Source organism: Paenibacillus pabuli NBRC 13638 (assembly GCF_001514495.1).
In the GTDB taxonomy this organism is placed as follows: Bacteria; Bacillota; Bacilli; order Paenibacillales; family Paenibacillaceae; genus Paenibacillus; species Paenibacillus pabuli.
This window is the reverse complement of record NZ_BCNM01000012.1, coordinates 1-57,671: the sequence shown is the minus strand read 5'-3', so window position 1 is coordinate 57,671 and position 57,671 is coordinate 1. Positions and strand designations below refer to the sequence as shown.

70 protein-coding genes and 1 pseudogene (1 of these 71 running past the window's edge) are annotated in these 57,671 nt (G+C 40.0%); 2 read left to right on the top strand and 69 right to left on the bottom strand.

Features of this window, described 5'->3' with window-relative positions:
* Together PPA03S_RS17075 and PPA03S_RS17070 are read right to left on the bottom strand one after the other, a co-directional pair.
* Positions 1–1,594, bottom strand: partial view of a cache domain-containing sensor histidine kinase gene (locus tag PPA03S_RS17075; RefSeq protein WP_062324504.1) — the 5' portion only. It extends 227 nt beyond the left edge of the window; 1,594 of the gene's 1,821 nt are visible here — the first part of the coding sequence; its start codon is at positions 1,592–1,594; its stop codon lies off the left edge, out of view.
* Between the two features lie 169 nt (positions 1,595–1,763).
* Positions 1,764–2,531, bottom strand: coding sequence for a helix-turn-helix domain-containing protein (locus tag PPA03S_RS17070; RefSeq protein WP_062324503.1), 768 nt, complete (start codon positions 2,529–2,531; stop codon positions 1,764–1,766).
* A 145-nt stretch (positions 2,532–2,676) separates the two neighbouring features.
* Between PPA03S_RS17070 and PPA03S_RS17065 the strand changes: the two genes are divergently transcribed.
* The gene (locus PPA03S_RS17065; RefSeq protein ID WP_062324502.1) at positions 2,677–4,953 is read left to right on the top strand and encodes an FAD-dependent oxidoreductase; all 2,277 of its coding nucleotides are present in this window, start codon (positions 2,677–2,679) and stop codon (positions 4,951–4,953) included.
* A 154-nt stretch (positions 4,954–5,107) separates the two neighbouring features.
* On the opposite strand, the gene PPA03S_RS17060 is transcribed toward PPA03S_RS17065, so the two are convergent.
* The 56 genes from PPA03S_RS17060 to PPA03S_RS16790 form a co-directional block, all read right to left on the bottom strand.
* Complete coding sequence (locus PPA03S_RS17060; RefSeq protein ID WP_062324501.1) at positions 5,108–5,878, bottom strand: acyl-[acyl-carrier-protein] thioesterase; 771 nt, start codon at positions 5,876–5,878, stop codon at positions 5,108–5,110.
* Between the two features lie 48 nt (positions 5,879–5,926).
* On the bottom strand, positions 5,927–6,787 hold the full coding sequence (locus PPA03S_RS17055; protein WP_062324500.1) for an AraC family transcriptional regulator: 861 nt from the start codon (positions 6,785–6,787) through the stop codon (positions 5,927–5,929).
* Positions 6,788–6,959: 172 nt separating this feature from the next.
* Positions 6,960–7,508, bottom strand: a complete 549-nt coding sequence (locus PPA03S_RS17050) for a glutathione peroxidase (protein WP_062324499.1) — start codon at positions 7,506–7,508, stop codon at positions 6,960–6,962.
* 178 nt (positions 7,509–7,686) lie between these two features.
* The gene (locus PPA03S_RS17045; RefSeq protein WP_082704189.1) at positions 7,687–8,523 is read right to left on the bottom strand and encodes a Cof-type HAD-IIB family hydrolase; all 837 of its coding nucleotides are present in this window, start codon (positions 8,521–8,523) and stop codon (positions 7,687–7,689) included.
* Positions 8,507–8,713, bottom strand: coding sequence for a DUF6886 family protein (locus PPA03S_RS34390; RefSeq protein WP_369691087.1), 207 nt, complete (start codon positions 8,711–8,713; stop codon positions 8,507–8,509). The genes PPA03S_RS17045 and PPA03S_RS34390 overlap by 17 nt, the downstream gene beginning before the upstream one ends.
* Entirely contained in the window at positions 8,622–9,020 is a 399-nt protein-coding gene (locus PPA03S_RS17040) for a DUF6886 family protein (RefSeq protein ID WP_245683644.1), read from the bottom strand. The genes PPA03S_RS34390 and PPA03S_RS17040 overlap by 92 nt, the downstream gene beginning before the upstream one ends.
* Before the next feature lie 55 nt (positions 9,021–9,075).
* On the bottom strand, positions 9,076–9,570 hold the full coding sequence (locus tag PPA03S_RS17035) for a GNAT family N-acetyltransferase (RefSeq protein WP_062324498.1): 495 nt from the start codon (positions 9,568–9,570) through the stop codon (positions 9,076–9,078).
* A 39-nt stretch (positions 9,571–9,609) separates the two neighbouring features.
* Positions 9,610–10,245, bottom strand: coding sequence for a hypothetical protein (locus PPA03S_RS17030; RefSeq protein WP_062324497.1), 636 nt, complete (start codon positions 10,243–10,245; stop codon positions 9,610–9,612).
* Between the two features lie 42 nt (positions 10,246–10,287).
* Positions 10,288–10,734 carry a GNAT family N-acetyltransferase gene (locus PPA03S_RS17025; RefSeq protein ID WP_062324496.1) on the bottom strand — a complete coding sequence of 149 codons (447 nt, stop codon included), beginning with the start codon at positions 10,732–10,734 and terminating at the stop codon, positions 10,288–10,290.
* A gap of 64 nt (positions 10,735–10,798) precedes the next feature.
* Positions 10,799–11,302 (bottom strand): DUF1648 domain-containing protein, encoded by a 504-nt coding sequence (locus PPA03S_RS17020; protein ID WP_062324495.1) that lies wholly within the window; start codon positions 11,300–11,302, stop codon positions 10,799–10,801.
* 302 nt (positions 11,303–11,604) lie between these two features.
* Positions 11,605–12,462, bottom strand: a complete 858-nt coding sequence (locus PPA03S_RS17015) for an MBL fold metallo-hydrolase (protein WP_062324494.1) — start codon at positions 12,460–12,462, stop codon at positions 11,605–11,607.
* 227 nt (positions 12,463–12,689) lie between these two features.
* Entirely contained in the window at positions 12,690–13,142 is a 453-nt protein-coding gene (locus PPA03S_RS17010) for a hypothetical protein (RefSeq protein WP_062324493.1), read from the bottom strand.
* 456 nt (positions 13,143–13,598) lie between these two features.
* Positions 13,599–14,669, bottom strand: coding sequence for a beta-galactosidase BglB (gene bglB / locus PPA03S_RS17005; RefSeq protein ID WP_062324492.1), 1,071 nt, complete (start codon positions 14,667–14,669; stop codon positions 13,599–13,601).
* 35 nt (positions 14,670–14,704) lie between these two features.
* Entirely contained in the window at positions 14,705–17,260 is a 2,556-nt protein-coding gene (locus tag PPA03S_RS17000) for a hypothetical protein (protein WP_062324491.1), read from the bottom strand.
* 5 nt (positions 17,261–17,265) lie between these two features.
* Positions 17,266–18,090: a carbohydrate ABC transporter permease gene (locus tag PPA03S_RS16995; RefSeq protein ID WP_062324490.1), complete on the bottom strand. Its 825-nt coding sequence runs from the start codon at positions 18,088–18,090 to the stop codon at positions 17,266–17,268.
* On the bottom strand, positions 18,090–18,995 hold the full coding sequence (locus PPA03S_RS16990; RefSeq protein WP_062324489.1) for a carbohydrate ABC transporter permease: 906 nt from the start codon (positions 18,993–18,995) through the stop codon (positions 18,090–18,092). The genes PPA03S_RS16995 and PPA03S_RS16990 overlap by 1 nt, the downstream gene beginning before the upstream one ends.
* 90 nt (positions 18,996–19,085) lie before the next feature.
* Positions 19,086–20,357 carry an ABC transporter substrate-binding protein gene (locus tag PPA03S_RS16985; protein WP_062324488.1) on the bottom strand — a complete coding sequence of 424 codons (1,272 nt, stop codon included), beginning with the start codon at positions 20,355–20,357 and terminating at the stop codon, positions 19,086–19,088.
* A gap of 22 nt (positions 20,358–20,379) precedes the next feature.
* Complete coding sequence (locus PPA03S_RS16980) at positions 20,380–21,261, bottom strand: AraC family transcriptional regulator (protein WP_062324487.1); 882 nt, start codon at positions 21,259–21,261, stop codon at positions 20,380–20,382.
* Between the two features lie 321 nt (positions 21,262–21,582).
* A complete protein-coding gene (locus PPA03S_RS16975; RefSeq protein ID WP_062324710.1) occupies positions 21,583–23,049 on the bottom strand; it encodes an amidase family protein in 1,467 nt (488 codons plus the stop codon).
* Positions 23,050–23,106: 57 nt separating this feature from the next.
* Positions 23,107–23,628 carry a DinB family protein gene (locus tag PPA03S_RS16970; RefSeq protein ID WP_062324486.1) on the bottom strand — a complete coding sequence of 174 codons (522 nt, stop codon included), beginning with the start codon at positions 23,626–23,628 and terminating at the stop codon, positions 23,107–23,109.
* Positions 23,629–23,970: 342 nt separating this feature from the next.
* Entirely contained in the window at positions 23,971–24,909 is a 939-nt protein-coding gene (locus PPA03S_RS16965; protein WP_062324485.1) for a GNAT family N-acetyltransferase, read from the bottom strand.
* 79 nt (positions 24,910–24,988) lie between these two features.
* On the bottom strand, positions 24,989–25,519 hold the full coding sequence (locus PPA03S_RS16960; RefSeq protein WP_217998948.1) for an alpha/beta hydrolase: 531 nt from the start codon (positions 25,517–25,519) through the stop codon (positions 24,989–24,991).
* Positions 25,520–25,670: 151 nt separating this feature from the next.
* Complete coding sequence (locus tag PPA03S_RS16955) at positions 25,671–25,991, bottom strand: hypothetical protein (RefSeq protein WP_217998947.1); 321 nt, start codon at positions 25,989–25,991, stop codon at positions 25,671–25,673.
* Between the two features lie 82 nt (positions 25,992–26,073).
* A complete protein-coding gene (locus PPA03S_RS33965) occupies positions 26,074–27,003 on the bottom strand; it encodes a PLP-dependent cysteine synthase family protein (protein WP_082704188.1) in 930 nt (309 codons plus the stop codon).
* 172 nt (positions 27,004–27,175) lie between these two features.
* On the bottom strand, positions 27,176–27,652 hold the full coding sequence (locus tag PPA03S_RS16945) for a GNAT family N-acetyltransferase (RefSeq protein ID WP_062324482.1): 477 nt from the start codon (positions 27,650–27,652) through the stop codon (positions 27,176–27,178).
* A gap of 64 nt (positions 27,653–27,716) precedes the next feature.
* Positions 27,717–28,271 carry a GNAT family N-acetyltransferase gene (locus tag PPA03S_RS16940; protein WP_062324481.1) on the bottom strand — a complete coding sequence of 185 codons (555 nt, stop codon included), beginning with the start codon at positions 28,269–28,271 and terminating at the stop codon, positions 27,717–27,719.
* A gap of 172 nt (positions 28,272–28,443) precedes the next feature.
* Entirely contained in the window at positions 28,444–28,905 is a 462-nt protein-coding gene (locus PPA03S_RS16935; protein WP_062324480.1) for a GNAT family N-acetyltransferase, read from the bottom strand.
* A 26-nt stretch (positions 28,906–28,931) separates the two neighbouring features.
* Positions 28,932–29,726, bottom strand: coding sequence for an aminoglycoside phosphotransferase family protein (locus PPA03S_RS16930; protein ID WP_062324479.1), 795 nt, complete (start codon positions 29,724–29,726; stop codon positions 28,932–28,934).
* A gap of 72 nt (positions 29,727–29,798) precedes the next feature.
* Complete coding sequence (locus tag PPA03S_RS16925; RefSeq protein WP_062324478.1) at positions 29,799–30,338, bottom strand: GNAT family N-acetyltransferase; 540 nt, start codon at positions 30,336–30,338, stop codon at positions 29,799–29,801.
* A gap of 169 nt (positions 30,339–30,507) precedes the next feature.
* A complete protein-coding gene (locus tag PPA03S_RS16920) occupies positions 30,508–31,614 on the bottom strand; it encodes a kanamycin nucleotidyltransferase C-terminal domain-containing protein (protein WP_245683651.1) in 1,107 nt (368 codons plus the stop codon).
* A gap of 216 nt (positions 31,615–31,830) precedes the next feature.
* Positions 31,831–32,538 (bottom strand): metallophosphoesterase family protein, encoded by a 708-nt coding sequence (locus PPA03S_RS16915; RefSeq protein ID WP_062324476.1) that lies wholly within the window; start codon positions 32,536–32,538, stop codon positions 31,831–31,833.
* A gap of 92 nt (positions 32,539–32,630) precedes the next feature.
* On the bottom strand, positions 32,631–32,909 hold the full coding sequence (locus tag PPA03S_RS16910; protein WP_062324475.1) for a hypothetical protein: 279 nt from the start codon (positions 32,907–32,909) through the stop codon (positions 32,631–32,633).
* A 60-nt stretch (positions 32,910–32,969) separates the two neighbouring features.
* Positions 32,970–33,773: an N-acetyltransferase gene (locus PPA03S_RS16905; protein WP_062324474.1), complete on the bottom strand. Its 804-nt coding sequence runs from the start codon at positions 33,771–33,773 to the stop codon at positions 32,970–32,972.
* Positions 33,774–33,826: 53 nt separating this feature from the next.
* Complete coding sequence (locus PPA03S_RS16900; protein WP_062324473.1) at positions 33,827–34,702, bottom strand: hypothetical protein; 876 nt, start codon at positions 34,700–34,702, stop codon at positions 33,827–33,829.
* A 27-nt stretch (positions 34,703–34,729) separates the two neighbouring features.
* On the bottom strand, positions 34,730–35,284 hold the full coding sequence (locus PPA03S_RS16895; RefSeq protein WP_062324472.1) for a GNAT family N-acetyltransferase: 555 nt from the start codon (positions 35,282–35,284) through the stop codon (positions 34,730–34,732).
* Positions 35,285–35,345: 61 nt separating this feature from the next.
* Positions 35,346–35,807 (bottom strand): GNAT family N-acetyltransferase, encoded by a 462-nt coding sequence (locus PPA03S_RS16890; protein WP_062324471.1) that lies wholly within the window; start codon positions 35,805–35,807, stop codon positions 35,346–35,348.
* A 65-nt stretch (positions 35,808–35,872) separates the two neighbouring features.
* Positions 35,873–36,298, bottom strand: a complete 426-nt coding sequence (locus PPA03S_RS16885; RefSeq protein WP_062324470.1) for an NUDIX hydrolase — start codon at positions 36,296–36,298, stop codon at positions 35,873–35,875.
* An 18-nt stretch (positions 36,299–36,316) separates the two neighbouring features.
* A complete protein-coding gene (locus PPA03S_RS16880; RefSeq protein ID WP_062324469.1) occupies positions 36,317–36,718 on the bottom strand; it encodes an NUDIX hydrolase in 402 nt (133 codons plus the stop codon).
* An 88-nt stretch (positions 36,719–36,806) separates the two neighbouring features.
* Positions 36,807–37,238 (bottom strand): GNAT family N-acetyltransferase, encoded by a 432-nt coding sequence (locus PPA03S_RS16875; RefSeq protein ID WP_062324468.1) that lies wholly within the window; start codon positions 37,236–37,238, stop codon positions 36,807–36,809.
* Between the two features lie 33 nt (positions 37,239–37,271).
* A complete protein-coding gene (locus tag PPA03S_RS16870) occupies positions 37,272–37,694 on the bottom strand; it encodes a DUF1801 domain-containing protein (protein ID WP_062324467.1) in 423 nt (140 codons plus the stop codon).
* A 246-nt stretch (positions 37,695–37,940) separates the two neighbouring features.
* Positions 37,941–38,363, bottom strand: coding sequence for a GNAT family N-acetyltransferase (locus PPA03S_RS16860; protein ID WP_062324465.1), 423 nt, complete (start codon positions 38,361–38,363; stop codon positions 37,941–37,943).
* A 14-nt stretch (positions 38,364–38,377) separates the two neighbouring features.
* Positions 38,378–38,863: an NUDIX hydrolase gene (locus tag PPA03S_RS16855; protein WP_062324464.1), complete on the bottom strand. Its 486-nt coding sequence runs from the start codon at positions 38,861–38,863 to the stop codon at positions 38,378–38,380.
* Between the two features lie 62 nt (positions 38,864–38,925).
* Positions 38,926–39,399 (bottom strand): GNAT family N-acetyltransferase, encoded by a 474-nt coding sequence (locus PPA03S_RS16850; RefSeq protein ID WP_062324463.1) that lies wholly within the window; start codon positions 39,397–39,399, stop codon positions 38,926–38,928.
* A gap of 99 nt (positions 39,400–39,498) precedes the next feature.
* Entirely contained in the window at positions 39,499–39,951 is a 453-nt protein-coding gene (locus PPA03S_RS16845; protein WP_245683643.1) for a GNAT family N-acetyltransferase, read from the bottom strand.
* Between the two features lie 210 nt (positions 39,952–40,161).
* Positions 40,162–40,422 carry a DUF1572 family protein gene (locus tag PPA03S_RS34385; protein WP_157284229.1) on the bottom strand — a complete coding sequence of 87 codons (261 nt, stop codon included), beginning with the start codon at positions 40,420–40,422 and terminating at the stop codon, positions 40,162–40,164.
* 302 nt (positions 40,423–40,724) lie between these two features.
* Positions 40,725–41,456 (bottom strand): alpha/beta hydrolase family protein, encoded by a 732-nt coding sequence (locus PPA03S_RS16840; protein ID WP_062324462.1) that lies wholly within the window; start codon positions 41,454–41,456, stop codon positions 40,725–40,727.
* Between the two features lie 153 nt (positions 41,457–41,609).
* A complete protein-coding gene (locus tag PPA03S_RS16835) occupies positions 41,610–42,134 on the bottom strand; it encodes a P-loop nucleotide/nucleoside kinase family protein (protein ID WP_062324461.1) in 525 nt (174 codons plus the stop codon).
* An 18-nt stretch (positions 42,135–42,152) separates the two neighbouring features.
* Complete coding sequence (locus PPA03S_RS16830) at positions 42,153–42,653, bottom strand: GNAT family N-acetyltransferase (RefSeq protein WP_062324460.1); 501 nt, start codon at positions 42,651–42,653, stop codon at positions 42,153–42,155.
* A gap of 26 nt (positions 42,654–42,679) precedes the next feature.
* Positions 42,680–43,228 carry a GNAT family N-acetyltransferase gene (locus PPA03S_RS16825; RefSeq protein WP_062324459.1) on the bottom strand — a complete coding sequence of 183 codons (549 nt, stop codon included), beginning with the start codon at positions 43,226–43,228 and terminating at the stop codon, positions 42,680–42,682.
* Between the two features lie 246 nt (positions 43,229–43,474).
* A complete protein-coding gene (locus PPA03S_RS16820) occupies positions 43,475–43,999 on the bottom strand; it encodes a GNAT family N-acetyltransferase (RefSeq protein ID WP_062324458.1) in 525 nt (174 codons plus the stop codon).
* A 161-nt stretch (positions 44,000–44,160) separates the two neighbouring features.
* Positions 44,161–45,168 (bottom strand): serine hydrolase domain-containing protein, encoded by a 1,008-nt coding sequence (locus PPA03S_RS16815; protein WP_411835402.1) that lies wholly within the window; start codon positions 45,166–45,168, stop codon positions 44,161–44,163.
* 17 nt (positions 45,169–45,185) lie between these two features.
* The gene (locus PPA03S_RS16810; RefSeq protein ID WP_082704187.1) at positions 45,186–45,656 is read right to left on the bottom strand and encodes a DUF5662 family protein; all 471 of its coding nucleotides are present in this window, start codon (positions 45,654–45,656) and stop codon (positions 45,186–45,188) included.
* Positions 45,657–45,723: 67 nt separating this feature from the next.
* Complete coding sequence (locus tag PPA03S_RS16805; RefSeq protein WP_062324456.1) at positions 45,724–46,296, bottom strand: hypothetical protein; 573 nt, start codon at positions 46,294–46,296, stop codon at positions 45,724–45,726.
* Positions 46,297–46,360: 64 nt separating this feature from the next.
* The gene (locus PPA03S_RS16800; protein ID WP_245683642.1) at positions 46,361–47,446 is read right to left on the bottom strand and encodes a CHAP domain-containing protein; all 1,086 of its coding nucleotides are present in this window, start codon (positions 47,444–47,446) and stop codon (positions 46,361–46,363) included.
* 202 nt (positions 47,447–47,648) lie between these two features.
* Entirely contained in the window at positions 47,649–48,122 is a 474-nt protein-coding gene (locus PPA03S_RS16795) for a hypothetical protein (protein WP_062324455.1), read from the bottom strand.
* Positions 48,123–48,296: 174 nt separating this feature from the next.
* Positions 48,297–48,521: a helix-turn-helix domain-containing protein gene (locus tag PPA03S_RS16790; RefSeq protein WP_062324454.1), complete on the bottom strand. Its 225-nt coding sequence runs from the start codon at positions 48,519–48,521 to the stop codon at positions 48,297–48,299.
* 150 nt (positions 48,522–48,671) lie between these two features.
* Between PPA03S_RS16790 and PPA03S_RS16785 the strand changes: the two genes are divergently transcribed.
* Entirely contained in the window at positions 48,672–48,959 is a 288-nt protein-coding gene (locus tag PPA03S_RS16785; RefSeq protein WP_062324453.1) for a DUF6809 family protein, read from the top strand.
* A 189-nt stretch (positions 48,960–49,148) separates the two neighbouring features.
* On the opposite strand, the gene PPA03S_RS16780 is transcribed toward PPA03S_RS16785, so the two are convergent.
* The 11 genes and pseudogenes from PPA03S_RS16780 to PPA03S_RS16730 all read right to left on the bottom strand — a co-directional run bounded on the left by PPA03S_RS16780 (position 49,149) and on the right by PPA03S_RS16730 (position 57,587).
* Positions 49,149–49,541, bottom strand: a complete 393-nt coding sequence (locus tag PPA03S_RS16780) for a GNAT family N-acetyltransferase (protein WP_062324703.1) — start codon at positions 49,539–49,541, stop codon at positions 49,149–49,151.
* 87 nt (positions 49,542–49,628) lie between these two features.
* Complete coding sequence (locus tag PPA03S_RS16775; protein ID WP_062324452.1) at positions 49,629–50,114, bottom strand: AAA family ATPase; 486 nt, start codon at positions 50,112–50,114, stop codon at positions 49,629–49,631.
* A 277-nt stretch (positions 50,115–50,391) separates the two neighbouring features.
* Positions 50,392–51,137 (bottom strand): annotated as a pseudogene (locus tag PPA03S_RS16770) (class I SAM-dependent methyltransferase).
* Between the two features lie 235 nt (positions 51,138–51,372).
* Positions 51,373–52,254 (bottom strand): GNAT family N-acetyltransferase, encoded by an 882-nt coding sequence (locus PPA03S_RS16765; RefSeq protein WP_062324451.1) that lies wholly within the window; start codon positions 52,252–52,254, stop codon positions 51,373–51,375.
* 111 nt (positions 52,255–52,365) lie between these two features.
* On the bottom strand, positions 52,366–52,851 hold the full coding sequence (locus PPA03S_RS16760; RefSeq protein WP_062324450.1) for a hypothetical protein: 486 nt from the start codon (positions 52,849–52,851) through the stop codon (positions 52,366–52,368).
* A gap of 310 nt (positions 52,852–53,161) precedes the next feature.
* Complete coding sequence (locus PPA03S_RS16755) at positions 53,162–53,803, bottom strand: hypothetical protein (protein ID WP_062324449.1); 642 nt, start codon at positions 53,801–53,803, stop codon at positions 53,162–53,164.
* 219 nt (positions 53,804–54,022) lie between these two features.
* Positions 54,023–54,643, bottom strand: coding sequence for a zinc dependent phospholipase C family protein (locus PPA03S_RS16750; RefSeq protein ID WP_062324448.1), 621 nt, complete (start codon positions 54,641–54,643; stop codon positions 54,023–54,025).
* A 76-nt stretch (positions 54,644–54,719) separates the two neighbouring features.
* Positions 54,720–55,235 (bottom strand): phosphotransferase-like protein, encoded by a 516-nt coding sequence (locus PPA03S_RS16745; protein WP_062324447.1) that lies wholly within the window; start codon positions 55,233–55,235, stop codon positions 54,720–54,722.
* Between the two features lie 130 nt (positions 55,236–55,365).
* Positions 55,366–56,469, bottom strand: a complete 1,104-nt coding sequence (locus PPA03S_RS16740; RefSeq protein WP_062324446.1) for a DUF3626 domain-containing protein — start codon at positions 56,467–56,469, stop codon at positions 55,366–55,368.
* 433 nt (positions 56,470–56,902) lie between these two features.
* The gene (locus PPA03S_RS16735; protein ID WP_062324445.1) at positions 56,903–57,190 is read right to left on the bottom strand and encodes a hypothetical protein; all 288 of its coding nucleotides are present in this window, start codon (positions 57,188–57,190) and stop codon (positions 56,903–56,905) included.
* A gap of 4 nt (positions 57,191–57,194) precedes the next feature.
* Positions 57,195–57,587, bottom strand: a complete 393-nt coding sequence (locus PPA03S_RS16730) for a hypothetical protein (protein WP_062324444.1) — start codon at positions 57,585–57,587, stop codon at positions 57,195–57,197.
* Positions 57,588–57,671 lie beyond the last annotated feature (84 nt).

Sequence of the window (57,671 nt, the reverse complement as noted above, 5' to 3'; positions counted from 1 at the left end):
GTGTTTCTGTGTGTTGCCTATAAATTCTGATACGGATCTGCCCAAGCTGCTCCAGTGGCCCGACACCGTGGTGAATTGCATTCTCCACCAGTGGCTGCAAGCTCAGCTTGGGCACTAGCGCATACTCCAGCTTATCATCAAAGTCACAGGTCACTTCAAAGCTATCGCGGTAACGAATCCGCTGGATATGAAGGTAGGCTTGGACCAACTCGATCTCATCTTTCAGATATACCAATTCGACCTGTGAATTCAGGCTGACCTCCAGTAATTTGCCCAAGGAAACACACATCTCGGAGATCTCCTCATTCCCGCTGCGGATCGCACTCCATTTCATTGTATTCAATGTATTCAGGAGAAAGTGAGGATTCATCTGAGCCAGGAGCATATGAAAATGTACCGCTTCCTTCTGGCGTTCCTCCGTCTTGAGTCTGTTGATCATCTGATTGGCATCATCCAGCATCGTATTAAACGTGCGTGTCAATTCCAATACTTCCCCACGGCTTCGGCCTTCGGGAATACGAATCTTGAGGTTTTTGCGGACAACCTCCTTCATCTGTTTCTGTAGATGCGACAAAGGGCGCGTGAACGTCGCCGAGATCATAAAAGCCATCAGTACAAATGCTCCTGTGAATCCGAAAAAGGTCAGAAAGTAACGCTGTTTGAGTTCGGATATCTCTGTAAAGAGGATCGATAGCGGAATCCGATTCACCATATACCAGTCCAGTGATTCGATATACACGTAGTTAATCAGCGTATCCGAAGCCGGATCGGTCAGATAAGCCTCTGCCGGATGTAGAGCAATTTCACGCATTAACTCCGGGGAAAGGGCAGCAGTTTTGGATGAACGGGCAATAGTCTCCCCACTACCCGTAATAAGATAATACTCCTGGTTACTCTGTGAATCCTTCAGCATGGTTTGAAACCAGTAGGAATAATCGATGCTAATTCGTGCCAGTCCATACCGTTTGCCGCCGCTATCTTTCATGTAGGCATACAGCGACAACAGATATGGGCTGGAGGATAACTCTCTGAGCACAGGGTTAGTATCCCGTGCATCCCAGCGATAGAGGAGTTCTTCCGGTTGAAGCGAGTGTGAATCCGCACCGCCTTTTGGAATGGTTATTTCCCCCAGACGCTCGCGGAATTGTTCCAGATAGGGGCCGTACGCCAGTGCTTTTTTGGGCAAATACGAAGTGTAAACGCTATCATGAAAATCCAGCAAGGTAAAGTACACGGAGGGATTATATAGGAAGAAACTATTGTTGATCATTTTAAACTTCTCTTCCACCAACGACTTGTTCTCAAGCGGCGTACGATTGTCCGGGGAAGTTAGCACACTTCTTACCGCAGAATCCTGTTCCAGAAAAATGAGTGTTTTGAAGGCGATGCTCATCTGGTCCTCCAGAGAGCGGTACATCTGTACCAGCTGCTCATGACTCTGCTCACTGATCTTCTGCTCGACCAGGGATTCAATCTGCTGATAGTTATATACATTCAATGCACTGAACGGCAGAAGAATTAACACCACAAACGCGCCGAACAGTCTGTACCTCAGTCGCTGTGGCAACAACTTCTTCCAGTTCGGCTTCTTCATTCCTTTGCGCTCGCTCCTCTACAATTAATGAACCCATTATAGCACCTGCCTGCCATTTAAAGCCGGAGTCGAATGATTTGCATGGATATGTGATATTCGTTGCCTGCATCCATATGAAATCCACAGATATGTTCTATTCGTGTAAGAAAGAAATGGATGAAACCTTTTCTCATACTTGATGTCGTCTCCGGTATTCCGAGGGGCTAATCCCCACCGTGGACGAGAATACACGGCTCAGATAAAATCCGTTCTCATACCCACATCTCTCCGCAATTTGCGTAAGGGTCAGACGGCTATCTGCCAGTAAGGCTTTTGCCTTTTTGAGACGAATCGCTTTCAGATAATTGGATGGCGTTTCTTGAAAGGCCTCACGGAACCTCCGGGTGAGCTGAACTGGACTCAAAGCCAGACGCTCGGCCAATGCTCGGAGACTAACCGCCTCTCCTGCCCAATCCTCCAACAAAACTGCCGCTTCAGCCATCAGAGCGTCTTCCGTGAACTTTCGTTCCATTAAGCTACTCTGTCTGTACTCCCACTGATACAGTTGCCACAAGTCCATCATCAGATGGGTTTTCCACCCTGCTGCAGCCTCATCGTTGTCCTCGCTCATCTGTCGCAGATAAGTATAGGTCGAAGCCAGACGCTTCGTATCATTAATCAGGGATTTTCCGATCGGCGGCAGAAGGTCCTCATCCTCTGCGGAGTTACACCTGAACTGTATATAATGAAACGTCAGCGGGGTTACCGTCTCTCTGCGAAAAGGAACGCGTGGAGGACACAACACCAGATCCGCGAAACCCGCCTCTCCGGTCTGCCCCCCGATCTCAAAACGAAATACGCCCTCTTCAACGGCAAAGACAACCCAAGCGTCATAGATATCCTCTGCCAAGGCAAACTCAGCTTTCTTCTTCCAGTAGATGTGATTAAGGAGGTCCATGATACACCTGCCCTTGTTGTGAAATAAAGTATATGCTCGATGATAATATAGTGTATTTGAAAAGTAAATAGATAGAACTAATATGAAATTATAGATATGAAATACGAGCTTAGGCTCCTCCATATTCAATGAGAGAGGTGTTTATATGAAGCACGAACTTGTTAAACCGGATATCACCGTCATCGGGGGTGGGCTTGCTGGCGTATGCGCGGCCATATCTGCGGCACGATTGGGCCAACAGGTCGCGCTGGTGCAGAATCGCCCCGTACTCGGCGGCAATTCCAGCAGCGAAGTACGCGTATGGGTCTGTGGCGCTACCGCCCACGGGATTAACCGCTATGCCCGCGAGACTGGTATTATGGGAGAATTGTTTGTAGAGAATCAGTATCGTAATCCGGAGGGCAATCCCTATCTGTGGGATTTGATCATTCTGGAAGCCGTTCGAGCCGAACCCAACATTCGTCTGTACCTGAATACCGATGTACATGAAGTAGAGGCCACAGGAGATGGAGAGGAACGCATGATCACCTCTGTTACGGGGTGGATGATGGGTTCTGAACGCAAAATCCGATTCGAAAGTCAGATCTATCTGGACTGTACGGGCGATGGATTGGTTGGCTTTCTGGCTGGCGCCAAGTTCGCACTCGGCCGGGAAGCCCGCAGCGAATACGGTGAAGAATGGGCACCTGAGGTAGCCGATCAGATCACGCTGGGCAGCACACTTCTCTTCTATACCAAGGATACTGGTGCGCCCGTCCGTTATATCCCGCCATCTTTTGCCAAGGATATTACACAGACCAGCATTCCGATTCGTCGGGTCATTCGCAGCGGGGATTCCGGTTGTCATTACTGGTGGATTGAATGGGGCGGTGAACATGACACCGTTCATGACAATGAGCTGATCCGTGATGAACTGTGGTCCGTGATCTACGGCATCTGGGACTATATCAAAAATTCCGGCAAATTCGAAGCTGACCAGATGACGCTGGAGTGGATCGGTTCGCTGCCTGGGAAAAGGGAGTACCGCCGCTTCACGGGTGACTATGTGCTCACCCAGAACGATATTATCAGCCAGCGGGAGTTCCCGGATGCCGTTGCCTTTGGCGGCTGGTCCATTGACCTGCATCCCCCGCAGGGCATGTACGCCGAAGCGAGCGGCTCGAAGCATATGCATGCCGATGGCGTGTATCACGTGCCGTTCCGCTCGCTGTATTCCGCCAATGTGCGGAATATGCTCATGGCCGGACGCGACATCAGCGCTTCGCATGTCGCCTTCGGCACGACCCGCGTCATGGCGACATGCGCGGTCATCGGCGAAGCCGCAGGTACGGGCGCGGCGCTCTGCGCGGCCATGGGGGTGTCGCCGCGCGAGCTGCACGCGAGGCATCTTGCGGTGCTGCAGCAGACGTTGCTGCGGCAGGACGCTTCCATCATCGGAGTGCGCAGCCGCGATGAGCTTGACCTGGCCCGGCGTGCCCAGGCTACAGCCTCCAGCACGCTGACGGGCATCGCTCTGGAGCAGTCTGGCGAAACGTACCCGCTGGGTATGGATGCCGCCCTGCTGCTGCCTGTGCATCCAGTGCTCAGCGGCTTGGAGCTGCTGCTGGATGCATGCAGCGATACCGAACTGACGGTAGAGCTGTGGGATACGGGGCGTAAGGAGAACTACGTCCCGCATACGTTACAAGTCACGGCGACTGTTAACGTTACGGCGGGAACTGCGCAGTGGGTGAACTTTCCGCTCGAATGGCGACCGGAAGAACCGCAGAATGCTTTTATTATCATCCGGGCGAATGAAACTATCTCCCTCTACCATTCCACGGAAGCACACAGCGGGGTACTGATCTTCTTCAGAACAGAAGAGAACCACGTGTCCAAGAATCTGGAGGATCATGCCACGGATCAGCCTGTCGTATTGTGGTCCATGCAAGGGTTGGCGCGTCAGCCGTTCTGCTGTCGTACTCTCTCTGAGACCACGGCCTATTCAGCGGACAACACGATCAACGGTTACCATCGCCCCTTTGGTGGCCCGCAGCAGTGGATGTCGCAGCCGATGCAGTCTGGCAGACCAGAATGGGTTCAACTAACGTGGGAAGATCCACAGACCTTGGCTGAACTGCACTTGACGTTCAATGATGATGTGAACGAGGATCTGGTTAATCTGCATCACCATCACACGACATTCCGCGTCATGCCTGAACTTGTGCGCGATTATCGAGTCGAGGTACTCGCTCTGTCTGGCGAGTGGATCGAGATTATAAACGTAACGGAAAACCGCAGAAGAAAAGTCATTCATTCCTTAGATACACCTGTGTATGCACAGGCGCTTAAGGTAAGAATTGATGCTACCAATGGCAGCAGGTACGCGGAGTTGATTGAGATTCGGGCGTATGGGGAGCCAACAGCGACAGGCAAGAGCTGAACGCAAAAAGCAATGGAATAACCCCCTGGAATTTCCCATGAATTCTAGGGGGCACTTCAAAGATTTTAAAAAGTCTATTTCAGCTTAAATGATCTGTATATAAAACATCCAATTGAACCAAAAAAACAGCATTCCCCGAATTAATTTAGGTAATTTATTTATTTAATTCCTCAACGGGGGAATCCCCAAGACTCAATTTGGCTTCAAAAATAATGCTTTCATGCTCCGCAGCCAGTCTTCCTCGGACCCATACAACTCCGTCCGTAACAGCTGAGCGCTCGACGATCATCTGCTCCTGCATGCGAATCTCCCGATGATACGAAATTTGCAGACGGACCACGCCTGCTGCCAGTTCATCCAGTGTCAGCGCATCACAACAAATATCTGCGTACCGGACATTATTCATGTGCCCATTACTGTCTGTGCTGCTGTATTGTACAGTTAGACGATCATGTTCCTGCAAATTCAGTTCAGAAGGGACCACCACTTTGACAGGAGGTTCACCCAATGTTAAGTCGGGATACGATTTCACTTCAAAAGGCAGAGCTGATGGTCTGACGACCCTGCGTTTCTTCAGATCAACCAAAGCCCACGCCGTGCGAGCCTCAGCCAGATGTGTTCCTGATGGATCTGTAAGGATATAATCTCTTAACCATGTCACACCTTTATTTTCTTTGTGCCACGTCTGCAAGGATACTTCTTCTTCCAATCGGGCTGGACGCATGATCATGACATCTGTCGTTAACAGCATCCAGCCTAATCCTTGCTCCAGCATCTCCGCCACGGTAACGCCCATGGCAGCTAAATCGCGGTCTGCTGCTAATTGCATATATTCGAGCATGGCCGATGGACGACATTGTGATTGGTAGTCCGCATCGGCTGATCCAATCCGGTATTGAAACTTGTATGGTTGTTCAGCTTGCATGTGAGTAAACCTCCTCGGCGGTGCGATACTTCATCTCTGAACCTACTGCTAATCAAGCGTGCGGTGCAGACGACTGCGGTACAGATCAGGTGCACACCCTACACTTTGTTTAAAAATTCGGCTGAAATGGGATAATCGTTTGAACCCTGCCAGTCGACTGGCCTCGGTTACGCTGATATCCGGCTGGAACTGGAATAATAGCTTGGCCTGATTAATGCGCCGGTCATATAAATATTTAAATATGGTGCTGCCGGTCATTTCTTTGAACAGCCCTGCCAAATAAGGCTTCGACAGATGAAGTTCATTTGCCAGATCATCCAGACCAATATCCTGCATATAATGGGTTTCGACGTAACCAATGATATGCTGCACATGTCGCTCCTTCTCGGAAGAAGGACGGTGTTCCTCCACACTGCCTCGGCAGATCCCGGCGATTACATACAACAGGTCACATAAGCGAACGTTCATCCGTTCCTTTATGAAATCCCCTGAATTCACCATAAGCTGATGAAGATCCAGCAGCAAGGCTTCAAATTCGGAGCGGACATTCCCCGTCAGATTGATTCGGCAATTTCTTAATTCTTCGAACGGCTTCAGTACATCGCTGATCCGATCCGGGTGCAGGCTGCTGCGGAGGGCTGATGGGTCGAAATGCAGTGTCGTTCGCACATACGGCCTGCCTGGAAGAGGATGTGGACGATGAAGCGTCATCCCATGCATCAGGACCATATCACCCGGTTCCAGGTTATACACTCGATCTCCAATGAGATAGGTGCATTCTCCATCATGAAAATAATACACCTCGTAATGGGGATGCGAATGAAATCCGTCCGATACTCCAGGGTCATATGTGCTGGTAGAGCGATAGCTATATTCCAGTGGAGCACTAAATTGCATCATACTGGGCATGTCCAAGCACCTCCTGTTCTGGAGAAGTTTCTTTCCATTTTACCTGTTTCACGTCCGCTCGGGTAGTACTCGACAGTCTTGAAATATAGAGGGCCATGCACGTCTCCGTTTGTTTACGGTACATGTCATGGCCCTTTGGGATTGTAAAAGAATGATTATAGTAAAAGATTATTTAAAGAAGCTGTTCTATACTCGCCTCAATCTCGTCGATCGAGTCTACTGGTTCAAAACGTTTAACCACATGCCCTTCGGCATCAATCAGAAACTTCGTAAAGTTCCACTTGATTGCATCCCCATGCAACCATTCCGGTGCTTTGTCCGCCACCATCAACTTCAACAGTTTTGCTTGCACATCTGTCTCATCAAAGCCCGCAAAAGGACCCGACTTCTTCAAAAAGTCGTACAGCGGATGCGCTGTTTCCCCATTGACATCCATTTTGGAGAACATCGGAAACTTCACGCCATAGTTAATCTGACAGAAGGATTCTGCCTCTTCGCTGCTTCCTGGTTCCTGCTCGGCAAACTGGTTACACGGGAAACCAATGATCTGAAGTCCCTGCTCTTTATAGCGGTCATATAGCTTCTGCATGTCGTCAAACTGATGTGTGTACTTGCACTTGCTCGCTGTATTTACGATCAGCACTGGCTTTCCTTCGTATTGATAGAGCGGGAATCGTTCTCCACTCGTTTTGGTAACGTTAAAGTCATAGATGGTTGGCATAAGATTGGTGCACCTCGCGATATATGTAGTTATAGAGACTCCTATGAATTTCTCCATTATATACGAAATAGAAGAATCTGTATCGTATATAGCTGGACTATTACCGCAAACGACAAACACATCAATCTCATGATCGAAAGATGGGGTTGATATAGGTCATCCCATATATCAAAATCACTCAAATCAAAATTCGTTCCAGCACTTTCGCAACTCCATCAGAGTCATTCGTATCCGTGATCTCTTTCGCGAGAATCTTCAACTCTTCAATTGCATTACCCATGGCTACCGGCCAGCCACATATTTCAAATAACCCAATATCATTAAAATCATCACCAAAAACCATTACGTTTTCAAGATTTATGTTCATTGCCTTACATAAAATTCTCAATGCATTTTCTTTGGAGGCTTTAATTGAAGAGATTTGAACAAGATTACCACCGTCTGTAACCAAAACATTTAATCTGGATGCAAACTTCTCTCTGAGAAAATCTATATTCTTGAACCCCGTAAAAAGTATTTTTGTTGCAGCAGTCCCTTTGAGCTCTTCTAATGATTTTATCGTTGGGTTTTCTTTGACTCTCATAAGTGTTGTATAGTCATATTCTTTTAAACTAATCCATTGATCTTCCACTTCAAGGCTTAAGCCCAGTTCATGGTTAACATTGTTAATCTCCATGCCATAATCTATTAATTCAGCAGTCATCGCAGGGTCTATATGTTCATATTGTTGAATACCAGTGTAATTGCAGTGGATATAAGCTCCGTTGTAATATATAAATGAACCGCTATGAAGCAATTCCTCAGGTAAAAGCAACCTTACTGCTCTTGGTGGGCGTGCTGTAGCATAGATCAATCTGATCCCTTGTTTAGAGCATGTCATCACTGCCTCATAATTCCGTTTCGAAATTTGTTTATCTGTGTTGAGCAATGTTCCATCCAAATCTAATACGACTATTGGATACTGTATAGAAATCCCCCCTATGATACTTGAATTCACTCTAGAGTTCCATTGCATTGCTGAATCTATGGATCCCAAATTCCTTGAAGTCCGATTGAAGTATCGCTTCTCTTAGAGGGTACAGATTGGGAGTAAATCGAAGTTCGATTCCTTTCTTAAATAATCTCTCTATTAAACAATCCATATGGTCTGTATGTAGAGGCTTTGTAACCTGAGTTGAAGTGTAGTAACCCGCATGTTGGATCAAACAGCTCAAAATTGGTGTCATCGAAATGGTACCTGTACATGATCTGATTCATCATCCTCGGATACCAAGAACTTTCAACTGTAACGATGATATCTGCATTAGAATGTTTGAAAAACTTCTCGTTATTTTCATCACTTATCGTTTCTGTCTTTTTACAAATGATTCTCGGGCAATCCCTTGGAAAGTAATATGAATATTCATGCTCTTCATCAATAGCCCACACCACTGCAGGGAAACCAGGTCTGTTTTGCTTCTCCCTCGGAATAAAGACCTGGATATCTGAAATCTCGCTAAAATGATAAAGCATACGAGCACCTCACTTCATTTAGTGACTCTTAAGACCCTAAGAAATCTTTTTAATTTCAAAAAGCATTCCACTTCCCGTCACATAAAACAACAGAGGTCTCGATTTGTCTTTCGGGTACGTTCCAGTATCGAGTTAATAACTGCTTCTTCTCATCCGATGAAACAAGTGTAAAGCCATTTTTTAAATAGAATTTGATGGCCCATTCTGCGGAATCCCAGGTTCCTATTAATATCGGTTTATCGGTTAACGCCATCAGATGAGCCAACAGCTTTGTTCCTATTCCACTCCCTCGTTGGTGAGTTCTTACATATGCGTGCCTGATTAAAGCAACATCGCCTTTATCCTGAATCCCCATAACGCCCCATAATTTATTATGATCTTCAAAGCCCCAGAATACGACGCCATCACGGATTTCCTCTTTCAATTCCTCCAATGACATATAGGGTTCGTGATAGCGATCCTCGGGAATTACACCCTGGTATGCCTTTGCTGCATCATTAATAATCTCAACCATTACATCCGAGTCCTTGCTGTTGCATAATCTGATCATGGCATACGCCTCCTGAAGATTCATCGTTTAGTCATTGAACTATCGTAATGGGTATATTAATTCGATAGGTTCATTTATCAATTCCTCTTTGAACATATAATTATGATCTGCTCCCACAACACATAGAATTCTCTTATCCGGATTCGTATGGTATGTGTTTTTCACACGTTGAATCATAATTTGATTGCGCACGATCCATCGGAAGTTATTTGCTTTTGGGTTAATCTGATCCAACCATTCATACTTTTGTTTGGTCATCTCATCAAATGCATCCGAATTAAAGGGAATCAATCCAACGTCATGTGTATTCATTTGTTTAGCAAACCATTCATCATCGACCTTCTCCAACGCTTTACGCTGCTCTTCTGAGAAGCCGTTAAAGGGATCAAAATCATTCCAGACGTCCAACTCAAACCAGTCAATAGGCACAAACTTGATATTTCGTTCTTCGCACATTGGAAAGATAAGTTCCCAATACTCACTGGCTGGCTCCCCCCAGTATCCCTTATCCTGTTTATTTTTGATATATCTCTCCCAGCTTTGGGGATGCACCTCACCACAGATGATCTCCGGGTTAAATTCTGTAATGAGATCCTCATACAGGGTAAGTGAACTATTATATTTCTCTCTTAATTCTTGATTATGAATCGTTCCCAAGATTCCAACGACCGTCATATCATTTCTCCTTTGTATGTGTTATAAATGATTTTGAGTTTCCTATGTAAGTCTTTTCTTCAAGAAATACTGAATAATGCCTTCCGGGTATTCATCTATCATTCCAAACACTTCATAACCCATCTTCTTGTAAAATCCAGGAGACTGGTAAGAAAATGTACTTGTGTGGGCCAGTTTACAACCCTCTCTAACTGCAATGCTCTCTGCTTGCATGATTAATTGTTTCCCATACCCATTTTCTCTGTATTCTTCATCAATCCAAAAGTTATCAATATATAAGGTATAGCAGTACGTAGCACAGAAGATTCCACCTACTGCTTTGCCAGTCTTATCCCTTAGAAACAAATTGATGCTTTTTCCCGGTTTCTTTAACAAACCATTTGTTTCTCTTAGATTGTAATGATACAGATTACTACAGACAGCATTGTAGTCTTGCTCATTGTCTTCAAATACAATTTTCAATTCATCGTTAACAGTGGGATTATTCATTTTTTATATCCTCACGATTTCATAGTTTTTGTCTTCACTTCTTAATCAGAGCATAGTCTCCACGTTATTTGAGCTTAAAAGATCTGTATATAAAGAAACCCATGGAACTAAATAAAACGATAATGAATATGACAATGGGCAACCAATGATTATGAGTGACTTTGTTCGCACTTGAAAAGTCCATAATCATCCAACTGATATAAATAAAAAATATGGTTATCTCTGTCTTGATTAGATTAATCATAATCCGTGCATTTTTATATTGTCTCTCCGCATTCTCCACATTTAAATGGAGGTAATTATACGTATGAGGATACTTCTCCAACTGCGAAAGCCCAATCCATAAAATAAGGCCAATGACTAAGGGCAGCCATACTCCCCACTTTCCTCCCCAACCATCAGGCTCCCCCTTCATATCAAAATGAATCGGTATCTGATCCGGTAAGGTCATCCATTGTTGCAAGAAGTATACTGTTCCGATAATAAATAAAAGGATCGTTGTGATGTCTAAAGCTTTTTCCAGTAATGTTCTAGGGATTGATAGCTTTGGACGATCTTTGATTTCCAATTTCCCACCTCTTCTCTGGTTCAACACAGTATAATCACATGTTAACAATGATCAACCTATTTTTCCAATGATTTCTGAACACCCTTGAGGAATGATAGCATAAGCCAAAAAAAGGCCGCCTTCGCCGGCAGCCTTTTCCTCGTTGTACCCTGGTTTACAGAGAGAATGAATTCCCAACGTAAGTGGCGGATACAACTCTAGGTATGGTTCTAATGTTTTCACATTTTAAACGGTAGTTAAGTTTCGGCGAAAAGAATCTAAGCTATCGCACCCACGCAAAGATCCATTCAAGCCTACATGAGTTATTCCGTTGCTTTTGACTGTAATATCTGATCATTCACAAATCCTTGTAAGAAAAAAAGCTCATTTTCATTGGCTGTTCGATCATTAGCTGCCTCAAAACGCTCGATCGCTTTTTCCATGGATGCACATTTCACGGCATTATTGGCTAAGCTGAGTTCTCTCCACAGGGTGTCCATCTCCTCCAGATCACAGATCGATTCATGACCAAGTAGAAAATGCGTTGCATCATATTTCTGAATATCTTCTATCATAGGCAGTAAATGAGACTGCTTAAAATGATATAAGGAGTTAGTCGTTGTGCAATATGCACTGTCGCCTAGAAATAACACCTTTTCATCCGGAATATACACGACTGTTGAATCATCCGTATGCGTACTTCGAATGGTTTCAAGCACACAAACTTTATTTCCCAGGTCCAGATGGAGAGTTGTTTCAAAAATAATATCCGGTGGACTTAGTTGAAATGTGTCTCTATTCGGTATTTCAAGTTGTATCGTTTCCATGCAATGTGAGGTCATCTTCTTGGAATCCACGTACTTCTGAAGGGAGCGGTCATCATAAGAAAAGCTACGCCATTCATTCATCTTTTGGCTGGTTAGACTATTCATAATAATCGTAGCTCCGTATTCATTCATACCTAAGAAATGATCCCAATGTGCATGAGTGATGACCACATATTTAACAGGTGGAACATTTAACTTCTCTATTTCATGTAAGAAATCCTTGGCATGTTGAACCGAATTCCCACCGTCAACGACAAGACTATATTTATCACCGCAAACTAACCCCAATGTCGGTCTTTCTTTGTCATTTTGGTTAGATAGATAATAGATTGTTTCACTTATTTGATTTAGCATGTTCATTCTCCTCTATAGTAAATTCTTGATTAATAAGAGAGAAAATCTGCATGCTATTTAAATCTACATTTAGATTTTCTCATTTTATTGGTTTACCAATGGAATTACCTCCCTCGTTTACTCATGGATAGCAAATGTTAATTGTATCCAATCTACGCTATAATACAAATGAATTCCAATAAAGAGAGGAAACCTCATAAGAAATATCCTCTGCATCAATGATTATATTAAAATTGTCGGGCACTGATATTTATATCAATTTTATGCCCCGTTGAACTGTAGATATAAACTTTGACGTTTGTTTTGACTCCAGCCGCTAGTGTTAGTGTTTTTTGCGTCCCTTTGTTAATTGGAACGTCAAGCGGGGAGAGACTGCCCACTGTAACTTTGGCATAAATAGTATCCGTACTCGTATTTTGAATCCAAAGATTAGCGGTTTCTCCATTGTCAGGCTCCAATGCAAATGAGTTCTCGTATGCATTGTAACTGCTGTAGCTATCTGGTCTGATAAGTTGAACATCGAAAGGGGTGATAGTCGGGTCCGCAGGATTCTCCACAAAGATAAGGGGAAGATTATATGTATCTTTTACTCTATCCTCTAATTCACCAGCACTAACTGAATTTGCAGAGAGTAATAATGACAAAGCTACTCCAAAACCTAAACTTTTTATGAATGACAATGTGATTCCCCCTCTATAAGTTATTATCATTTTTTACAATTAATTACATAATTTTATTACTAAAACATGGAATAGTATATAGGTCTAATGTATAAATATTAATAAATTCCATAAAATTAAATATTTGAATCGTTTTATTACGAAAAAACATTATAAATTTAGGATAATTATAGATAAATCAACATACTTTCAACATAATTAGCGGATTACGATGACCTATAAATGTTGGAGATTAATATTTTCAATAGTACTTCCGATGTATATTTTCCTTATTATACCATAAAAAAATAAATGACAGACACAACTACTTAGCCAGAGCTCGGAATGTCTTCTTGAAATTTGGATTGGGTTGATTGTCAATCATGATTGTAGGAAGTTACAATATAAAATAACCCCAAACCAAAAGGAGGATACAGGAAACTGTATCCCCTACCCTCCACACAAGTCCGCCTTATTTTATTCAGCAGCTGGAATCCGCAAGCCCTCAATAAGGATAAACAACGTAAGTGCTTGTCCATAACCCATCGGACTGATCGGTATATCTTTATAAAACTGAGCATCCTGCCCCACAGGAGTACCATAGGACACCTGCTGTACGACTCCATGATCATCAATTTGTTTCAACACCGCTTCAAGCGCCCTCAAGCCATTCTGGCGATAGGATTCATCCAGGTATCCATACCGGATTCCCTTGAGAATGCCGTATCCAATCGCTGCTGTTGCCGAGGTTTCTTTGTAAGATGCGGGGTCATCCAGCACGGTGTGCCACATGCCATCCTCACTTTGAAGCTTGCTCAGTGCTCTGACTTGAGCGGTTGCTGTATCCAACAGATAGGCCTTCAGCCCGTCTTCAATCGGAACGATATTAAGGAAATCCATAACTCCCGCCGTATACCATGCATTGCCTCTTCCCCAATGAACAGCACCATAGTTATGATTTTCATTGAAATCCCAGCCATGATAGAACAAACCGGTTTTCTTGTTGTATAGATATTTTATATGCACAAGGAACTGTCGTTTGGCTTCTTCCACCATGTCGGGTTTCTTGAAGTATACCCCTGCCTTGGCCAAAAATAGCACCGTCATAAACAGGGTATCAATCAGAATTTGACCATCATTGGCGTCTCCCGTGATCATATGCTGAAACGCCCCATCTCCGGTTCGCAGCAGCCCGTCCATGATCCAACTGCTCCACTCCTCACAGACCTGTTCGTACTCCCTGTTTCCGGTCAGCTCGCATAGTGAGATCAAAGTAAGGAGCGGAGCGCAGGTGTTCACATTTTTTTCCGGTAATCCTTCCATCAGTCTTGCATTGTACCATGATTCGAGAAATTCCAGCACTTTGGCATCTTTCGTTGCCTCATGGAGCTGAAGCAAGCCATACAGACCGACACCTTGCGGCCATTCCCATAAGTGAATGTCGATCAGTCCAATTGGAAACTGTTCATTGATGCTTGTATTTTTCATAGACTCCATCGCTTGGGATACCTTGCTTATTCTCTCCTTCAGCACCATTTGATTCGGCATGTTGGTTATCACTCCCTTGGTTTCTTGCACACGATTCAGCGCTCCATGTCCAGTAACTTCAGTTGTCCCTTCACTCCATGACCGTCATGTACGATTTCCTCTTCTTGAATATGAAAAGGCTTGTTCATTCCCCATTGAATTGGACCATATACCGGGTCTGTTAGAGTGAGAGTTAAAGCTTGATTATCGAATTGCGGGCTTGCAGAACGAACTTGGTTGATAAAAGCGTCAAATGACCCGAATTGCTGTTCGCTTCCTGCTCTTATAATCCAGGCGTTACGCAAGCCAGGGGAAATAAGCTCACGCTCTCTTGTCACCCCGCTGCTCTCCATACTCGTCCCGTTGGCCGCATATATGGCCGCATACCCCTTATCCAAACGGGCAAAATGCCAGTTCTCATGCTTTACCCATTCCGTGAAGGAGTGGGTAGGAAAATAAGCATGTGTCCAGTCAGCCGTCTCATCTGCAGGAATATCAAACATCATCAAAGCGATCCCTTCATGCTGAACAACATCGGGCAATATTCCATTCCCAGCCCAGAAGCAAGGCCGACCATCCCCATGCTTGTATATTTCTGCCGGATGATTCACCCAGATCTGCGCCTCAGGTGACAGAGATAAATGCTGGACATGCTCCTGATAACCTGGCTTGCCTGGACGGAAGCGAATGATTGAGGATAAGGAGTATTCCTTTGTCCGACAATGATAGAGCTTGGCGTAACCTCCCTTGCCCTGCTGATTGGCGAACACCAATTGCTGATTTTCCCCAAGCAACAGATGCTCCTGATATGCTGCTGGAGGAATGTAATCCGATAAACTCAAGGCCACATTGCTGATTGAATAATTGTTTACATGACCAACGCCATAACCGATCCAGCACATTGAAGTTGTTCCCGCTGCATAACTGCCCAGCAATTCCTTCTCATAGCTGCGCCCGAACGTTGTAGACAAGACTCCTTGATGCATTTGAACGGTAATATAATAGAATAACAGGTCCATTGCCTTTTTCGCTTGCTGCTTGAGCTGTTCATTATGGGTAAATTCATAGATATGCAACAACCCAACCGCATCAATCGGAATGTATGCACTTGAATTCCATTCTGCCAATCCTTCATCCAAAAAGCGCTCAAACCATAAGGCAAGCCTCTGCTCTGCTTTTTGACGATGTACTTCACCGGATTCACCGCTGTTGCCAAACGTTTCATCCCCAAACAGCTGTCCGGCTAACAGCTCATTGGTATGGAATAACAAGGCATGGTTCTCACTGAAGAACCACATCACATCATCGCCAGGTTCATCAATCCAATATCGATAGCCCAGAATACTTGCTTTTACCCGATCCCAGAACGATTCACTGAACAGACCGCTGTTTCGTTCATCTCTCCAAAGACGAAACAACCCCACCAAATAGAAGTCACTGCAATCCTTCCGCTGCTCTATCCCTTCCACACCATCAAGCAAAATGTTCTCCGCTTCTTGCAGATTGCCTCCTGTTTTGAGCATGGCGATGGCCTTATGAATATTGGGACTGCCCTTCTCGGCAATGCATCGCAGAGCCAGGGATTTGCGGGCTTCAATATCCGCAGCTTGCTGAGCAGCCTCATCATAGCTGGTATCATAGGATTGGCAGCCGAACTTCTTGGTTAGTACAACATTTGAAACTGAAATAGCCAGCGTAAAGTATACGTAATGATGACCGAGTTGATTCGTATGTGCCAGGACCAGGTCCGTTTCCTTTTCGGCGATGTGTATCGTCTTATTTTCGGTGCCATCAAAAAAATTGCCATACTGAATATCAACTTCTCTAACGATGTCCGGTAAGGGAAGTGGCAGCTTGAGCTTAATCTGCTCACCTCTGAAGAGATCCGAAGGAAAATAAGCCTGTTCGAGGGCTTGCTCTGCGGATTTCACGGGCTCCGCCAAATGAGAAGCAATGGGCAGGGAAATCACCAATTCCTCCTCTCCCAGGTATTCCACCGCAAAAGCATACATCGTATCCCGCTCAGCCAGATCCTCCCAGCAGGCATATATCTCATTGATTCCGGCTACAAGTTCAGCTTTAATAACGATTTCCTGCTCCTTGTTACGCATGAGTGGCGCAAAATCCGTTACCATTTCCCCATTCACCCACAACGTCAGACTGCCATAGGTCTTAATCCGCAAAGAGGCGGTATGAGCAGTCGGAGAAATTAGCCTTGTCGCCGCGTAACTGCGCAGATGTGTTGGTACAAACCAAAATCCTGATTGCTCCACACGTGGATTATTCCAGGGAGAATACAGTGCCCAAGGCACCCCGTTCTCTTCTCCAACGAAGCTGTCTCCCGGGCTAGGAAACTCGCTCCACGAATCAAAAAATCGGTTCACAGGCTGCGTTCTCCTATGTTCTACGAATTCCTTTCTGCATGGATTCTCATGAATGGCAAAACCATCGATAAGCCAATCATTAATATCTCCCTCCATCGTTGTTGGAACAAAGGCAACAGGCTTCGTATATATGCCGCTGATCATCCAATGATTAATGACCTGATTGTGACCTAATCTCATAGGCTTATAATTCAAGGTATCCGTCCCACTACGGGTGGTATCTGACATTCAACTCATCCTTTCATTCCTGAAGTAATCATACCGCTGACAAAATAACGCTGGAAAACCATAAAAACAATCAATACCGGAAGCATCGTGATTACAGACATCGCAAGCAAACTTCCCCAATCTACGTTGTATTCACCAATAAAATTAGAGAGCGCAAGCTGAATCGTATATTTCGATGGATCACTAATAGCAATTAACGGCCATACAAAATCATCCCATCTCCACATGAAGGAGAAGATCGCGAGCACCGCAAGAATCGGCTTCGCTATGGGAAGAATAATGCTCCAGTAAATTTTCCATTCGCCCGCTCCATCCATCCGGGCAGCTTCCAGCAGCTCGTCCGGTACGGTCAACAAATACTGCCGCATAAGGAACACACCTGTAGGGGTTGCTGCTGGCGGGATAATAATCGCGAGCAGGCTATTATACAACCCCAGTGCGCTCAGCACCTTGAATATGGGAATCATGATTACCTCAATCGGGATCATGAGTGTTGAGATAAAACCGATTAATATGATCGAGCTTCCGCGGAAGCGATACTTCGCCAATGCAAAGCCTGCCATGGAATTAATCAATAACAGCAGCAGCGTTGAGCTCAGAGTTACGATCGTACTGTTCATAAAATACAAGCCAAAATCGCCTTTCCTGAATGCCGCCTTGAAATGCTCAAAGGTGACCGGCTGAGGCCACAACTTGGGAGGGAAGCTGTACAGATCGCTATTCGTTTTCAAAGCAGAAATCACGACCCACAGGACAGGCAGGAGCCACACCACGGCGGCAACAATTAACATACTGTAGATGACGATTTTGACCATAGGCTTCATTACCATTACACAGCCCCTCCTTTCGATAGACGGAATTGCAGAGCCGAGAATCCGCCAATAAGGATAAACAGCATCACCGACATGGCACTGGCCAGGCCAAGCTCCTGCCTGTTAAAACCAATCTCATAAATATATTGAACAATATAGGTGGTATCTTTGCCCGGCCCACCACCTGTAAGCGCAAACATAAGTGGAAATGCTTTGAATGCGTCAATCAGAGTTAGCATAACAACAAGCAAGCTTGTTGGCTTCAAAAGCGGGAGGGTGATATAGCGAAACACCTTGATCCCCGTTGCCCCGTCCAAACGGGCAGCCTCATAGTAATCCGTAGGTATAGCCTGCAAACCCGCGATAAAAATAACCATGAAAAAGCCTGCACGTGACCATACTGTCGCGATGATTACAGCCGTATTTGCCCAAAAGGAAGAGGTTAAAAAGCCGACAGGTTCCACACCAACCACGGTTAGCAGATGATTCAAAATGCCAAATGAATCTCCGAAAATCCACTTCCAGGTCAATCCTACGATAATGTAAGAAATCATGGTCGGCCAGTAAAATACGGCCCTGAAGAACCCGCGCATTCTAATCTCGCGCGCAAGCAGCAAAGCAATGCCGAGCGCTGCTGCATATATTAGCGGGACAACAATTGCTGCATAAATCCCCGTTCGTCCGATGGTCGACCAAAATTCCCGATCTCCTATAATTTTGATATAATTGTCCAGCCCGTTGAACTTCATTGGGTTCAATCCATCATAGACATGGAAGGAATAATAGAGGCCCAATAAAGAGGGAAATACGATAAAAGTTCCAAAGATCAGGAGATTGGGTAATATGAACAGATAAGGAGCAATAACGAGCTTCCTGTTCTGTTTTGCCAGCGTATTCCTGTTTAATGGTTGTCCTTCACTCATCTGCTTGCCCCTTCCTTATGCGTTATTCGAAAGGGAGGCTTCACAGGAATCGCTAAGCCCCCTATACGAATTAACCACATGGCTTTACGTTTATTGACTGCCAATAGCCTCGTTAATCAGTTTGGCTGTTCGATCCAGTGCCTCCTGCGGAGTTGCCTTATCGGATAGAACCTCAACAATATTATTTTTCAGGTCCGTTGTAATTTTGGATATAATTGTCTGTCTGGACCAGTCATTAGCTGCAAGAGGCGAACTGTTCTTCAGTTCATCCGCGAAAATTTCAAACATCTCCTTGCCAAATTCATAATTCAGGACAGCGCTGTCCTTCCGTGGACTCATAAACAATGACTCCTGATTATATTTTGAATTCACTTCTTTGGACGTTAAGTATTCAATAAATTCTGCCGCCTCCTGCTCATATCCGCTGCCTTTGAAAGCCATCAGAAACTTCCCGCCTGGTACTGAAGAACGTTGTGTTCCTTTTGGCATGTAGGTAACTCCCCATTCAAAATCGGTGATATCCTTGTAATTGCTGATCATCCAGTTGCCAGCCCAGTGGGTAGCCACCGTCCCGGAACGGAACAGGTTGTTCGGATTTTCCCCTCCGAGCCATACGGATTCGGGCATGATCCCTTCTTGATGAAGCTGCTTGAACTGCTCCATGCTACGGATTCCGGCTTCATTGTTAATCGCTGACGCAGTGCCATCCTCCGTTAAGATGCTTCCGCCATTCTGATACAAAAGAGTGGACCATCTATGCGGAGTGACGTCCCATACCATGCCATATCGCGCTCCGCCTTTGTCCATAACCTCTTTTAACGCAGCGGTGTATTCATCCCACGTCCATACCTGATCAGGAGAGGTCGGTACTTTGACGCCCGCTTTATCAAATAAGGTTTTGTTATAAATAAGCCCATTCGCTGTAACATCCATAGGCGCCGCTACCAGCTTGTCATTAATAACATAATAAGGTTTAAGTGAGTCAATAAATTGATCCTTGAATTGATCCGCATTGCCCACGTAGGGTGTCAGATCAACCGCCTGATTAGCAAATGATCCGGTATCCGTGACCCGGCTCAGGGCAGGTGGCTTTCCACCAGATAACATCGTTTTTAATTTGGTTTGGATATCCTTGAAGCCGACTTCAATCAGATTGATCTTAACCTTGGTATTGGTCTGCTCATAATCTTTAATGATCTCCTTGATGACTTCTCCTTCTTTTCCGTCAGAGAACCACAAGAAATCCAGAGTTGCTTGTTTTGAACCAGCATTGGTACCTGTATTTGCACAAGCAGTCAGCACGATGAGTAACATGACCAATACCATGCTAGTGATGAGCTTAAACGTTGTTCTTCTTGTCATATCAACATCTCCTTGGAAGGGTTTAATGAATTTTGGCTTCCTTAAGTAATTCACTTTTACGGAATACCTGTGGGGAAACACCCACATATTGTTTAAAGGCCCTGCTAAAATATACAGGTGTGTTAAAGCCTAGTGTCTCTGATATGGATAAGATCGGTGCATCCGTAGACAGCAACAACTTTTTGGCCTCTGCAACTCTTTTCCGTATTACATAATTGCTTATCGTATATCCCGTCGTCTCTTTGAACGAATGACAAATGTAGTATTTATTCAAATGGAGTGTTTTGGACAGTTCATCCAAAGAGACATTATCCGTGTAGTTCTGGTTTAAATAATGAAGAACCCGGCTTACGCTTGTCTGTTTCTGGGAAGAAAATAAACTATCATTTACGGATCGCTCACTGGTCATTTTCCGATAAATCCGCAGTAGCAATTGGGTAAGGCTTAATTTGACCATGGTTTTGTACCCTGTATTTCCGGCATCCATCTCCTCCTTGATCCCCTTAAATATACCTGTGATGTGTTCACGCTCCTCCAGGGGCCAATGCACCAATAATCCATTGGGATGACGGAATATGGACATCAGATTTTCCAATTGACTGACCGCAAGCATGTCCAAAAGCAATAATTCCGTGAAATTGACGAAACTTCGTTTGTACACCATCTCTCTTGAAGGATTAATCCGGTGGGGCACGCCACCTCTGAATATAAACATATCTCCGGGCTGCGGTTTATATATTCGGTCACCGATTAAAAAGGTCGCATCTCCTTGAATAAAATAATGAATCTCATACCCATTATGCGTATGAACAGGCCATTCATCCTGAAAATTATCTGCTTCTGATCGCACATAAACTTCATTTTCCTGCAATGCAATATTCGTCGGGGTGTGTATGGTTAACATCCATGAAGCTCTCCCTTCTCAGAATATAAAAAGCAATATAGTTTAATAATTTACAATGATAGCGCTTTACAATGAATTGTATCACAGTTATTTCGATCTAATCCGCACAATATTGCTGTATTGTTGATCAAGATTGTTGAAAATGATTAGAAAGGAATTTATAGGGATTCGAAGATGGAAACAAAAAAACCGCTGTTCAGCCCATAGGCTATCACGCGGTCAATTTGGCAAACATTTATGATAATCATTTTCTAATGATTTGGAGAGAAAACCTGCCTATATTCTGCCACTTCAAAGCTTGTTGTTAGACGTTCTTCTAAGTTATAAGTTCGGCTTTTTTCTATGAGCTGTTACCTGTTCAAAGGCAAAGGCAAAACGAATCAACACCGATTCACTAAAGGCTTTACCTGCAAACGTGATTCCAAATGGCCTTCCACTTTCCTTATATCCCGCAGGTACAGTGATCGATGGATACCCGGCCCTTGCACAAAGATCAGCTCCAACGTAAGAGGGGAAAACAATGGCGTCCAATCCAAAGTTATGTACAGCATAATCTATGCCGTTATTTTGCGAATGATATAGATCCGTTATTAACTCCAAGGTGTAATTCGAATTATTCAATGGATTATTCAACTGTTCTCTATATTCGAGAAGGTTTTGCCCATATTTTAAAGCCCTTTCTGCATTTTGCTTGTTCCATTCGATTAATTCACTGAGGGTATGGACAGGTAGTTGCACTGGAAGACTTTGCAGATAATGTTCAACGCTAACCTTAAATTCATTATTCAACTTGTTCCACTCCCACTTCCGATCAAACGATGGGATGTCTATATCTTCAATAATATTAGCCCCAGCTTCTTTGAACTGGTTTACAGCGTTCTCAAATAGAACTTCATCATATTCTTCGTTATCACGATATCGTGTAAGGGGGGCTTTTCTGAAGATGCCTATGTTTGCATTTTTCAACCCATTGAGGTCTAAACATGTTGTGTAGTCTATTGTAGAATACGGATTTTTCCAAGTAACCGGGTCATCCTCGTCTTTTCCTGAAAGTATCCCTAGTAGGATTGCTGCATCTGTTACAGTCCTTGCCATTGGACCAGCAGTATCTTGCGAGTATGAGAACGGTATTATTCCACCACGGCTTATTAAACCTACAGTTGGCTTGATACCAACAATAGAGTTCTGAATGGATGGACTTAATATGGAACCAGATGTTTCCGTTCCTACGGAAACCATCGTAAAGTTAGCAGCTACCGCAGCAGCGGAACCCGTACTCGAACCCCCTGGAAAAAAATCGCCATAAGGATTTAAAACTTGTCCACCTCTAGCGCTGTATCCTGCCCACATATCCGATGACATGCCATTTGCCCATTCTGTCATATTTGTTTTTCCAAGTATGACTGCCCCAGCTTGCCTTAGCTTGGTGACAAGAAAAGCATCCTTAGAACTGATGTGGTTTTCCAAAGCCAGTGCTCCAGCGGTTGTATGTAGCTTATCGTTAGTTTCTATGTTATCTTTCAACAGAACCGGAATCCCGTGCAAAAGTCCTCTCGCCCCCACTGATTTCCTTTCATTATCCATGGCCTCCGCAATAAAGATTGCATCTGGGTTTATTTCCAATACGGAGTTAATCTTTGGACCATTTTGGTCCAATTGTGCAATACGATACAAATAATACAAGACCAGGTCTCTTGAGCAGAGCTCTCCTTTTTCCATAGCAGCTTGTATTTCAAAGATTGTATTTTCCTCAATAATGATATGATCCATTTCAAATAAATTTTCCATATCCTCACCTTTTCTTTGTATCTTAACGTATGCACCATACCGCTTTTTCATCGTTCTTTAGTGAGCTTCTTGATACCATCTTCGAAGTTGATTCATGTGTGCTTGATGATAACGACTATGGTCAGCGATATGCCATATGCCCCAGCGAATGGTTGCTTGCTTTTCATTCTCATGACCAAAAGTAACAAGCTTTATTAGATCATTATCCGTTAACTGTGTACATACGTCCTTCAACATCGTTATGACACCTTCATATGTTGACATAAGTGTACTCAAAGGCACCCCTTGAACCACTGGAAGTCTGCCATTTTCATCAATCATGGGGCCATGTTGCTCTCTTAAGGTCTGAGGAAGTGGTAGCCCCTTTATTCGATAAACCCAATTCAGATCGACGAAGGTGATATGTTTTATTAATTGAGCAGTACTGTTAAAGTGGTTACTAGGTCCTTTATAATCTATTTCTTCTTGCGACATACCGTCCGTGATACGTTGGAGTCGTTGGCTGTTTTCTTTCACCGCAGAATATAACATCCCAACAACAGGTGACATGTTGGCTTCGCCTTTTAAATCATAAAGCACCCTAACGCCTCCTCGATCTTGTCTTCATCGTTGATCTCTTAGAATCTCCTTGATCTCTCTTAATTCTTGCAGTATTTCTTTGGTGTACTGGTTACTCTTGGAATTATCCATTCCAATTTTCACAACAAAAATACCAAGAAACAAAGACACTACTAACATTAATATAGTCTCCAATAATAACCTCCTTTCCTCAAGCAACAGAACGACGATTACCATGGATATCCGTAATAATGGCTATCTTCATTTTGAGTTTCACCCACAACTTTTTTTAGTTACTGAAAAAGACGCTACCCGACCAAAAGATCCTCTCGGGTTTGTTAGTTGATTAAATTTAATGAAGACTTATTCATTTGCAGGAATATACATCGTTTGTATCTCTTGTACTCCCGCAACAAATCCAAGATTAAAATAGACTGATTCGGCATCATTGCCTTCCATGACATATAACCGTAGAACAGGATACTTGTCTTTAAGTTCGGTCAGGGCTCTTTGCAGCATGCGTGTCGCGAGTCCTTTGCCCCGGTAGGCGGGGGTGACTCCGATGCTGTATACTGCTGCTTGATTGTCCTGCAAACAAAGGCGACAGTTGGCTACAAGCTGTCCAGTATTCTTATCATATACAAGTGTAGAAGCTTTAGTGAGGTTTTCATTGGTATAATGAATTTCTTCGTTTGGGATAAAGTCTTCCAAGGACGACTTTTTTCTCCGCAAGGCTTCAAAACCGCCTACAAAGCTGTCGAAGTCACACTGCGCGATTTCATCTTCATTGATGTATTGCTTGGCACCCGTTTCATTCTCAATAATTTCGGGGCTCTTAACTATAAGATCATGATCCCAATGCACATTGAAATGATCTGTCGGGCGCTGCATCCAGTGACATCTGAACTCATCTGGCCAGAATCCAGCCCTCGTAAATAAATGTACTTGATCGGGGAGAACTTCATATATCTTGATACGTTGAGTTGCATCAGACCACTTTATGAGTAATCTTTTAAGAAGCTTCAGTACCTTAAATGAATCATTGAATGGGGGAATAAAGAATAGATGATATAACGAATTGGGTGCCATCCTTACCCCACCGATCTTTGATTCTCCTTTATAAATCCAAAAAGAGTTATTCCGTGAAACATTGAAGCCTTCTTCTCTGAAAAATCCAATATAGGCCATATTATAATAGACAGAACAATATACTCCCCATTCTTCGGGCTCAGCCTTTTGAATGGAATATTCATTTGATAAATCATAAGAATTAAGTTCCTCGGACCAATGATTTAATTCCACGCGTTATTCCTCCTTATTAATGCTAACTACCTCTAAAATATTTTAGGCGTGTGTTATCTAACCATTTCAAGTACCCTCCTTAAATAACATGTCCTATACAATTTACTTGATCAATTCCATCATTAATCTTATTTTTCAGCAGCTCATGACATTTACTTTCTTCCTTCTTTAAATGCTCCTCAAGGAAAGCAGTAATATACTTATTAATAGTGGAATGCTTGTGTTCTATCCCATCTTCGTTGTAATGTATCGGGATATCACTAAAAGTCATATGATGAGCACCGTTTAGTTTAATAAATGAACTATTCAGAGCACTCGAGTTAAACAAAGACGCATACCCACTCAGTAACAAAGGTAATAGGTCTGGAGAGATTTCATTTTCCAGTTCTTCAAACGAGCATTTCTCTTGCCGAGCTACCAATAACGGAACAGATACTCCCTCTTCCTTACTCGTCGTCATTAAATGGAAACTAGGATCTAATAGAATACTAGCCTTAATTCCCTTTTCACTTTTAAGCAATTCATAAGCAGCAGCTCCACCTAATGAATGACCAATGATCCCCATTTCATTCACATCGACTATGGCTCTTAGATCCTTATCTGAATCCAAGACCTCATCTACATTGTTCAGAACCCAACGAATATCTTCAACTCTAAGCTTCAATAATTGTTTCCAAGAATGAATATCTAAACTGTCTATTTCGGATATCTCATTAGATTGCTGGACAAAACGTCCGTCAGGAAAAGTTGAAAATATAGATTCATGGGTGGCTAACTACACCAAAAGCCGGAGCTATAAAAATAATGGGACAGTTTTTCGCAGTGATATCAAGACGCTCATCATTATGTATTTTTGTATCCAGATTACGAATATAATCCTTATCCACTCCCATACTAGAGAGCATATCAACAGCTAAAGAGATATTAGGTTCAAATAACGAAGTATACTTCATCTCCTGTTCCACGGGATTGGAAGGATAGTATATACTAATGAGCACTTCCCTGGTTTCCTTACTTATCGGATCAATACGTGATTTATCCTTTAAAACAAAAACCTTTCTTCCAACAGTCACTGCATTCACCCTTATACTATTTTTCTTCACTCCAACGTATGTAGATCGAATTGAATATACGCTGCCATAGCTTCATTGTTTAGCCTTCCATTCACTGTATAACTATCTCTTCAGGCATTATCCAAAATTGATTTGTTTCTTTATTAAATTTTAAGTAAATTGTTTTTTGTTCACCTTTCTCCAATCGTTTGTAGCTTGTGCCCATACTGAAGATACTTCTTCCTGGGATCCATTGCAGCCCACCCACTTGTCTATTATGATTCACTACGAAATACTCACTAGCTTCAATCTCACTTCCCTTAACAAGATTACTGGAGGTATTGTTAAATAAGATGTTTACAATTTTTATCTTGGTAGAGACTCTGTCTCCAATTATGTTTTGTTTACCGGTTCCTTCTACTAGAACCTCTACATCAGCTGGTGATGAAACGAAATCGTAACTACCTAACTCTACAACTCCAGATATGGTTCCGCCTGTACCAACTCCACCAATAAAAATATCCACTTTCCCTTCCGTATCTCTCCAAATCTCTTCTGCGGTTGTTACCCTATGTACTTGTGGATTTGCTGGATTTTTAAACTGTTGGGGTATAAATGAGTTAGGGATTGTAGCTGCAATTTCTTCAGCCTTTTTGATAGCTCCGGACATTCCTTCTGTGGCAGGTGTAAGAACTAGTTCTGCTCCCAGAGCAATCAACAGCTTCCTACGTTCTACACTGAAACTCTCAGGAAGTGTTATGATTAATCTGTATCCTAATGCTGCAGCTGCAAAAGCAAGCCCTACACCTGTATTTCCGCTCGTCGGTTCTATGATCACTGAATTTTGGTTAATTAACCCCTTCTCTTCAGCATCTTTAATCATGCCATATCCGATTCTATCTTTTACACTACCTGCTGGATTAAAGTATTCCAATTTGGCAATGATCTTCGCCTCAACTTGATACTTTCTCACAAAATTAGAAAGCTCCAATAGTGGTGTATTACCGATCAGATCTGTGAGATTCTTCGCGATATTCGTCATGATTATACCTCCAAGATACATTTCCAACTAAAACAGTTGGTTTTAATATCAGGTTATCATGCATGGTAAAAAAATACAACTGTTGAACTTTTACTTTATGATACAGGGAAGCAAGAGTTATTAGACTGAGCGTGAAACCTTTGTTATAAAATCCCCTCTCTAAAGATAGAAATCAAAGTTCCAATACGGTTATGAGCTCGTCGTGGCACACTTCACCATTTTCATGGAATCCAAAGCTCTCATATAGCTTTTTGGCAGCCAAGTTATCAGGACTATATGGAATCCAACAATAACGTGCAGGACCAGCTGGGAAAGTTCGAATAAACTCCAATATTTTCTTTAATGCTTCCCGGCCATAGCCCATGCTCTGGTGCTGCTTGTCAATCATCAGTCGCAAAATACAATAGTTATTATCAGCAATGACAGGAAGATCATAACCCGTGATTCCGTAAGTTATCATTACAAAACCTACAGGTTGCTCATCTGCATAAATGGCAAGTGGGAATGGGGAGCCGCCATTGGTTGTAAGAACATAACACGATGCTACACTTGAAAGGTTGGATGCAACATATTGACGCTGCTCTTCTGAAACTTCCAAGTTAAATATAGATCGTCGGTTATCTAGTGTTATTTTTCTAAGCGAAATCATTCCGACCCTCTCCTCATCAAACGTCATAGATTTAAAGCGATTTCAAGGTAATGCCCAGTTACTCTTAATCGATCTTCTTTCTCATATACAATGCTATTTCTTTGTTGTGGCTATCATTATTTGTATATAGTGATACATCAATTCCTTCAATTTGATAACCACATTGCATGTAAAAATGGATTGCAGGAACATTGGTATTCTGGGTTTCTAACGTGATCGCTCTGAATCCATTTTCCTTGGCAATTTCATTCACTTTATTGATTAGCAGCCTCCCATATCCTTTTCTTATGTATTTTTCATTCACCTGAAAATGCCATATCATCATTGTATTATTCCAATGTTGGGGTTCGACAATGGCGAGTGCGATTAGACTACCACTGATATATAGTCCATAAGAAAATCCCATTTTTATGATTTCTTCATATCGTTTCAAATCGTCTGTATTGTTCAATTCTTCTTTCTCGTAAATGTCATCCAAGTTTGTTAGGGTTAAATGCATACTGAATGAGCCTTGTGTTTCTTCTTTTGTAAGCTCATATTTTTGAGTGGATTTATATCCAAAGCTTCCAAGTTGAAGCCAATCTTCATTGGATAGATTCTCTATTCTTTTGATCTCCATGATATCCCCTCCCAAAATCCCTGAATCCCGCCGGGTCAACCCGACGGGATCTTCTTAGAATACCATATCCGTATATAGGCCTTGAGATTATTCATTGATTTCCAAGTAATCCATATACACATCCCATGTCCCGTCATCAGCGGTTACAATGAGCTGGATCTCCTGGTTATCTCTAAAAAACGAATCGATATACAATTTCACCATCATAGACGTCTCCGGTCTCAGTGAATCCCATTTTTTCATACAGCTTTCTGGCAGCTTCATTATCTGCACATACCGTTAAATTCAAACACTTGCTATGGACGTAGTTCTCTTTTATATATTTAATTACAGAATCTATCGCTGCTTTTCCATATCCCTTACCTTGATAGTTTACATCGATCATAAAACCATTCATCCAATAGGACCAAGATGTTGCTTCATCAACGGTGATCATGACAAAACCCACCAAGCTGCCCTCTATATTATATATGCAAAATGGTAGATACTTGTACTCGTCTCCATCGGGTCGAATGTGCACTTTCGCTAGAGACACCGCTACTGACGGAACATAATGATTTTGATTGACTTGAACTTGTAGGTTTAATGCATCTTTCCAGTTCTCTCTTGTAGTAGGTATTAATTGGATCACCATAATATCACTCGTTTCATTTTTTTCGATTAACTCCAGTCACCAAAATGCTTCTCAAGGAACCTCACTTCATTCTCATAATGAGCCAAATGCCCCTCTTCAATCATTTTGATAAAAGCCGTTTCCCCCAACGCAGCGCGCTCCATTAACGTGGTACACATGAAGCGAATACGAGAGATTACCCATTCTTTCAAATCCGCAGGCACATTCATACCGTAAGCATTAAAAAACAAAGCTATACGTCTTTTCCGTTCAGATGCATGATCCTCTTTATTATACGGAACGACTTTCCGCTCATCATTCCCTGGTGAAAAACCTGCTAGTGGGACAGCGGTATACATGCTGTATACGATATCCCATATACGCGGACCTGGGCCTGCCATGTCAAAATCAATAATTCCTGATGGAAAACCGTCTTTATAAACAATATTATATAATGCAAAATCATTATGACATACCACTTCATGTCGGGACGTTTCTGGATAGGGATAACGGGACGGTGAAGAGGCTGCAAATCCCACGGTCGCCTCATGATAACTTCTCAAGAGCTTTGCTACTGCGATCAGCGCCTCATCCGACCACATATTTACCTCGATCTCTGGGTAGTCATTGCCTGGAACGTTATCTTCCAGGTAAGAGAGCATCTCTCTGCCCTGCTCATCAACTCCCAAATAGCGAGGGGCGTTTCCATAACCCACATTCTCCAGATGTAACAGCAGTTCGTTCACGTATGGGTTAGGCTTGGTACTTCGTCGCACCGTGTTCCCTACTTTTACAACCTGATTCACGTTGCCTCCTGTCAAAGCTTCCTCCCGTTCCGACATACGCATTCCTCCTTGAGAGATTCCTTATCCAGAGCAGAATTCACCCTGCCCTTGTACCCTTTTATAGATAGGCTATGTGGCAACCACGTGCCGTAAACCCTCCATGTTTTCCAAAAATTCCGTGCGCTCCACCTGATACAGATCATACCGATGTTGACCGCTATTTATGGATTGATATACTTCGCAATTTGTTGCATTAGCCAAATGTACGTACGGTAACTTTGCTACCGCTTTCATGGATCGGATATTTTGTTTGCGGATCTTCATAAATACCTTTTCCATATGCTGTTCAAGAAACAGTTCAACGAAGAAGGACTCCTTCGCTCTTTGGTTATACCCTTTTCCAAAATACGATGCGCCCATCCATGTAGCCAAAAATCCGGTTTGTTCCGCAATGTTATACAGATCAATAGTACCAATGGGATGTCCCATTTCGTTAAGAATAGTTCTGGATATCGCTGTACCCTGTTCTTCCTCTATGATTAACTGTTGGGTCATGAATACATATTCCTCATACGACTTACAAGGATAACGAACGTAAGGAAACACCATAGGATCTGTCATTAAGCCGTAAAGTGAATGGCATTCGTGCAAGTCGCGTTTTTTCAACATGTTGTCTACCACCTAATCCTTTCGTTCGCTATATCAAGCAAACTTAGTATACAAAAGGATTTGGGGGATTATATGAATTCCATACCCCTTTTCTGTAAAATCCAAAACTGGGCTATTTCATCCCCCTCGGTAGACGTCAAACCTATTACCTGTTTAAACTTCCATTCCCTCAACTCCTATAAAAGGATTCAAATTCCGCAACTGACGTAAAGTTGTTTAACGGCACCCCTTCAGACGTAATATGATGCTCCAGCTTCTCTATAAGCTGCAAGGTAGCGATACGTAATGGTTCAAAGTCCGCTGGATCAAGAAGATTTGTCAGATCCGGATACCCCATTTGGTCATAGAGTTCCCGGTACGCTCTGGAATCAAAGTAACCGGGCCAGCGGCCTTTTTCAGCAGCATATAACATTCGTGCGATACTATCCTGCGTACCAATCGCCACGAAAAAAGCAGTCTCATAATGTCTCTTTTCACACGCGGTCAACAATTTGTTCAGCATTCCTCGTTCCTCTTCATAAAACCCCTTCATCCGATCCGGGTAAGAGCGAGTTTCTTTCTGCTGTTTTCTTTGTTCGGAGAGCAGCTCAAGCGTTTCCATAACCAACTGCTCACAAGCAGATACGATCTCAGCTGGTGAATGACTGAACATTATGGTATCCAAGTATACATCCAATTGATCCGGCTTTACCGAAAGATTGCTGACTTGTTCGCGATAATGGCCCCAACTGCGTGTATAATACGTTTGATTCATATAACCAAGACATTTGAACAAATGACCAGCGATCTCCTGTGCCAAGGTTCGACTATAAGACAGATTCAGGGAAGCTCCAGCACGCCTTAATTTATCCAAAATAAGAAAACAATCCTTCAAAATATGCTCAGCTTGATTTATTAACGCACCAGCTCTGGAGGGGTCCTTCATAGCTGCTATATTCTCACGGAGTTGAAGGAATCTCTCCCGATCTTCTTCTGATCTGACATACAATAACTTACAATCCGCAATGATCGTCGTATTCCAGTCCTCCAATGCCGCCATTCTTTCAGCACGGCTCCATTCAATAGGATAAAAATCGAAACTGATGCCGTCTATGATGAATTGCAGTTCAAGTTCTTTTCCTCTAGTTGTGGCTGGTATGAAAAAGAAGTCCAGATCCGATCTCTCTGTCGCCCTTCCTTGCAGATACGATCCATAATATCCAACAATAGCAACATCCTGCGAGTATTCACGCTTAATACGGTTGATGATAATATCAGCTACACTAAAAACATCCATCACTTGTTCGTTTCCTCCTTATGTACACGTCTTCCCCTCAACCCTGAAATATTTCAGGGAGACACTGCTAGAGTTTGACGCTGCTAAATACAACTGCCTTCTGAAGGATAACTCCCTCACCAATTTATCAAAACCCATTCCTTTATATGCTTGGCTACTTCTTCAGGCTGAAGTAATGTGGTGTCTATCGTTGGCATTGGCGGCGTCCTGTCTTGTCTATTTTAAATTCATGATCCGCTCTGTTTTGTAAGATCCCTCTTGAAAAATCAATGCATTTAATTGCAGGCCATATGCACACCCACCATCAATGCCTATCTTGTCCTTATGAAACCAGATATCCGGTTTGCCATGAATATCAATCGTTCTCGTATGTCCAAATATAATTCTCTTGTGTAAATGAAAATCGGATCTAATAAACTCGTCCTTGATATACATAAAGTCATGTTCAGGCTGACTCTTCCAATCCACATAATTGGGATTCAATCCCGCATGCACATAAATGTGATCATGGTCCTCGTAATATAAAGGTAATCCAGCCAAAAATTCAATGTGATGACCATACTGTGACTTTATTCTTTCTCTGGACTGTATCAGTATCTCGTCAGAAATTTCATTGGAACCACAATAACTTTGAAGGGTTTGAACGCCTCCATGTTCCAAAAACTTGGATTGCACCAGGTGACTGGGATCATTAATCAGATCAACTAATCGCTGATCATGGTTCCCTCGTAAGGCAATAGCATGATGCTTCTGCACCAGCTCAATGACCTTATCCACAACTTCCTTGCTATGAGGACCACGATCTACATAATCTCCAAGTAAAATTAACTGATCCTCTACGGAATTGAATTGGATGAGATGCAGCATTTCATTTAGCTGATCCATACATCCATGAATGTCGCTAATGATAAGTGTACGTGTCATACGATCTCCTTTACTGCACACAACCAATAAGAACAGGGCTGCAAGCACTTCTTATTCCTTCATTTTCATGAGCATATCATTCTTATGCACCACTAGATATGGTTCTTGGTGTGCTTATTGGTTTTATCCTTTCTGGAACTTCCCGGGAAACCAGAAACCAATAGCACAAATCCGACGAAAAACAGGAAGTATATGAGAAGCCCCGTAAAACCCATATCGTTTGCGGGCATTAACTCGCGTGTCTTCCCACTTGAAGCGTATCCCGCTTCCAGTATGGCTGTGGATATTCTCACCGAGATTCTATCTATGGTTGCTATAAATATACTGCTAATCATGAGAACGACACCCAGGATTTTATTTGTATTGTTCATGAGCGATCACCCATTTCCTTTTATTTAATCCATCTTTTAGGCCAAGCCTATAATCTGACTCTATCTTTCAGTCCATGCTGTTCGGATATATCCCAACTTCATGCCCACATGCTCCATATTTCGATGACTTTGAGATAAAAATGAACATTGCCCTACCACCAGATTACATTCCTTCAAGGCTTCCGTTATTCTTCGATTCAAAAGCTGCTGATGTACACCCTGATTTCTAAACTCAGGTAATGTTGCTGCAAAGGTTAAGGATGCCTTTTGATTTTTAATAAACAGAACACTTACCGCTGCAGGAATGTCATTGACATATGCGATGTAAAATTTCCAACCTGGACGGTGATAAAGAACCTTATTATTCTGGGCGACATAAGGGATACCGTCATCCGACAAACCGGTCCCCCTGCAATGAATGGTCGCGTATAGCTCGAATTGATCCTCTTCAAGTTCTTGAATTCGGATATGATCAGATTGATTCTTTTTTTCTTGTGGCTCGGTGATCAGAGATGAGTGAAATCCCGATGCATACATGCCTAAGTCGGTTAATCGTTTCAAAAAGTGCTGATCCACCACAGATGGAATGACTTCGAACTGAACCTTTCGATCACGCTGTCTATAAAAATCAATGATAGCACCCAGGTGTTCCAGATCATTATTTGTTAAGCCCTTCACCGTATTAAACGTGGGCCATGGCATGGTTTTACTGTAGAAACAGATGGCATTTCCAAATTGCTGAATCTCAATTCCTTCTGGATTAGAGTCCCGACCTTGTATAGCAAGCATCCGATCTGTCATATAATCGATTTCAGAGATTTCAATTTCTTCAATTAAATCTATAGATGGAATTAATGTATTCATTTTTTACCTCCAATAAATGTAGGGAGATCTGTTTTAATTCCCAACAAAATACTTCATAACGTTTGTCTATACGTTACAATGGTTAGATGCTCCCACTCCCTATACAGCTGCTCTTTAGAGAGTATCTTCCACGGGTTGAATATCGTCTGCCCATCCTTATTGAAATATAATTCTTCTCCCAGATGATAGGCTGCATGTTGGATGATCCCATTCTCATCTGTCCAACTGACAACGTCCCCTTGATGTAGTTCGTCCGTTAGTAACTCCTTGTAGTGATACTGTTTTAATTTCTCAAGAAACGTTTTTTGGTGTACCCATTCATAGATAAACCATTCCTGTTTCCCTTTGGAGATTGCAAACAAAACTGCTGCGAGGCAATTTGCACCTTGGGAACTAGCAAACGAATTGGCATATGGTTTTAGGAAATCAGGTAGCGACTCAGGTAGCTTTTCACATTCCCCTTGATCCCACCATTCGTAAACCAATGTCGTAAGGATCTGTTCTTTACAGGATTTGTCCAGCTTTTCCCACATGGATCGTTGAAGGATAACATGTCCATCAATCAAATAGCTTGCAGGGATTTCCGCCAAATCATGTACCAATGTAACGGGGAAAACAAGCCCTCTTCCACTTTGCACTTGTGCATTTAATAAAAATCGTTTCTTATCTTCAGGAATGGTTTCGATCCATTCTTTATCCGCAATGATTACATAATCGATGTTCTTTATATTCCAGTACTCATAACCATTCACATAATTCACTTGCCTATATGTGCTGTGGTTATAGAGCTCCTCTTTTGGCATTAATAGCACATCCGTAAAGTCAATTTCATCATCAAGATGTTCTTTTGATAGGAAAAACAAATCTTTTTCCGGTACATAACAATCCATCCATGATAGTAAAACTTGTTTACCCGGTTTAATTTTCAATATGTACTCCTCCGCATTGGATGAAATTTATTCTTTCACCTTATTTTTCACTACTCCGTAGTAAATCAGATCCTCATACCGGTCTTCTTTCTTGACATGATCCACCAGTACTCCTTCTTTTATCATGCCAATCTTCTGTATAACTTTTCCGGATGCCGGGTTAGAAGCAAAGTGCCGCGCGTATACCTTATGATATTTTTTCACATCAAAAGCGAAGTCTAACATGGCTTTAGCAGCTTCCGTTGCATAACCTTTTCCCCAAAACGGCTGACCCACCCAATAAGATAACTCACCGTTATCGTAACGTTGTTGATTAGATAGTGCTATTGCCCCGTATAAATCACCTGTTTCCCTATCACAAATAGCAAATTCATAACATTTATCCGCATTAAAATTTTCATTATGGTGCTCTATCCAAGACAAGGCACACTCTAATGTATATGGGTAGGGTAATGTGAGTGTGCTCTTATAAATGTGGTAGTCATTACATAGTCTGGTAACGGTTTCAGCATCTGCTTTCGTAAATAATCTTAACAGTAACCTCTCTGTGGTCATCGTTATATTGAGATTGTCGTACACCATGCTATCCCACCTTATTTTAGTCAAATGGATCATTATAGCTTCATTGTGGTTGATATCTGGCTTATTTCAATTGGAGCTTATATACCATCTCACCATCCTGATTTTCCAATTCCTGATCAATAAATCCTATCTTCTCATATAAGGCTCTTGCATGTGCATTACTTTTTTCTACAGTTAGTGAGATGATTTGACATTGTGGATGCTTTTCCTGAATACTTTCCAGTATCATATAAAGTGATTGACTTCCTAATCCTTTTCCTTGATAGTCCTTATCTATTTGAAATCCTCCAATCCAATAATTATCAGTACTTGCTGGTGTGTACGATAAATAGAAAAAACCGAAAGCTTTATCGCCTTCACGCAAAAGATATGGATCAAAAGCTGCATCCCACGGCTTCACGTAGGCATATGCTAAAGATTCGATGACCGTCGGTACAAGATTTACTTGCGTTTCAAGTAAAGATATCGCGATCGCCTCTTCCCAATTCGTTTTATCGATTGGTTCTATAGTAATTGGGTTCATTCAAAAATCCCTTTCGTTTGCCGAATTATATTTCGTTGAAGTAGATTAATGAGTTACTTGAGTCCTTATTGTTTAGCTGTGATTTCAACTGTATCGATTACGTTATATTTTTTAAAATCATTTAAAATAGTTTGTGGTAAATAGTCATATAACTCTGATCTGGTTGCCCACATATACTCGCTATGTTCTTCTGAAAGTATAACTCGGTCATCTATTGCTCTGCACAAATATGTCAGTAATACGATCTGTCTATGCGGATCCGTAAAAAAAGTAGCAGCAAATAGTAATTTCTCAACACTCACTTTAAGCCCAGCTTCTTCTTTCACTTCACGAATCAAAGCTCCTTCTAGTTCTTCTCCAAAATCGATCTTTCCACCAACGGTTTCCCAGCTCCCAGCGGCAACTTCATCTGCAGCTGAACGTTTTAATATCAATACCCTGCCTTTATTTTCAATAACTCCCTTAACCACAACAACGATGTTGTTTTTCAAGATACCTTCACCCATATGTTATTCAGAGAACTCAACTAAAATGGGATGAGTGCTCTCATCCAATGCTTTGTGAATTCTCTCCTTGAAATTCCCCCAGGTTATCATTTCATTGGCTTGTTCTAATGTAAAGAAACCAACCTCATCACTTTCAATACTTGTAGTTAGAGTTCCTCCAATCGGTTTTCCAGTGAATATATTGTTACATACTCCCCGCGTAGTATTCTGATATAGGCCACAAAACTTAATAAGTTCAATATCAATGCCAGTCTCTTCCTTTACCTCTCGAATAGCAGCTTGTGTGATGGTCTCGCCTTCTTCCACACAGCCTTGAGGCATTTCCCAGCCTCTCCGTCCCTTCATAAGTAAGATTTCATCGTTCTCATTAAGGACAATCACACTTGCAGACACAATAAATTTCATTTAAAGTCCCTCTTCTCATGTTTTGAATTTGATAGCCCCATATCTAAAATTCTCTCTCTACCTCTCTACTGTCCAATATCTTTGTGGTTTATAGTTCCTTTTGAAGCATTACTTCCTCCGTTATAGCATAGTTCGATTTTCCGTATGTCCTTATGGCTATTTCATTTTCTTGGCCTGTCAGGATCTTTACACTTGTAACACCACGTGATCTGAGTTTATCCTCTATAAAAGCAATTAACAACGTTGCCAATCCTCTTCTCCGGGCAACTTCGGTAATATACATTTCTGTGATCTCTCCCTGGAGTTCACGATAACAAAAAGATTTAAAATATTGAGCACAAGCAAATCCCACTGCCTGATCGTCAATGACAGCTATAGCAATCAACTCATCAGATAAAGCAAGGCTATCTTTTACTTCCTCTATGGATGTACCAACTCCATTAAAAGCATCATTGAGCTTCAGAAGGTCCTCTGCATCATTTGCGTTCGCCCATCGTATATGAATGTTCTTTTCTGTCATCACATGACCTCCAATAAAATCAGTTAACAGGAATTAAGGATTCGGAAAAGTTTCTTTCAAGAAACTAATCGATTGATTGATCAACGCCTTTAATACATCTTCATTGATATCTGCAACTTTATTGATGTATACACATGCTTTTCCTGTCGTATGTTTTCCAAAGTCCTTTAATAGATTCTCTCGCTCTGCATCACCTATCGCAAAATACAAACTGATTTTTGCTTTTCGAGGAGAAAAGCCCACCAATGGTGCATCTCCTTCGTGGCCAGATTCATATTTATAATGATAAGCGCCGAATCCAATAATACTCGGTCCCCATATCTTTGCTTTATACCCTGTTGTTTCAGTGAAAATATCCAAAAGTTGATACGCGTCTTCACGCTTTTTGGGATTCTCAACACTTTCAATAAATTCAATGACGCTGTTGTCTGTTTCTTTTGTTTTAAGTTTGTACATTTGATAAAATCCCCCTTCATGTCTTCCGTAGCTTTAACGCAGGAAAAAGACTTAATATCAGACCAACAATCAGAAAAAATATCCATTGTTCGTAACTAATGATTCGAATCAGTTCCCAAAGGTCTGCTGGTCCTGAATTTGGTCCATCACGGTATGGATAGGCAAAAATAGCTGGTATTATTCCAAGGGATATGAAAACGATCCCAATAATCAAAGAAAGAAAATAAAGAACTCTCCTCATAGTCATCACTCCCTCAAAAAATCAGGAAGTCTTATCATGAACCGTTCCGTATTTCTATTAAATTGATATTGTTCATATAATTCATGTGCATCCAATGTTCCAAGTAACCCCATTAAGTCTTTAAAACGATCCGATTGTGTTATCACTTCAATTAGTTTCTTACCAAGTCCTTGGCCCCTATAATCCTCATGAATAATAACATCACACAGCCAATACATTGTCGCATCATCTGTGACAACCCTTGCAAAACCCACTTGAATTTCTTCCTTATACATCCCAAAACATATTGAAGAATGGATGGACTTCTCAATTTTTTCATCGGATCTCGCATTGGCCCAATAGCTTCTAGATAAGAAACCCTTTACCGCATGGATATCCATAAGTTCTTTGTTATCACTGATAAGATATTCTCCATATATAAAATCCATCAATCCAGCTCCTCTCAATATCCTTGATGCTTCAAGTAGTACTTAATTCCAGCACGATCAATATCGGAAAAATCTAATGGGTTCTCCATAAATAAATTATTTAGTTCCTTAATATCAATCCATTGAATTTCTATTGTTTCGTCACCAGCTTCTAACAAATCTCCACTTGCCTTACATCTAAAATAATATCCAACAGAATCAATTGGTCCCTTAATGGTTTGATAAGCAGCGAATGGTCTAAGACATTCCACTTCAAATTCAGGATTTATTCCAGTTGTATCAATTCTTGTTTCAGTTCCTTCAATTTCATAAACATCTAATCCAGTTTCTTCTTTAACCTCTCTTACCAGAGCTTGGATCAACGATTCAAACGGTTCAATTCTACCTCCAGGAAGTTCAAACTGAAAAGAAGAATCCGTCTTTGTTCTTCTTTGTATGACAATCTCTGTTGCTTCATTACCAGATCTTTCAATGATCGCTCTTGAATTAACATAGAACATGCAACCAGTCCTTTATTAGTTTCAAATTTTCTTTATAACTCAAGGGACTTTCTAAGCCGTACCTAAATCATAAGTTTTTCATAAATCACAATTGTCATTTTGTCGTTAATTTGTTTCGTATCTCCCTTCTGTCTATATCCTAATTTCTCATAAAGGTAACAATTCCTCTGCTCTTCTGAGATTGTAGCCAACTCCCATATTCCCGCATCGCTATACCTATCTTCAATCATTGAAAATACTTTTTGTGCAATCCCTCTCCCTTGGTAGTCGGGTAAAATAAATACAGGGCTTACTCGATAGATTTTATTTTCCTTTTTTACTATTCTAATGGCCCCCACAGGAATATTCGCTTGTCTTATTAGGTAATAATCTGTATAGCTTTGATTTATTCGATCTGCTATTTGTTCTACCGTTTGATTTGCTGGGTTTGTTTCATAGTCTTTATATTTATTTAATAGAGGCATGAATGCTTTTATTTGCATTTCGTGAATGATTGAAGCTTCTTTAAGACCTGCTTTGGATAATGAGATTTCCATTTCATATCATCCTCCCGTTATTGAAATTTGTGTTCTTCTTCTATGTTAGTTCCCAACATTACACGTATAATATGCGGTTTCGTTCTTCTTGAATGCATTCTAAATCTCTAACTTCATTTGTATAGTTATTATTTTTTGTTCATCTAAATCCGTTATTCGCATATCAATGGGTTTAAATCCTTGCTTGTGATAAAATGCTAGTCCTCTTGAATTCGTGCTATGACATGATAATAATAAGTGTTTAACTTTATAAATCGATTTCGCCTTCATTATCATCGTTTTCAACAAATAATTAGCAGCACCTTTTCCTCTAAAATCCTTCGATACAATAACGTTGCCTAACCAACATACATCATCTTTATAGTCATATAAATTGGCATAAGCTATAACTTGACCTGACTCCTCATCAACAATAACTGTAGGTTCGTATCGACTCTCAAGAAGTTTTAACATCTGGTCTGGCGTTAAAGGATATTTAAACCGAGGACTAATATAAAACAATTCTTCCTTTGACTGAGGAAAAGAACTTATATTTTTTAAGTCTTCATTCATTAGAGATCTATAAGAATAGATAGATACCATCTCCTTTTTTGGGTTAGACATTTTTTATTGCATTCTGTTGATATCAATCGTATTGCCAAACTAGCTTTCCTTTCCTTATTTTGGCTGCATATATGATTTGACCAGTGTGATAGTGAATTTCTCTTACCATTGCTATCATTAGATTCAAAACAGTTGTTTCATTATTTACTTGACTGAATGTTAGAGGGGGACGATTAATGAAAGGTTGAGATAACAACAAATTTGGGTTGGAACTGAGGTGTTCGAGATATTGAATGATTCCTTAGTCATGTTATAGGCTTCTTCTATCGACAATTTAAGCCCATATTCAAACTCCTTATCCCTGTCTCTTGAATCAGCAATATCATAAAATATCGTTTCTATTCTTGAGTGAACACAACCTCTTATATGGGCAACCAGATTGGCAATACTATTACTTTCTTTATTTGGTGACCATGTGATATCTTCTTAATTACTTCTAATTCAATTTCCATGAGCACACTCCAGTCTATGAAATTTATCTAATCTACCAATTAATTACTGAAAAAGTGTTTTCTTTAACTCATTGCATCCTTGCGCTGATTTTCTATAACGTTGTTGTCCTCACGAACCCGAGAAACTTAAGTAAGTTCAACAAACGGATCGATTACAACCACTTCCAATTATTCCCTATAACACTCCTCAAACTCCTGCCAGAGCTGGAGGTACAAATGCCCTGATAAGGGACTATTTTGTTATAAGCAGCTACTACTATCTTCAAGATTTTAATTATGTGTTTGCTCATCTAACCATCTCTTTGATTCTTCTAACATGCTTAAAGTAATATGATGATTTACTTTGGAGTACTCAACAAATTGTACTGATTTATTTATTTCATTGTTCTGTTCAATGACCTTCATAAAATACTTCTGACTATCAATTGGAATAGTTGTATCTTCTGTTCCATGTAAAATAAGCATCGCTTTATTCTTCATATTTCCTGTTAATTTAGCCGGATCTAGCTTTAGGATTGTATTCTTATCCATAGAAGTCCAAGGTGTCCTTCCATCTCTTTCACAAATGAGTTCTTCAAACCTTTCCCAAGCGCATGAACCGTTCATTATTATTGCAGATTTGATACTTATGTGATTTGAATAAACACCTGCAGCTGCAAAACCGCCAGTAGAATTACCGACAACTCCCACTATCTTGTCATATAGGGTTAATTCAGAAATAAGATCTCCAGCTTCTTCAACTGTCTGAATAACGACATTCCAAAAATGTTTTTGTATTTCTTTAGGATCAAAATAGTTAAGCGCCCCTCTGGTACCGTGATATGGAATCTCAGGTAGGATAACTGTGTATCCCCAATCAGAAATCAATGAACCAAAGAAAATGTAATCCTTAATGTTTGAAACCCATCCATGATATAAAATGAGTATCCCTTTAGAGTGACAGTTAGGCTTAATCCATAAACAAGGGATCCCAGCAATTAGTTGTTCAGAACAATTATCCATAAGCTCTCCATTATTCTTTATGAATATATATTAAAGAAATCGCAATAATTCTATTATCCTACAAAATTGGTTTCCAATGTCCATTCCAATCTTCTTAGCCATTCATCCGTTTGCATTTTTTCTCATTTGATCTTATATTTCACGAGACATTACTTATTCTTCATCAATATAATTTAAAACGTTATCCAAATACATCTCTATAGATTGTGACGAATCAACAAGCAAACATTTAATATCATTAGGTCTCTTACTATCATTAATATTATTTCTAAACTCTTCTTCAGATGTACCCGAAATCTGGCTCATCATTCGTTCTCGATGTTGTAATCTTTTACTTATTTCCTGATAGTCATTCAGGTAACATTCAACGTACTTATATTTAGCATTATACTTCTTACTCAATGATGAACCTCTTTCAATCATCTCAGAATAAAAGCATGGACTATCGAATATTACGTCATAGCTTTGGGAGAGATAAAACTCTATCAGGGCCCAATCAACATTATATGAAGTCATACCTAAAACTTTTAATTCTAAATTCCGATCCCCCATGGACTTCAATATGGAGGACTTTGAGATATCATGATCAATAATTATGGCACCCGTTATTTTAGCTATCCGTCTTGAAAGAGTGGACTTACCCGAACCAGGAAATCCCGACATTTGGAGAAAAAACATTGATGAACCCACCTTTCCCTACGAAATATCCAATTCATATTTAACTTGCGTATTGCTGTGCCCTTCTATGGTTTCAGTCATCTCTTCTATTTCTTTAAATCCACTTTTCTCATAGAATGCTCTTCCTATATGATTCTCTTTCCCTACCCAAGCAAACAGTTTATTTATTGGCTTTAAATCTTGAGTGAATTTCTGAATGAATTCTTTGCCTATTCCCATTTTGTGATATTCAGGTCGTATATAGATTCTTAGTAATTCATATTCTTCTTCTTGGACTTGACTTGTTTGAGCATATCCAACGACTTTGCCATTAAATTCTGCTATTAAAAAACTCCGATGGGCACTTTGAAGATCTCTATCGACAGATCGACTTAAATTCTCATCTGAATATGCTCTACTTAGAAAATTTTGTATGTATTCTTCGGAGTATATGCCTTTATAAGTATAATTCCATGTTTCTTGAGCTATGGATTGAATGTGTGGGATATCCTCATTTGAAACAAATCTAATTGTAACCATCTGTTTATCCTTCTTTCGTTTAGTTATTAATGAACTTTATAGTCTTTCTTAAGAAATGCATAAATGGCATTATTAACAAATCGATTCTTCCAATAAAAATTTTCCTTCAATATTCCTTCTTCTCTGAAGCCAATTTCCTCAAGTACCTTTCTTGACCCCACATTCTCTGGCTCTACAAATGCTTCAATTCGGTTTAAGCCAAGCGTATTAAATCCATATTCAATTACCTTTTCAACTACCTCGGTCATAAAACCTTGATGCCAATATTCTGGTGATAGTTCATATCCAATGACAGCCTTATAATGATTTTTCATCCAACCATGAAAGCCACATGTTCCGATTACTTTGTTTTCCGACTGGAAAGTGATTCCCCAACGAATGGCTTGTCCTGTTTCAAATCTTTCATTCCATCTTTGAATTAAATCTTCTGCTTGTTTAATATTTGTAAAACTCTCCACATCATAAAACTTCGTAACCTCATCCAATGAAAAGCATTGAAATATATCCGTGGAATCATTCTGTGTTAGTTCTCTTAATACAAGTCTTTTTGTTTCTAATTCGGGAAACTGCGACATTTTAGTTCTCCTTAATGGTTTAAGTAGTTTCACTCAGCGTCTCTAGGATTCAAATAAAGATAAATCCATAGAAACTAGGCATTCATCATGTCCCTTTAATCAGGAAATTATATGCACTAAGTACTAACCCATATTATTACATATATGAAGTAAATCAAGCAAAAAAAAAGCAGATGGTCTCTCATCTGCCCTGAAATATGGAGAAAGCCATGCAGCTGATGTAAAATTCCCCCCTTGCTTTTGATCTTAATTTTCCTCAACTGCCAGTCTCCAGTCGTTACATCGTATGGTTGTCCCAACAGGATATTCAAAATCACACTCACCAATATACGAAAATCCCAGCTTGCGACAAATGGCATTCGAAGCGGGATTCTTGGTTTTAGGAAAAGCATGAATGAATTTATGTTTCTTCTTTTCAGAATGGATAGAAGCTATGGCCTTGGCTGTTGCTTCTGTCGCTATTCCTCTACTTTGATATTCCGATAAAACACTCCATCCTATCTCGTAAATAGATTCTTCTTTCCACGTCTGATCCCAGTACCCTACACTACCCACGACTTCAAGATGCGGAAGCAAAAGGATCTTATACATTTTTCCTGTTCCATTTTGGGCGATTTCATAATAGCGCTTATGACGAGCTAGGATTTTCTCCTCAGTCTCTGGTCCTCCGAAATGTACTGTCATTTCTGGCGAATTTAATTGGCGAAGCAAACCTAGATCTTCTTCGTCCCAAAGTTCAATTCTTACCTCTGGCGCATTCTTTTGTTCCATCTTGTCACTCACCTCTCTGTTTTTATTTGTAATCAAATTTAGAGGAAGAGATTTACTATTCTTAGTTCAATTGTACCGGAACATATATTCTTATCCAGTAAAAAATTTATCATTATCATTTAAGATGGAATAACTGATATCATTTAAGCCAAGTTCACGGTTTATAGATCTTCTATGTACTTACAGACCAAATCCCCAAATGTTTTGATGTCCTCAAGGTAGTCGTACCCTAACGGATTTTGTCCAGTCTGATTATACATTCTTACCGCTACAGTTTTACACTTAGGAATGACAAGACAGGCACATCCAGTGGCCCCCAGAGACTGAAAAGAACCGTGTGGAAGTTTATCACCTAATTCTGTAAAAGACCGCGGCTCATCTTGCACAAACCAAAAAAAACCGTTTCTCGGCAATTGTTGTTCCAGATCAGGAGGACTAATAATAGTGGTTGTTTGCTCGAATATTTCTTTAGGAAGTATCTGCTTCCCGTTTATAGCTCCCTTATTCAAATGGAGATAACCCCAATATGCCAGTTCCTTTGTGCTCATAAATAAGTTGGCTTGGTTACCTTGATCATCCTTATAGTGCTCATTAAGCCATACTAATTTTTCATTATTTTCCTTTCTCCATCCTGTTTGGCTAAAGCCCATAGGTGAGAACAAACGCTCTGTGAGTAATTGTGATAAAGGGATTTTATATAATTTCCGAATAATCTCAATTAGCAGATTAACACCAATATTATTGTACTTCCAGTCAGTCCCCTGAAGAAACAATCTATTATCCAGATCACTTAAACCATGAGTATGGGTTAACAAATGTCGTATTGTTATATGTCTTAGTGCGTCCCTATCTACCTCATTCAAGTAGTCCACAACAAGATCATCTATACTTCTGACCTTACCTTCAAGTAATGCGAGACTAATAGCAAATCCTAAAAATGTTTTTCGAACTGAAGCAACATTAAATTGTGATTCCTCATCAACTAATCGACTACGTTTAGAATTGCCATGTACTCCTGAATACCATTCATTCACGATACGATCATTATGAATAATATATGTCGCAGCAGCGGTAGCAGATATTTTATTCTTTACCTGTGAGACATAATCATTCAGTTCAATGAATGCTTTATTATTTGATATTTTTAGGTTAAACAATGAAAGGGGCACCTTCTTCACTATGTTTTTTATTGTTGTTGTTTTTTCTTCATGAAGTTTTCAAGTTCTTCCCTTGTCTTTGGGTGTAATATTACACTTTCAGATGTCATCATTCTTTCTGGTAAATTAGTTTCTTTAACTTTACGCCCCCATTTTCTTGAGAAAGCCCGCCAGTCACATACCATTTCTATCAAATATTTCTTTGGCATTGGTAAGGCTTCTCTAGTATTTTTATTTACTATCCAATATTCCCAGTGGTGCTTATTATGATTTTGATGGTGCAGCCACGCATTCTTCCATCTCAGCTCGGTATTCTCGTCCTTCTGATTTGAATAGAATTTACGTGCATATGGAAAAAATTCGTGAGGAGAGAATTTAGACATGTCATGGATTATCCCTTGAAGATATAATCCTTCTTGCCAACATTCGATTAGAACGTTTAATTTATGATCCAAAACATAAAGAAAATACCGCCAATATACTAGGAGTATAGCGACCATCCCCTTCGGCTTTATAATTTCTTACTCAATTCCAATCAATTCTCACAACCTTCTCATATTCTCATATTCAATAATACTCCTTAAATCTCTTTATCCACCAATCTCTCTTCATTAAATACTCGGATTTAATTGGCATGATTATAAATTGTTCATTTACTTCAATGGGTTCGTTTAAACCTGTATACACTAAATCGACATCTAACCTAAATGGCTTAATTTTTCTTCCGACTTGGCTTTCGAATTCTTGCACAAAAGCTAAGAGATCTGGTTTAGCTTCCCAATAATGCATTGCAATCTGACCGCCAGCAGGCATGTTCCACCATTTAATGAATGACGGCCACATCTTAATAAGAACAGCCTTTAAGTCTTCTTCTCTAATCATTGAAAAATGAGGAGGATCTATAATTAAATTTTGGTGATTTCCCCTTTTCCGCTCCCCCTTTTTAGAAATGCTCTGATTCCATAGCTCCTTCCATTGTTCTTTAAATTTTTCATTACTTTGCTCAACATTTAAAAATTGGCTATTTGGCCAAACACCTTCTTCGAACTCATCTGTTAATAATCCACATGCACTAGCCACAAACATCAGAAAATTCAAGTCATATTCTCCTGAAATACAAATGGTCCAAGAATTGTTCATTTAATTCACTCCTTTCAAACAACATTTAAGCTCACTATTATTTTTATAGCTATTTTCCTAAACATTATTTAGAAAGGATCGGCATATATTCCCCATCAAAATGAAATTGATAGCTGTCATCTATACGCATATATCCGTAAATACAGTGCCCTCTATCCTTGTAACGAACGCTGGAGAAGTTTTCATTGTCTTTGTTACCCTCTGCAACCAATAATTGGTTTCCCTCACATGCCAATACAATTCCAATATGATCATGAGAATTATCAGATAGAAGCTTATCAAAAATGACAATATCACCACGCTTTGGTATAAAACCATGATACCCATCTTGATATAAAAAATTCGTTTCAGGTAGCTTAGCCCAATCCAACCACGCACCAACCCCAGCTAATCGATAACTGTGATTCGGGTAGCGAATAGGGAGTATGATGCCAGCCTTCATGCAGCAATGATAGACAAATGCGGCACACCAATTCGCTTCCAATACTTTATAGATATCCGAGTCCGGCCAGTACTTGCATATTTGTCGAAAGTTTTCATCCTCCGAAATCCCCATAACTTCTTGAATCGCAAGCGCTTCCGCAATTTCAGCCAATCTAAGACGTCTATCTTCAGTTCCTTTGTTTATCGTTCTTCTATTAATCTTGCACTTCACCTCTACCTGTTCTATCGGAATCCCTAATTCAACAAAACCTTTTTGTAGTCTATATATCTCAACTTTAGAAAAATGATCCCCTGGATTCTGAACATACCTCTCTATAAGTATCGCGTCTTTAATAATTTCTTCATATGGTCCATGGACCCGATGTTTATCTTTTTGATAAAAGATCGATCGAAGAATGACCGATAACTCTTCGTCGGTAAAGATTTGGGTGCTGCGCAAAATCGGTCTTACCGTATCTGCACTATTAGGACCAGGAAAGTATTTGATTCCGGTTTTATAGTAATAAAAACCATGCAGCAATCCCGCAATCGCAGCAATTTCCGAATTTTGTTCTCTTCTTATAGCAAGCAATATAGCGAAGCTAGAAACTCCGAAAAGATTAACCAATGCTTCCTCTTTCTTGGAGGTATTCTCTGTAGTATGTAGTGTTTCAAGAACAAGAGCACGAACAAGTTCAACCCGTTTAAGCTTTTTCTCAGAAATCAAACTTTCGCCTCCTATCACTAAATTAGGTTTAAATGCTCTTATCTTAAGGCTGCGTCGCGTTCGTCAGACATTGAACGACAAGGGGCATAAGTCCCGAAGTAAGAATTTAATTTTAGATGATGTCACCTGCTTATTAAAAAAGCACTATTCATCAATGCTTTATGTATTCATACGACTTGTATCCCCGATGCGAGAACATAAATTATATGCTGATGCCTTCTTTATTGAAATTTCTATATATCTCTTTTATTTGTTCTTCATATTGTTTTCTATGGAATACGAAGGGCTTTAAATTTGAATAATCCCAATATCCTCCTGCTGAATCTTCATTTCTATAAGGCTGTTCAAAATCACTCCAAACAATAATTTCATCACTTACCGATATCTTTATCAATAAAGGCCAGCATCCTGGCTCTCCGCAATCACAACCTAATATTTGAGTTTTTCCATCATAGTTGAAAAGATCATTTTCATTAAGCTCTCCAAAAAAATGTTCATCAATATCTTTATAAAAATTTATATTCAGACCGTCATAGTTGCCTGCTATTTTAGGATCAAACTGAACTTCATATCTCTTTATAATTTCAATTAAATTCTCATTATTTATATATATATTTAAAACCTTGATATTTGTTTCTTCTTGCGATGGTTCAATTTTAAAGTGAATTAAATTCATTCATAACAACCCCAATACGGTATTAATTAGCTCTACAGCAATTGCATATAACGTTCCCAATATTCAAGACGTCTGACCCTCTCCACGAAACCCTTCCAGCAGACCAAGGCTCCGATGGAGCCGCTGCTTGATTGTGATGTTATACGACGGAATTTCTTTTTGAATCTATCTTCGCTATATATCTTCTCCAGGCACATATTCAATCAGATCAGATAACTTGCAGTTAAATGTATCGCATAACTTGAATAAAGTTTCTAATTTAGTTGTTTCTATATTGGTTTCCCGGTATAACTTATTGATTGAATTCCTACTTAAGCCGGATTTCGCCATCAATTCTGTTATATCATCGATTCGATGTTCTGCCATGAGTTCTCTTATATTGCACTTGATTACGGTCATCTTTTCCCCTCCATAATTCCATCTTATCTCCCATATCAGCAATCATCAATGAAAAGAGAACTAATAACTCTATAAAGTTAAAAATTCACCTTGTAATTAACTCTTTAAGGTTATATAATAACTCTATAGAGTTAATTAGGAGGAGTGTCAATGGTTAATACATTAGATTCACTAGTAGAACCACTTATAAGAATACGTCTGGAATTACTCTACACTGAACTATCAGAACATAATAAAGAGTACAGTCAGCTTTCTTCAGAAACGGATCAATTTTTCAGAACGCTTCGTGAAGCTTTACCCGATCAACTTCAACATACCATCTTTCTTTACGAAGACGCTCAAATTTCTCTCCACTCCATCCTAGAAAGAAGTATCTACATACAAGGTTTCAAAGATGCTCTCCAACTTTATTGTGAGTTACAAAACTCTAGCATTTAGAGGGTCTTCGGACCCTCTTTTGTTTTACACTTAATTATGTGTATAACTTTCTGATATTTATGAACCTTAAATGCTTAAAAATCGTATCCGCGAGGTGCTTTGCCACTTAGACCGGCAAGGTTGTCTTCCTGATCAATCTTCATCCAGACCTAAAAGCGTCATTGATGCTGCCTAAACTTTCTAAATTCTCTAATTCTTATAATGCATTACAATTTGCTTTGTCCGTTTAAATCCTGACAATTCGTAAAAACCATCCAAATCCTCTGTACAAAACAAACTAATAACATCAATATCTTTCATTTCATCTAAAAGTCTTTTGACCATTAGTTCTCCTATTCCTTTATTTCTGTACGTACTTAATACAACAACATCTTCTACATAAGCCCGATATATTCCATCTGAAATAGACCTACAGAAACCAACCAATATATCATCTTTCCAAGCTCCAACTGCAACACCACTAACAAGTAGCTGTAATATTCCATTCTCATCTCGGTTAGGCCACCAACCAGCATCTTGATAAAGACCCATTAGTTCAGATTGTAGAATCGGTTTCTCTGTAAGTAATTTTAACGTTACCATCAATAACCCCCAAAGATAATTTTTTGGATCTATCATATAATATTCCTCATTCATAGGCTCCGACATAGTCGGATAAGTTCAAATTACTTACCAGTTCTTAATGACCCAATTTTGAATTTGTTTTGCTACTTCTTCTGGTGGAAGACTTGTTGTATCAATTGTCGGCATTGGGGGATTAAAAGCTTGACCAGCATTCTGTATTAACCATCCGGCAAATTTTCTATGATCTTCAATTGCACTTTCTTCCCACCCTCTTGCCTTCAATCGTGCTTCACGTGTCAAATCATCACAATGCAAGTTTATATAAAAGATCTTATCAAACTTATCTTTATGATCTGCTGATTCGATATTTTCAGGAACCATCGTTCCACATAGAACCGTACCACGACCACTTAAAGAAATACTATAAGCAATTCTCAACCAATTAGCTTTGGCAATTTGCCAATCAACATTATTAATAATATCCATATCAAACACATCAAAGCTGGGAAGTAGATTGCGAATCAGAGAACAAATAGTCGTTTTTCCTGTTCCACTTGCACCGGTCACTATAAACAAAGGTAACTTCTTCATTGAATTTCCGCCTTTACGATTTAAGATAGTTTACAATTGACACCATACAATATTCCTGTATTCTTTATCCCAATGGTTTGTCTGATGAAATACCTCTTCGAAATTCATCCCACAGAACTAAGCTCCAATGAAGCCGCTGCTTGAATGTTATGTTATACAGCCCTCAACCTTTATCGCCCGTAATCTTACCTTCGTATCTTGCCAAATATAATCCGTATAATATATTTTTCTCATGATTAACCTCCATAACTAATTTTTTTATCTTTTGTATTCGTTTTCAAAGTTTTCTTGCTTTAATAACGAAGGTTACAGGAAACATCTTCGCTCTTTTTACCAGATCATTATTTTCATCATGCAGTTGGATTATTTCCTGATCGGTTTCTTCAATCATTTGTTCAATACCAAACCCTGCTTTCGCTAACGCATTTATATAGGTTGATAGTTTACGTTCAGACAAAGTTAGCTTGCCTTGACAAAAATAGGAGCTACGGAATACCAAGATTCATCAAAATAAGACTTGTTAAAAGCCAATCTATTATTTTCATTAACAACACATTTGTGAATTGGATGAGACCAACTGAAAATAAATATGCCATCTTTTTTTAAATATGAAGCGATCCGACAAAAAGTTCCTTCAAGGTCTGTTGTCCAGCCTATGGCGTAAATCGAATAAACAAAGTCAAAATAATCCACGGGGAGGTCACATTCTTCTTCCATGGGAGAACAGATCAATTTAGCTGAAAGACCACACGTTGTCAGATGTTGCTTCGCCTTTTCAATTTGATTTTCTGATATATCCATCCCCCATAGTTCAGCTGCCTTACGCTCTCCCTGATATTGCAATGATTGGCCATCTCCACAGCCTATCTCTAACATCTTTTTTCCTGAGACATCGCCAAAAAGTTGGCATTTTTCCTCTGTTACAAATGCTCCATAAAAAGGAAGCACGATTGCTCTTAAAAAGTCATTTCCTTTTGTATCCCAATAGGAGCTGTTTGTTTCATAAACACGATGTTTATTCATCCTGTGGTCTCCTCAGTATAATTTTGTTCGTTGCTCATTAGTTTACCTAATGGCTCTTTGTAATCGCTCTTGCTTTTGATTATCTATAATGGTTCAACTCCTAAAACGTTTGCTTTAATGACTTATAACGTAATGACTTCATGAACCTTCACCAACTTAAAGGCCAAATGACTCGATGCCTGAACATGGTGTTATCTGATGTACACGTTGCGAAGGGATACTAAAAGAAGCTATATCAGATGTTATGCCAATAGAACGTATAATGAGAATGCTGTTGAAAGCCTATTGACTTGTAAAAAGCACTATCCGAAATAACATATGCCTTTTCTGCACCTAAGGAGCGGCCTCTTTTTAAGGCCTCTAAAACTACTGCTTTTCCAAGTCCCTTCTGCCGATACTCCGGAATTGTGCATACAGGTTCAACATAAACATAATCCGTTTTTGGACTATACCATAAGCCACAATACGCAACATATTCCCCATCTTCATTTTCAGCAACAATATGTAAGAATGAATTCATATGTCTTGCTGACAACATTCTTTTATTCTTACCCATGTTGATTTCATCAACAGGCACAGAACCTTCGTGGTCAAAGCCCTTCCATAGTAATTCCTGATACTTCAATAAATCATGTTTAACATCCATATTTTTTACTATTATTCCTTCAGGAATTACATAATCAAGGCTAACATTCTCTAGTGCAAGTTCAAGTATGTTTTCAGTCAGATCATTCTCCACAAATTTTTTACTGCGTAACAAATTTAAAGTGTGAGTATCCTTGTCATTCACCGCAATCCCAAGACCTTTATCATTACTGAAAGTAGTAGCGGTATATTCTAATATATCTTCTTCTAATTCTTCAAACCCTTGTTTCGTAGCAAAAAATGCTTCACCAAAATAGTGGTCATAGGTAGCTAGACCTACTAACTCGTCATTACAATACCACAAGCCAATCTTATCCATTAAGTCTCTATTGAATTCAGGATGATAAAACATCCACTCCCACCTTGCCCAGTTCCAATTGATATGCCTACGGTCATCTTTTGATAATTCAATCAAAAAATCGCAAACTTGTTCATAATAAGAATCATCGAAATTTCTAAAAATAATCTTCATTTCAATCCCCCATATAATATAATTTTTTTACGTCACAATAAAATACTAATGCACCTTATAAACGTTAAATAAATGTGTAAATATGTTGTTGGGTAGAGCCTTCTTCCTGAGTTACTCACGCTTCTTGTAAAGTTCTTTACCGTTATTATCGAATATTATTAAGTTCCCTACTTCATTAATTTGAGTGTTAGGAATCAAATACCCCTTCTTTTCCGTAATCCCTCTTGAATAGGACTTACCATCAGTATAAGTAATTAAAATACGATCAGCTCCAGAGCTTAAAATATCGTTATTAACTATGACTGCTACATATGGGTTACCGTCTCCTACAGTCATAGTATCTGAATAATTTATTCCCCACGAAGATTTTTGCTCATATAGCTTCCCATGTTGATCTGAATTAAGAGTAATTAATGAATCCTCGAGCAAAATGATTGCTGAGTCCTTAATCCAAGCACTATCTTGTACATCTAAACTATGACTATTTACATAATCAGTGATTTGTTCATTGGTTGGGGCGTTATATATTAGCTCATTCTTGTTACATCCCATTAATACGGTTGATATGAATAATATAATCGCTATACATTTTTTCATTTTTCGCTCCTTATATATCCGACATTTCACATAACACTCCTATATTAACGATGTCCGACGAAGTCGAATGTGTTTACTGAGCCTGCTCCCTTGAAATCCATCGAGTAGACTAAGGCTCCGTAAAGAGCCGCTGCGTGAACATCGTGTTATCTGATTGATCGGATCGCTTCCTTGAATAAAGACAGGACGTCAGTCGGCATGATTTTTATAATTCACTTTGACCAAAATATCATCTCCCGTTATTTAAACAGGCTACCTTATATCGGTAGCCTGTCCATTTTAAATATCAGATTAACAAAGGAAGCTCATATCATAATTCAAAATGCTCCCGAATTAATCTGAATTGTTCTTCGACACCCAAGTCAGGTGTTCTTTCAAGCGTTTTGATATTATGATTAACGCAGGCATTTCTAATTTCATGGGAAAATTTCACCATAGTTTTGTTGCCATGTTTAATCGTTTCCGCTGGATTTGATATAAGGTTAATAACGTCCAAAATCATCTTATGATCTTCTCTAAAGTAATATAGCCTTTCTATTTCTTCATCAGATGTATAAAGACACATCATTCTTTCTTTAGGAATAAAGGGTAGGATGTGTTCTGGCATTATTCCTAAATCGATAATGATTGGTTTATCCGTTGGCATTTGCAATAAATCAATAACGAAAAATTCCATCATCTCTTCAACGATTTCACAAAGCCACCGAAATATCACATCAGTGGGCCTATTAAACCACTCCTCCCAATTTAAACCGGGATGGGGATATTGAAGAGCTGGGTATTCAGTTGGACTAGTGAATGGTCTATACTTCAAGACATCATCGCTCAACGTTTGAAACCCTAAATCTGCAACAAATTTCTTTGTCATCGTTGTCTTCCCCGCGCAACAACCACCATTCAACCAATACACATGCTTTAATTGTTCTTTTAAATAATGTTCATTTATTTTCATTTTAATCCTCCTCAATTTTTAATATTGAGGGAGATTACGGATTCTTATCGGTTTTTTATAACCATAAAACCACATAATAAAATCCTCCTTTTCTTATTTATACCTAAATAGTATTCGGCAAATTATAGTTTACTCCTTCATTTACCATTAATCTGTCCCTTAGATTAGTCGCGATACGTGGATGTATTGTTATAGAATACCTCAGACTTCATAGAATCACTACAAATTGTACTTTACTTTTATATACTTCATATTCAATATTCCCATATCGACTGATGTCTCTAAGTACCCAATGATCTGCTCAAAAGTAAAAACATTAAGGGTTTCAATCAAAATTTCTTTGTCATAATCCAAATCGGCAAGTACACATGGCACAAACTTTTTGACATCTGCAGATTTAACTTCATCTAAATCCGGTAGTGTTGGAATATGATTGAGCCTGCTTCTTAATTCCTCTTCATATCCATAATGTTCAAGCAACTTCCCATTCAATAATCTAAAGTCGTTATGATACTGTTTATATAATCCCTCATTAGCTTCCATTCTGTTTCTTAACCAAGGTAAATTAAAACCTTTCAACCATATATCATCGGCAATTAGATGTGTGAAATAACCCAGAACATAAAGGTCTTCTGCCCGTGATCGATACTTATGTAAAAATCCTTTATAGTCTACGTTCCTTGAATAATCCTGAATTTCACCAGCAAAAAAATGTGATGAATCTTTTGTTGTAACAGCATCCGGTGCAATATTTCCAAGTAAAAAAGGCGTCTTATCTACTATAGATAAGGAATTTGCAATTCTATTCCCCACAATCAGATGCATTATTCTTGAACCCATACTTCTTCCTTCCCTTCAATCAAAGTTTGAAGTGTGTTTGCCTGACTCTACTTCCTTGAATTCATCTTTTCGATCATTATTTTTGGAATACTGATGTGATAATCATTTCAGCACATTCTTCCGGCGTATTCAAACTCGTATCGACTGAAAAGCTATAGCGAATGTGTTCCGACATTATTTTGTTTTGCTCATCGGATTGATCTTCTCTTCTGTCACCACGTTCTATATTTCGCTTACGACAAAGATCTAACGGGCAGTACACCTCAACGATATCCAAAGGATATCCATCAAATATATCTTGGACTTTATCATAATGCGGCTTTAATTCCGGTCTTTCAACAAGTATCCCATCGATTAAAACATTCTTTCCATGATCCGAAAATAATTTTGCTGTATGATACATTAAAATGATCGCTTCACTTAAATACTTCCAGTAGTCTGTTTGCAAATGTTTATCACCAATCGTATTTTCAAAAAGATCATTGGCCACAACATAAAAGAAGGGTTCAGCGTAATTTTGCATCGCTTCTACGATTGAAGTTTTACCTGAACTGGTTACGCCATTCAAAAATATAATTTTACCTTTATCCATTTTCTCATCTTCCTTTGCACGAGTTATATTTAAAGTGTCTATGTTTCTTCGGATTGCTAAATATCTAGAACTGTACCTCTTTTAATTTCATTTTTTATGAACTGTGATTCAACCAGTATTTCCAGTAAAATTAGTTGCTCCAATCATCAATCGATTTACCATATCGAACGAGTACATGCCACATGTATTTTAATTCCTGGAGCACTTCTTCATAGTTACCCCTGTCGGACCAGAGATCCGGATTGCGTTTCAAATCGTTGACAGCATTCCCGATCACACTTGCGTCGATGTTACCATTTCTTGCAATTCGCTTGGCTAATGAGGGCATAGTTGGACCCCTAAAATCAGGTGGCACATCCTCTGAACGCATTACAAACCCCATATGCCAAAACAGTTCAATGGAATATTTGATACAGATTTGCTCTAAATAGTTCCCTATATCCGTTCCTTTGAACGATGGATCAGCAACCAGAACTTCCACATCATCTTCAAGACGTATCTCTCCATGAACTTGAGTTTCGATAAAATGGTTAAGATTCCGATATGGAACCAGTTTTGATGGATCCTTTAACGGACGTTCCAGATTATACAACTGCTCTATCAATTTTTGAGGAGTAAGATCCTTTTCTCCAATAGCATAATCCCGAAAGAAAGCATCCGTAAAAAGCGCAGATAAGATATCGTCTAATTCCTCATATGTGCCCTTTTCCTTCGGATCATCTTGAGAGCCACCGTAAGTGAATGTACAGCGATGTGAAGCATTCGGTTTTAAAAGGAAATAACAAGAGCCGAATCGTGGAGACGGTCCATCCGGATGAAACAACAAATGAAGAGCACCATACTTTGGCCGTTCAGAGTTGGCTGCACCCTCTAACTGATATGCTCCGCCAAATAGTTTTTCCTCCCAAAGATCCCTCGGACCACCTGAATAAGCCGATACACTGCCATTGGATATGAGAGTCTCGAACTGACTTTTATAGATCCCTTGCTCAAATAAGGATTGAGCCACACTTTTCATATCCACAACCGGACGGTCAGGATGAAAATGCAAAGCCACTCTTGCATGGGATTTAATCTTCCGAACTGCTTCTTCAAAGGTATTCCAAGGAATATTGGATAACTGAAAAATTTCTTTGAGTGATGCTTGAGCTTCTCTTTTTTGGGATCTCGCGTAGTTACTTATGTATTCAATTGCTGCGTGTTGAGATCTTGTAAGTTGTCTGTTGTTCGACACAAGAAACACCACCCTTTCTAAAATGGAGATCTCAATATACTCTATCTATATTTTTTTTTGACTAGCTTAGAATTGCCTGTAGTAAACTGTCCAATGGGATACACCTTCTTCAACAGTCAGAAATCAAGCTATCTACGCCCGAAAAGATTAAAGGAGCATATGGGACGCAACAGGAAAACGATGATATACTCTGGTTCATTTTTCTCCAAACTCACTATCATTGCTTGTTTGTAAAAAGGGTTGAACAATTAATTTATAAGTCTTAGCGGAGGTATGAGCGCGAAGCGGTTAGGTGGTGCAGGGTTGTCTGCTGAATCTGCAACCTCGATATTCCTCTGCAGACCAAAGGGGCGAATCCCCCGTAGATACGATGTTTATAATAGATTGTACTTCCATAATTAATGTTCTTGTACGTTTTGTTAGACGGTTAAGTCTATGAATAATAGCCACCTGCTAATAAATAAGTTCTTGTTTCTTTATAGTGTTTATAGATCTTACTAAATGCCCTGTTTGCTTTATGCTGATAATCTCCATCACTTATGCATGGATTAATTACTTTCACAACTTGCGTCATATTCGTATCACCTGGAGTCTCACCAGATATTAATTTTTCTAAATCTAGTTCAAATATCCCCTCAAAATTTTCTGCACAATCCCCGTACACATATATTGCAGTGGTATCATTGATTTTAAGTAATTTGAATTCAATACAGAACCCCATAGAATTACCATCTTTCTTTGAATTTATTATTACTTATCTTTATTATTTGCCCTGTACGTTTTGTTAATGTCAGTATTAATTCTTGATCTATTTCATATTTGTTGATTTCATTAATTGGTATTCTTATTTTTCGTTTTTTTCCATTAGCCCTTAACACTTTTATGATCTCATTATCTGTTTCTACAATTATTACTTTCATCACTTTTGTTTCCTTAGTAATCAAATCAATTATCATTAAAAGTGAATAGTATAATAATCCAGAAGTGAAAATTAGAAAAAATAGTACAAAGCCAATCCGATCGTTATAAATATTGATTATTAATTGAGTCCCAGATGTAATCGTAAATACGATGGATGAGATAAGTAACCAATGAATTGATTTTTTAAATGTTTTCATCTCTACCTCTTTCATTGGATTGGACTTTGGTAGTTTCGTCTAACGTTTTTGTATTCATGGCGTCAGCCCGCAGCATGAATACTC

Bases quoted from the DNA above. Each gene is read 5' to 3' on its own strand.
- PPA03S_RS17070 (WP_062324503.1), bottom strand. From the start codon at position 2,531: ATGGACCTCCTTAATCACATCTACTGGAAGAAGAAAGCTGAGTTTGCC.
- PPA03S_RS17065 (WP_062324502.1), top strand. From the start codon at position 2,677: ATGAAGCACGAACTTGTTAAACCGGATATCACCGTCATCGGGGGTGGG.
- PPA03S_RS17060 (WP_062324501.1), bottom strand. From the start codon at position 5,878: ATGCAAGCTGAACAACCATACAAGTTTCAATACCGGATTGGATCAGCC.
- PPA03S_RS17055 (WP_062324500.1), bottom strand. From the start codon at position 6,787: ATGCCCAGTATGATGCAATTTAGTGCTCCACTGGAATATAGCTATCGC.
- PPA03S_RS17050 (WP_062324499.1), bottom strand. From the start codon at position 7,508: ATGCCAACCATCTATGACTTTAACGTTACCAAAACGAGTGGAGAACGA.
- PPA03S_RS17045 (WP_082704189.1), bottom strand. From the start codon at position 8,523: ATGCAATGGAACTCTAGAGTGAATTCAAGTATCATAGGGGGGATTTCT.
- PPA03S_RS17040 (WP_245683644.1), bottom strand. From the start codon at position 9,020: ATGCTTTATCATTTTAGCGAGATTTCAGATATCCAGGTCTTTATTCCG.
- PPA03S_RS17035 (WP_062324498.1), bottom strand. From the start codon at position 9,570: ATGATCAGATTATGCAACAGCAAGGACTCGGATGTAATGGTTGAGATT.
- PPA03S_RS17030 (WP_062324497.1), bottom strand. From the start codon at position 10,245: ATGACGGTCGTTGGAATCTTGGGAACGATTCATAATCAAGAATTAAGA.
- PPA03S_RS17025 (WP_062324496.1), bottom strand. From the start codon at position 10,734: ATGAATAATCCCACTGTTAACGATGAATTGAAAATTGTATTTGAAGAC.
- PPA03S_RS17015 (WP_062324494.1), bottom strand. From the start codon at position 12,462: ATGCTAAATCAAATAAGTGAAACAATCTATTATCTATCTAACCAAAAT.
- bglB (WP_062324492.1), bottom strand. From the start codon at position 14,669: ATGCCGAATCAAATGGTGCTGAAGGAGAGAATAAGCAAGGTATCCCAA.
- PPA03S_RS17000 (WP_062324491.1), bottom strand. From the start codon at position 17,260: ATGTCAGATACCACCCGTAGTGGGACGGATACCTTGAATTATAAGCCT.
- PPA03S_RS16995 (WP_062324490.1), bottom strand. From the start codon at position 18,090: ATGGTAATGAAGCCTATGGTCAAAATCGTCATCTACAGTATGTTAATT.
- PPA03S_RS16990 (WP_062324489.1), bottom strand. From the start codon at position 18,995: ATGAGTGAAGGACAACCATTAAACAGGAATACGCTGGCAAAACAGAAC.
- PPA03S_RS16985 (WP_062324488.1), bottom strand. From the start codon at position 20,357: ATGACAAGAAGAACAACGTTTAAGCTCATCACTAGCATGGTATTGGTC.
- PPA03S_RS16980 (WP_062324487.1), bottom strand. From the start codon at position 21,261: ATGTTAACCATACACACCCCGACGAATATTGCATTGCAGGAAAATGAA.
- PPA03S_RS16975 (WP_062324710.1), bottom strand. From the start codon at position 23,049: ATGGAAAATTTATTTGAAATGGATCATATCATTATTGAGGAAAATACA.
- PPA03S_RS33965 (WP_082704188.1), bottom strand. From the start codon at position 27,003: ATGACGAATATCGCGAAGAATCTCACAGATCTGATCGGTAATACACCA.
- PPA03S_RS16945 (WP_062324482.1), bottom strand. From the start codon at position 27,652: ATGATTTCGCTTAGAAAAATAACACTAGATAACCGACGATCTATATTT.
- PPA03S_RS16940 (WP_062324481.1), bottom strand. From the start codon at position 28,271: ATGGAGATCAAAAGAATAGAGAATCTATCCAATGAAGATTGGCTTCAA.
- PPA03S_RS16935 (WP_062324480.1), bottom strand. From the start codon at position 28,905: ATGGTGATCCAATTAATACCTACTACAAGAGAGAACTGGAAAGATGCA.
- PPA03S_RS16930 (WP_062324479.1), bottom strand. From the start codon at position 29,726: ATGTCGGAACGGGAGGAAGCTTTGACAGGAGGCAACGTGAATCAGGTT.
- PPA03S_RS16925 (WP_062324478.1), bottom strand. From the start codon at position 30,338: ATGTTGAAAAAACGCGACTTGCACGAATGCCATTCACTTTACGGCTTA.
- PPA03S_RS16920 (WP_245683651.1), bottom strand. From the start codon at position 31,614: ATGGATGTTTTTAGTGTAGCTGATATTATCATCAACCGTATTAAGCGT.
- PPA03S_RS16915 (WP_062324476.1), bottom strand. From the start codon at position 32,538: ATGACACGTACACTTATCATTAGCGACATTCATGGATGTATGGATCAG.
- PPA03S_RS16910 (WP_062324475.1), bottom strand. From the start codon at position 32,909: ATGAACAATACAAATAAAATCCTGGGTGTCGTTCTCATGATTAGCAGT.
- PPA03S_RS16905 (WP_062324474.1), bottom strand. From the start codon at position 33,773: ATGAATACATTAATTCCATCTATAGATTTAATTGAAGAAATTGAAATC.
- PPA03S_RS16895 (WP_062324472.1), bottom strand. From the start codon at position 35,284: ATGGTGTACGACAATCTCAATATAACGATGACCACAGAGAGGTTACTG.
- PPA03S_RS16890 (WP_062324471.1), bottom strand. From the start codon at position 35,807: ATGAACCCAATTACTATAGAACCAATCGATAAAACGAATTGGGAAGAG.
- PPA03S_RS16880 (WP_062324469.1), bottom strand. From the start codon at position 36,718: ATGAAATTTATTGTGTCTGCAAGTGTGATTGTCCTTAATGAGAACGAT.
- PPA03S_RS16875 (WP_062324468.1), bottom strand. From the start codon at position 37,238: ATGACAGAAAAGAACATTCATATACGATGGGCGAACGCAAATGATGCA.
- PPA03S_RS16870 (WP_062324467.1), bottom strand. From the start codon at position 37,694: ATGTACAAACTTAAAACAAAAGAAACAGACAACAGCGTCATTGAATTT.
- PPA03S_RS16860 (WP_062324465.1), bottom strand. From the start codon at position 38,363: ATGGATTTTATATATGGAGAATATCTTATCAGTGATAACAAAGAACTT.
- PPA03S_RS16855 (WP_062324464.1), bottom strand. From the start codon at position 38,863: ATGTTCTATGTTAATTCAAGAGCGATCATTGAAAGATCTGGTAATGAA.
- PPA03S_RS16850 (WP_062324463.1), bottom strand. From the start codon at position 39,399: ATGGAAATCTCATTATCCAAAGCAGGTCTTAAAGAAGCTTCAATCATT.
- PPA03S_RS16845 (WP_245683643.1), bottom strand. From the start codon at position 39,951: ATGAATGAAGACTTAAAAAATATAAGTTCTTTTCCTCAGTCAAAGGAA.
- PPA03S_RS16840 (WP_062324462.1), bottom strand. From the start codon at position 41,456: ATGGATAATTGTTCTGAACAACTAATTGCTGGGATCCCTTGTTTATGG.
- PPA03S_RS16835 (WP_062324461.1), bottom strand. From the start codon at position 42,134: ATGTTTTTTCTCCAAATGTCGGGATTTCCTGGTTCGGGTAAGTCCACT.
- PPA03S_RS16830 (WP_062324460.1), bottom strand. From the start codon at position 42,653: ATGGTTACAATTAGATTTGTTTCAAATGAGGATATCCCACACATTCAA.
- PPA03S_RS16825 (WP_062324459.1), bottom strand. From the start codon at position 43,228: ATGTCGCAGTTTCCCGAATTAGAAACAAAAAGACTTGTATTAAGAGAA.
- PPA03S_RS16820 (WP_062324458.1), bottom strand. From the start codon at position 43,999: ATGGAACAAAAGAATGCGCCAGAGGTAAGAATTGAACTTTGGGACGAA.
- PPA03S_RS16810 (WP_082704187.1), bottom strand. From the start codon at position 45,656: ATGGTCGCTATACTCCTAGTATATTGGCGGTATTTTCTTTATGTTTTG.
- PPA03S_RS16805 (WP_062324456.1), bottom strand. From the start codon at position 46,296: ATGAACAATTCTTGGACCATTTGTATTTCAGGAGAATATGACTTGAAT.
- PPA03S_RS16795 (WP_062324455.1), bottom strand. From the start codon at position 48,122: ATGAATTTAATTCACTTTAAAATTGAACCATCGCAAGAAGAAACAAAT.
- PPA03S_RS16790 (WP_062324454.1), bottom strand. From the start codon at position 48,521: ATGACCGTAATCAAGTGCAATATAAGAGAACTCATGGCAGAACATCGA.
- PPA03S_RS16785 (WP_062324453.1), top strand. From the start codon at position 48,672: ATGGTTAATACATTAGATTCACTAGTAGAACCACTTATAAGAATACGT.
- PPA03S_RS16780 (WP_062324703.1), bottom strand. From the start codon at position 49,541: ATGGTAACGTTAAAATTACTTACAGAGAAACCGATTCTACAATCTGAA.
- PPA03S_RS16775 (WP_062324452.1), bottom strand. From the start codon at position 50,114: ATGAAGAAGTTACCTTTGTTTATAGTGACCGGTGCAAGTGGAACAGGA.
- PPA03S_RS16765 (WP_062324451.1), bottom strand. From the start codon at position 52,254: ATGAAGATTATTTTTAGAAATTTCGATGATTCTTATTATGAACAAGTT.
- PPA03S_RS16760 (WP_062324450.1), bottom strand. From the start codon at position 52,851: ATGAAAAAATGTATAGCGATTATATTATTCATATCAACCGTATTAATG.
- PPA03S_RS16755 (WP_062324449.1), bottom strand. From the start codon at position 53,803: ATGAAAATAAATGAACATTATTTAAAAGAACAATTAAAGCATGTGTAT.
- PPA03S_RS16750 (WP_062324448.1), bottom strand. From the start codon at position 54,643: ATGGGTTCAAGAATAATGCATCTGATTGTGGGGAATAGAATTGCAAAT.
- PPA03S_RS16745 (WP_062324447.1), bottom strand. From the start codon at position 55,235: ATGGATAAAGGTAAAATTATATTTTTGAATGGCGTAACCAGTTCAGGT.
- PPA03S_RS16735 (WP_062324445.1), bottom strand. From the start codon at position 57,190: ATGGGGTTCTGTATTGAATTCAAATTACTTAAAATCAATGATACCACT.
- PPA03S_RS16730 (WP_062324444.1), bottom strand. From the start codon at position 57,587: ATGAAAACATTTAAAAAATCAATTCATTGGTTACTTATCTCATCCATC.